Origin of the sequence: Marinobacter sp. C7, from assembly GCF_022343555.1 — a bacterium.
Taxonomy (GTDB): domain Bacteria; phylum Pseudomonadota; class Gammaproteobacteria; order Pseudomonadales; family Oleiphilaceae; genus Marinobacter.
This window is the reverse complement of the sequence record NZ_JAKQZH010000001.1, coordinates 1,470,108-1,527,778: the sequence shown is the minus strand read 5'-3', so window position 1 is coordinate 1,527,778 and position 57,671 is coordinate 1,470,108. Positions and strand designations below refer to the sequence as shown.

Sequence of the window (57,671 nt, the reverse complement as noted above, 5' to 3'; positions counted from 1 at the left end):
TAGACGGTGTTTTTGGTAAAATGTTCTACAATAAATAGGCGATTTCGGTGTCATAAATACGGAAACGGATGATGCCGGAGAAGGACGTTTCAGAGATGGCCCATGGAGTTTGTGGCCAATGATAAGCAGGCCCAAGGAGGGTGAAGCCGTATGCCCGCTTTAGCAGTCGGTGTGAAATCCGCGGCCCATGTTCTGCTGGCTGCGTATGGGTGGGCACACATTCGATATTTGCAGAAACCCACACTGCTGATTCTCACCTATCATCGCGTATTGCCAACAGATCACCCCGAGCGCTCCTCAGAGCAACCAGGGATGGTCCTGAGTCCTGAAATCCTCGATCAGCATATCCTGCTACTTAAGCGGTTACAGGCAACCTTCATCCATCTCGACGACTGGCTGGACTCTCCGGAACTCCGTCCTGAAGGTCTTGCCGTGGCAGTTACGTTTGATGACGGCTGGAAAGACAATTTTGACTATGCTTACCCCGTATTACGTCGACACGAAGTCCCCGCCACAATCTTTCTTGCTACCGCATTTATCGGCACCCGGGACAGGTTTTGGCCCGAACAGATTTTGGAGAGACTAACGTCCGGCACCGTTGGTCAGGACGATCCCTTATCGGACTTGCTCAAACCCTATGTCAAGAATTACCCGATCGCCTCCCGGGCGCTCACGCCACAAGAAGCCGATGAGGTGGTCGAGAAGCTGAAAGCTCTGCCCGACAGCCAGATCTATGCCGCACTGTCTGTACAGAATGGCCGGCAGCAGGAGTCAGGGACAGAAGCTAGAAAACGGAACATTCTGAATGCCGACGAACTCAGGGCCATGGGTGACTCGAACCTCGTGAGATACGGCACGCACACCCGAAACCATTACCGGCTAGATCTTCTGGAAAAAGCCGGACATCCGTTATCTGAGGAAGTAGTCGGATGCATTCAGGACGTACTCAACCTTGGTATTCCTTATTCTCCGATATTCTGTTATCCGAATGGCAGTCAATGTGAAGGTGCAGAGCGCCTTGTCAGGCAACACTATGCCGGGGCATGTACCACCTCCCGCGGGTGGAACCATGCGAGTTCCGACCCATATAGCCTGAAACGAATCAACCTGCATGATGGCAACAGCCATAGCCCTTCGCGTTTCTTCTCCAGTATCGCTCGAGGTCTCCTATGAGAAGCCACGGCGCCCTCGAAACAGCATCCGGACTAGCCGCTCCATTGCGGGTCTTACATGTCGCTTCAGGAGACCTGTGGGCCGGCGCCGAGAACAGCACCTACCATCTTCTCAGAGCGCTTGCGCACAAATGTTCGGTTTATGCAGTACTCCTTAATCATGGAGAACTGGAGAGACAACTGAAGGCCGAATCCATTCCCGTAACCGTTCTCGACGAATACCAGAGAGGGCCATTTCGAATTCTTCGGGATTTACGAAAGATATTGCAGATAATCAGGCCCGATGTAATTCACACTCATCGTCAAAAAGAAAACATCCTTGCCACTATCGCTAACCAGACGACTCTCCACCAACCCTTGATCCGGACCGTGCATGGACTCCCAGAGTCCGGGCGCAATCTCAGAAGTGAGATTATCCGTTACCTTGATCAACTTTTCGGAAAGTACGCCACGAGCGGAATCATTGCTGTATCTGAGGACTTAAAGAATCAACTGGGAACAACTTACCCTCCTCAATCGATCAAACGCATTTATAACGGCGTAGATGCCCAGTTATTGATTGACCGGGTAAAAAAAGCCGACCTCAGGATAGATTTACCCAAGGGTGACCATGTTGGAATCATCGGCAGGTTGGTCCCGGTGAAAAGAATCGACGTGTTTATTGAATTGGCAAGACTAGCAAGCGCGCAAAACACCGATATCCATTTTCATATCATTGGAGACGGACCGGAGAGACGAAGCTTGGAAGCCTTGGCTGGACAAAAACTTATCCAAAACAATCTGACGTTCCATGGCCACCGCGATGATATTCCTTCATGTATTCGAGCCCTCGACGCGATAGTGATGTGCTCGGACCACGAGGGCATGCCGATGGTAGCACTTGAGGCGCTTGCCCTGGGGACACGTTTATTGGTTCATGACGTCGGAGGGCTTCACGAACTGCGTGGCCAACACAATGTATGCCTGATCCCATCCAATCGACCTGAGCTGTATCTAAATGCGTTGTTAGCCAAAGATGATACTGATAAACCCAGGCAGCCAATTCAAGAGGCCCTCACGTCCGAAAGGCAGGCAAGAGAAACTCTGGATTACTATTGGTCGTTCCTCCCAAATATAAGCGATTCAAAAGTCGACGCGACAGACAATTTCAACGATTCCAACTATGGAAGGAAAAGTCAGGAATGAAAGTTCAAGTCATGGCTGACGCCGAACAATGGGAAAGCCTCGTGCCAACTGAGCTTGATCATACGCCATCAATCCTGGTTCTGTTCCACTGTGAATCTAATCCAGGGTTTGCTGCCTCATCACATGAACACACATTTCTGCGGGCAGCGCTCAATCTCGCTGGGAATTACTCCAAAGTTCATTTTGCCTACCGGGATCTCAGTCGCGGCATGACGCCCTCCCTACCCCAAGAATTAGTCAATATCATCCAGATTGATAACAGCTGGAACACCCCCGGCCGACTTTTACCGATTCAGCGTTACATTGAGCAAAACCGGATATCTATCGTTTTCGGCTTTGATCAACCCGTCCGAAGACCTCTCTACCGATACCTGAGAAAAGGCGGTGTAACCACCTTTGTGTCGTATTGGGGAGCCCCGATGAGCTCTTTGAACAAAGGATTCAAGCTCTTACTCAAGCGCGTAGATGCCCGACTCAGTCCTTGGGGGCCAGACCATTACATCTTCCAATCTGAGGGCATGCGCAAAACTGCCGTACACGGTCGTGGCATTCCAATTGCGAAAACCTCGATCGTCAGAACCGGTATCGATACTGACGTTTTCTTTAGAAACCCGAATCAAAGGTTTTACTGCCATGAAAGCTTCAACATACCAAAAGACCGTAAAATTGTTTTCTTCTCAGGGCATATGGAGCCCAGAAAAGGTGTTGGGGTTCTGGTAAGAACGGCGATGCACCTCATTGACCAGGGCTACCAAAAAGCCCACTTTGTCATTCTCGGTAACCGCCATGGACAGGAGCAACCTTATCTCGAATTACTTGGTGAGCACCCTGCACGCAACCATGTCACATTTGGAGGTTATCGGAGTGACATACCAAGCCTGCTGTCCGGATGCAGCCTTGGACTGATCGCTTCCACTGGCTGGGACTCCTTTCCAATGTCATCACTGGAGATGTCTGCAGCTGAATTGCCACTTCTGGTATCTGATCTGCCGGGCCTGAGAGAGACCGTCCATGATGGCGCAGGTGTAACATTCGAACCTGGCAATATTGATGAATGCGCCCGGAAAATACGTCAACTCCTCGATGATCCCGACACTGCCGCTGTCATAGGAAAAAAGGGGCGGGAAAGGGTTTTGAAGGGCTACTCTCGAGTACAGCAAGTTGAGGCTATTGAATCAATAATCCGCACCCACGCCCGACTCAAAAGACCGGAGACCTGATCGGAAACCTCCCATGATCACCCCGTATCTCGACTTCAATCGAACTCTCCTGAGGACAGCATAATGGCTCAGGGGAAACAAATCATCGGACATTCTCTCATTTATGCTCTGGGGAATATCTCACGGCATCTGGTCAGCTTCATTATGCTGCCAGTGTACACGCATTACCTGACGCCAGCAGATTATGGTGTCGTTGGTCTTTTGATATTTTTGGTAAGCCTTATCGAGATAATGTTTGGCGGCCATATGTTCCAAGCAGTTCCGAAATACTATTTTGAGGAAAGGTCAGAAATTCGCCAAAAAAAAGTCGTGTCGACAGCCCTTATTGCCACTTTTCTATTCAGCGGCCTGTCTGCTTTGGCCTTGACAGTATTCCGCGATGGAGCCTCCTTTATTCTATTTGGAAGCGCTGAATACTCACTCTATGTCGCTATGTTCTCAGTGCTTATTCTTACTCATGCATTAGAGAATTATGCATTTACCTATATAAGGATTTTGAAGAAACCCTGGACCTTTATATCTTTAAACCTCATAAAGTTGGGAGTCCAACTCAGTCTCAACATCATCACCGTCGTCATATTGGAACTCGGGCTATTGGGGATCGCAATCAGCGCGATGGCATCATCAATCCTTATTGCTTCCTTCCTGACATATTATACATTATCAAAAACCGGGCTTTCCTTTAACTCCGCCATATTTAGAAAGCTATTCCGATTCTCGTGGCCATTATGGGTATCTGGCATTGCAGGTCTATATATAGGATCTTCCAATAGATTTTTTATCCAATTATTTTCAGATCTGGATGCGGTCGGTCTTTTTGAGCTCGCAGCAAAATTCGGAGCAGTCATTTCCATGCTCATCTGGTTTCCCTTCTCTCAATATTGGCAAACAGAGAGATTCAAAATCGCACAGCAACCTGACTGTATGCCCACTTTCCGAAATGTTTTTCTTTTTGTATCGACGATCCTTGTGTGCTCCGCCATGGGTTTGAGCATCTTATCTAAGCCCGTGCTCGAGTTCATGTCCGACGATTCGTTCCATTCCGCCGTTAAAGCCATTCCCTATCTAGCATTTGCCGCGGTTTTCCAAAGCCTGACTTACTACAATAATTTTAGCTTCCTACTCACGGAAAACACAGGATGGGTAACAAGAAATACCTTCCTGACTGCTACGGTTATAACTCTGCTTTACATAGTCCTTATTCCGAGTTTCAGTTATGTTGGAGCTGCCCAGGCATTCATGCTTGGAACTATTTTTGAATTTTCTATCACGTTCCATTTTGCAAAACGATTTTTTGATATGCACCTACCAATATTTGCCTTTATAATTCAGCTTTTTATTTCGTTCTACTTCATATATCTAGTAAGCTCCGACAGTAATATCCTTCCGCTGGATGCACTTTTCTATTCAATTATCGGATCTTCTCTAAACATATTTACAATATTTATTTACTCAACACCAAGATCGATAGTCATTAATATTTTTTTCAAGGGAAGAGGAAAACTGAACAGTCTACTTAAAAGCTGGCATTAGTGATGCTACTGAGATTGAGGCTCGAAAAATGAAAATCATTAACTTTTCTTATTACTTTTTTCGCTTATGAAATAGTTAGTTATAAACACATCAGCTAGTTACAACCTTACAATTTGAAAACAAATGCTGAAATTGCTTGCGCCCCAATAAGTACCATCGACTATAATCAAAGAACCGCTGGTGAGTGCCAATGCGAAACTTATCAATTTAATCTCCTTTAACATATTCCTTGGAGATCAACGTTATGAAACCATCCAAAATAATCCTAGGAGCATTAGGCCTGTCGTTTCTGGCATCGATATCGACTCCGTCTTTTGCCTGGACCAGAAATCTAACCTTCGAAGATGGGCGAGTGGGCTCCCAGGCACAGGGAACAGCCTCCGACTTTGATGGTGCCTCAGGCGGCTCCTACATCACAGATGAAAGGGTGCTAAGAGGGAGCAAGGCTGCCAAACTGACAGTCACGGGAGGCTCCACCGCGTACGGTGAGTGGGGAGGCGTAATCGATTTTCCGCGGAAGCTGGGAAAAGGAGATGAGATCTGGTTCAGTGTGAACACGTTTTTTCCCGACGGTTTTAATTACGACTCTTCCGGCGAGGGTAGCCACCTGAAGTTCCTCAGGGTCCACGTTAACAACAGTGGTGGCTCGAACGTAGGTTATAACGACTGGTACATCAATCCCGAAGCCTCCTCAATTCCTCACAAATTCATTTTTGAAGGCCAACAGCAGTGGTTCACCTACGGAGCCCCCTCGGATGAACCCCAGCGAGGAACATGGGAGAGTTACGAAATGTATATCAAATTCGATGATGTGCCGGTCGATAGTGGCGGAAATGCCATCGTAAGAGTATGGAAAAATGGCCAGCTACTTCGTGAGATTACCGGAGCGAAAACCCTTCGGAATGCCTCAGATCTCTCGGACCGGGCCCACCTGTTCACCTATTGGAATGGTGGCGCTCCGAAGACCCAGCATATGTACGTCGATGACATTGTTCTCACTTCGGACACGCCTCCTTATCGCGACGCCCAAGGCAACCCTATGGCTACCCAAGTTGGAGACGTGAGTGCTCCTGCGGCACCAGACCTCTCGATCGAATAGTTTTCTGAACACGGATGTCCGGAATGCAAAAGGAATTAAGGACCGATGCCCTATGGATTACGTGGGAGCGGCAGACCCGAAACAGGTCTGCCAGCACCTATGTTGGCGCCCCCCTGCTTGAAATTATTGAACAAAACTCACCGCGACTTGTTCGTTATTTTAAGAGTACCTGGAGGACGCTAGGAGCTGTCAGAGGCTATCGACCCAACTATCTGATCGCACAAAATCCTTCGGTTGTATTGTCGTTACTTGTTTTGGTAATCAAACGTTTCAGAAAATGCAAAGTCATTATCGACGCCCACAACTCTGGAGTATATGGGACGGGAGTCGAAGGAAACCTGCTGCAAAGAGTAAACAATTACATAATTCGAAAGGCGGACGCCGTGATAGTAACGAACTCTGATCTGGCACGCCATGTTAAGGCCCTGGGTGGAAACCCAATAGTTTTGCCTGATCCACTGCCAACACTTAAGAACACCTCCCAAGAACCATTTCACCCGAATAATCGTCTCAAGGCTCTGTGTATCACCTCCTGGAGTGACGATGAGCCTTTTTCGGAAATACTGAATGCTTCATCTCGTTTTACGGGTGAAATCGATTTTTTCTTTACCGGGAATTACCGGAAAGTACAGACGCTCCTTCCTCAGGTCATTCCGGAAAATGTAACTCTGCTTGGATTCGTGGACGAGGATTCCTTTCAACATCACCTTTTTTCATCAGACTTTTGCATAGATTTGACCAAGCGTAACGACTGCATGGTGTGCGGCGCTTACGAAAGCATTGCGGCCGAAAAACCGATTATTCTGACAGATACGCCAGCACAAAGGGAGTATTTTACGAAAGGTGCGCTTTTCTGTGACCCGACAACGGAGTCTATCGCTCAGGAAATCGAAAACATGCAACAGAACATAAGTCGTCTAAAGTGCGAAGCGTCTGAACTGAAAAGTGATATCCTGGAAAAAGAACAAGCTCAGAGGCAACCGGTTATTGAGCAATTCTACAGCTAAGCTAAACACCAATTTTCCTGCCTCAAGGCTCAGGCCTCTGAAGCCTGTCGCAGGCCTCTACTCCGTGAGCACCCGCAAACCGGACAGCTTTTCGGGCTCTTTCTTCACCAGCAACCATCTCTTTTATAATTATATTTTCGCAGGAAACAAAGATCGCAAAATGAATCCACAAAAACGGGTAGTAGACTACGGACACAAACTGCCCAGCGACAACGAAACCAACCAAAGAGATGTTAAGCCCATCTAAAATGTTCACGAAGAGCGGATCCTTGCCCTGAGACCTCAAACTTTTTTTGAGAGCTTTCGTTTTCAGGTATACATAAATAATCATCGACAAGTAAAGTACGAGAGCAGGATAACCAAGGTCGGCTCCAACCTGAATAAAAATATTATGAGGAAGCTCTGCTCTTGAATAAAGCATATCCTCCGGATAATATTTTTCATAATAGGGAATGTAATTATAATAACCGACGCCCAACCACGGGTGGGATTGCATCATTTTAAAGCCATTTTCCCAGTATAATATCCTCTGTTTGGAAGATACATCCTGACCAATGTTCTCAAATCTCATTTTTTGTTCTGGCGGAAGAAGATACCAGATAGAAGCGCCTACCAATAGCACTGAAGCAATAACCTTTAATCTAAGGACGAACTTGAGGTTTTTGAAAAGGATTTGGAAAATCAACGCCAACTGTCCACCGCGAGAGCTGGAACCGAGAACAACCATCATTGCGGTAACAGGCATTGCTGTCAGGATATAATACTTCCATTTTGGCAGGTGATTTCTGAAAGACTTGGCAATCGCCCAAGCAATTGGCCAGAAAACAATCATTTGTATCGCCAATTCACCTGAATTCTGAAAAAATCCTGGAGGCCCCATCAACCCCCAAGTGGTAAAGCTAAATCCTCTTCCCGCCCATGTTAGGGCAAGTGAAAACGACAGCTTGAAACTGGTTAACAAAAATATAAAAATAAATATCAAAAATCTTCTTCGGGTATTAACAATATTTACGATTATGAAATATATTATTATCCAAGAGTATGAATTCTTAAGTACTGAAAATGAAACGTCGGGTTCAATTGCATGCCAACTTGAAAGCAAAATAAAAATGAACCATAAAATTAACCCCTTATTTATTGGCGAACTCACCCACTTTCTTTCATTACCAAAAACAAACCCCAAAATAGCACCAACTACAGCCAACTGCGTCCAAGGTATAAAATCCAGCCAACTATATATGGACTGAGGCCGATAATACTCAAAAAACAGGTACGCACAAACCATCTTGAAAGCAAAGCTTTCACTTAAAAAATGGCGAAATATCGGCTTAACCTTCAGTCCATAAAATGATTCTATTGGGACTTCTTTTTCAACTTTCACAAATCATTCCCTTGACAGAGTCGATAATAATTGACTCACATCTATTAAAGTACTGTATAGAACAATTAAAAGGGTCATGAATATATGCGATACTCTGCGGATGCCAACAACCTATCAATCCAAGTCTTGATACATTTATATTCAATTCTTTTATTAATCTTAGGTGTCTCGGCTCCATGCCAATAATTATGTCATTTTCAGCGAACTCAAAGTCTCGCACATTCTTGGTCCGATGGTTTTCCAGATTGAGCTCAAGTCTTCTGGCAAACTTGATCGCCCTGTCATCTGCCGGATACCCGCTTTCGCATTCTATACCGCATGACGCAGCCACCCTCCCTAATTTTCTTGCGTAAACCTCCGCAAGAGGGCTTCGACATATATTACCCATGCAAACAAATACCAGTCTTTGGTCTTGATCGAGATTTCCAACCCGGAACTGACGATAGAGACCCAGATTCATCACAGCCTGATAAGTCAAAAATCGAAGCATCCCCTTTTTAGATCCGTATTTATGTTCGAGATGTTTCGTCATTGAAGAATCCGCAAGAGCTTCCATCTCAGTTTCCTTGATACTGTTATTTTCTATTTGAATTAGCCTTTTCCGTTTGATTGCCTAGAATCAATACTGTGATTTGAGATATAGACGGAGTTCGCCAATGGCTTATAAGCCTTTGTCCACCCGCTCGGACACAGCAAAGGAGTGCAATCGAGCATGACCCCACACATTCTGATACTTGATGGTAATCAGCGAGCCTCACTCGCGGCTACCCGGTCACTCGGAAAGCGGGGATTGATGGTAAGCGTAGGCGAAGCTACCAGTCAGTCTCTCGCGGGAAGTTCCGGCGCTTGCGCTCGACGAATGCAATACCGTGACCCATTTGAGACCCCCGATCATTTCATGGAGGATATTCAAAATTACGTTAGTACGCATTCGGTCACGTTTTTACTGCCAATATCCGAGGCGACTACCTATATCATTCTGGCGCATCGACACCTTCTACCGAATCACTGCATCCTACCGTTTCCGGATTCCAGTGATTTTGAGATCTTGGCAGACAAGAACCAGCTTTTTCATCTGGCACAAGATCTCAACCTCCCGTTCCCCGAATCCGTCTGGTGCAAGGATCGGGAGGACGGGCGGTTGGCAGTTGATTCAATTCGTAGCTTTCCTGCGGTTCTGAAACCTTCTAGATCCAGGATCGTTTTGCCTGACCGGATCATAACCACCCATGTGGTTATTGCCCATACACGAGAAGCCGTGGAAGCAGCCCTCAGTAGGCACGACTTTTTTTCATACCCGTTTACTATCCAGTCGTTTGTCAAAGGGGAAGGTCAGGGAATCTTTGCCCTTTACCGGGAGGGAAAGGCCATCTGTTTCTTTGCCCATCGGCGTTTGCGTGAAAAGCCCCCAGAAGGAGGAGTGAGCGTGCTTAGCGAATCAACTCGGGTTTCCCCCCGTATGCAAAGCATTGCTAAATCTATCCTGGACCACGCCCATTGGAATGGTGTCGCCATGGTTGAGTTTCGGGTAGCGAAAGATGGGACTCCCTACTTGATGGAAGTGAATCCTCGTTTTTGGGGCTCATTACAACTCGCGATTGATTCGGGAACCGACTTTCCCTACCTGCTTTACCAGTCTCACTGCATGGAAGATCAGTTAATCCCGCCTACTTATCACAAACAGCGCTTACGCTGGCTTCTAGGTGACATAGATCGACTTTACCTGGTCATGAAAGCCCCGTTAAGCAAATATTCGTTGTCCTCAAAATTCATGAACCTGGTAGCCTTCTTCATTCCCCATGCGGGCACCCGCCATGAAGTGAACAGATTTGGGGATATGGCACCGTTCTGGTTTGAGCTAAAAAGGTATTTTAAAACGCTTTTAAAGCGCTGAGGTATCCCGTGAAGCACTATCCGAAAACTCTGGATTTCATGTACTCCACCCAGGTGCAGCATTGCAACAAATCGGCCATATTACTCGGAAAGCCGAAGCGTGGAAGCGAAAACAGATCCTGAGCCGTTTTTCCCTTGACGAAATAGCCAGGCTCGGCACTGACAGCCCCCACGAAGCCATGTTTTCGGGCTAGCGCCTTTTCCCTTTCTGTAAAATCAACAAAGCGCCCCACCGGATAACAGAATACGTTGCTTGGATTGAGAACCTCCTCCAAGAGACGACGCCTGGAGCCAGCAATCTCCTCTTCGGACTCTTCGTCATTAAGACTCGACAATAACTGATGTGTCCGGCTATGTGCGCCATATTGAATAAGAGGACTTTCCAATTCCCGGGCCCTTTTCCATTCAATTGCTTCGTACCCGCTTGGCGCTGAACGTGGGACTTCCACACCCGCTTGAGCGATCACGCTTTCTACTAATGTTTCGGCCTGCATGGGAAGCGAAGCCTTGATGATTGTGCGCAAAACTCGCGACGAAGTTCGACAGTCCTCATCCGTCTGGAAAGTCAATTCAAGTTTATGTTTTCCGAGCGTTATATTCATACATGGCATTTGGACGTTATTGCATATCCAGGATATCTTGGCGTCCCAGGGCCAACTCAAACCATCAAGAAAGTCCGTGATGACAAAACACGTCAAAGGGCACGAATGTGCGGAAAATATCTGAGCAGCGATCTCGATCTGGTCAGCGAATCCATCGTCTATCGTAAACGCGACAAGTTTCCGGAACCGTTCCAGCTCTACAACCTTCAACTGAACGGCCTCATCAAGTGAGATAAACGTAAAGCCCTTCTTCTTTAACCGGGTCAAGGCCTCGTCAACGAAATTCGGATCATGTCCGCTAACATTCACGCCTGGTTTCTCAAAGCGGTGCAGCAGGAAAACCGGAATAATCGGCGGGAAGAACATACGGGCGACCCGGTCCAGCCCGGAGTGGGTCAGCAGATTGATAAAAATTTGTTTGGAGGAGGCCCTTTTGGGTCCTGTAAGCGATGCCGCCATTTATTCACTCCAGAATAATCAGGGCGTTTGAACCTCGTCAGAATGCATCCAGGGTCGGAGCATCTCCTGGTAGAGGGTCTGGTAGGCCTCAAGCATGGCCTGCCGGGAGAAATTTGCTACGGCGTGGCGCTTAGCTGACTGAACCAGCCGTTGGGTGAATTGTTGCGACTCCAGTCGCTCTATCCCGTCAACAATCCCCTGAGAAGAGTCCGCTTGGACCAGGATTCCGGTCTCGTTATCTTTAACAATCTCTTCAGGCCCTCCGCTTCGCGTCGCGATCACGGGAACGCCCGACATCATGGCTTCCACGGTTGAAATGGAGAACCCTTCTGAAATCGAAGGCAGCAGGAAGAAATCCGCCTGGCCCAACAAGGACTCCACATCCTCGCGAAAGCCCAGGAAATGGATATTGCCGGCAAGTCCCGCTGCATTAATCTGGCTCACCAGCTGACCGTAAAGCTCAGCACGCTGATGCCCCACTATCACGAAATGGTGATCTCTGCGTTGAGGTACCAGTTTTGCCGCTGCCTCAACCAACCTGTGATACCCCTTTGCCGGGCGAATATTGCCAATAGAAAGTATGATTTTCGCCGCAGGGGGCAAGCCAAGCTCCTCCCTCAGAGAGCTTGCCCGAGAAATTCCAAACCGGCATGGATCGACCCCATTGTAGATCAACCGCAACTTATGCTTCGGCAAGGCACTGCGGGCATTCAGACTGTCCTGAAGTTGCCCTGAAACACAGACAATCGCACTGGCGCCGGCACCGACAATTTTGAATTTGGTTTTCAGGAAGCGTTCTGCAGCGGCCACGTCGACATTGCCATGAAAAGTCGCAATCATCGGTTTCTGCGTAATCAGGGCCGCTGCAGCACCGTAAACATTCGAGCCAAGTAGATGCGCATGAATCAGGGAAATATCGCGTTGGCGGATCAGTTTAACCAGCTCCAGCAGATACCGGATATTAAAGCTGCCCTTTGAATCGATGATGACGGGCTCAAAACCCAGAGACCGGATCCTTTCACTTACCCACCCTTCACCACGAAGCACGATCGTAGGCTGGTATCCAGCTGAATGAAGCCCGGAGATCAACTCAACAAATACCGTTTCAGCACCTCCCGGGCCTGTCGTATCAATCAGGTGTAACACATTCATACTCGGCGGTTCCTCCGCTCGCTGAACCTCGCTGGACTTCTCCATTACACCGGCACTGTGTCTACCCTTTTACACGGTAAAGAAGTTTGAATGGCAGGCTACGCACTAACATGACCGACTCAACCTGTTCGTGCTGGTTCGCAATGCGTGACTTATAGTTTTCGTTCTTGCCAGTGCCCGCCAGCATGTCAAAGCACTGCACCTGTTCATCAGTGAAAGCCTGTTCAATACAGTAACCAAGATGAAGTGTGCCCAACGCCAGCTTCTTGTGGAAATCAGGCTTGAATCCACCCTGTATGTTGTAGATCCGCCCATTGTGCAAAACGTTGTAAAGAACCGATATCGGCTCACCCTCCCAGGACATGACGGATAACATCGGCTTTCCCCTCTCATCCGGAAGGCGTTCCAGAAATGCCTTCTGAAACTTCATGCCTTTTTCTCCACCAAAACAGGGTCTTCCCCAGCGGGCGCGATGGAATTCGTCCAATTTTTCCAAGAAACGGTCTCTCTCAGCCGATTCTGCATCGACTACAGTAATCCGACCCAAGGATTCCAGAATCTTTCGACGGTTGAATAATTTCAGTCGGGAATTTGATCCTAGTGAGGCCAGGTAGTGGCTGAACTCACCCCTGGTATCAACAGAGTATGAGCAATCGGAGCTCAGAGAGCGCCAGACCCACCCCTCTTGGGCAGCCAGTTTTTGCAGGGCTCTGTAATCCGGTGACTCAACCTTCACATCGCATAATGCGGCCTCGGTCCAACTCTTCGATTTGAGTGCATTGCTTACCGCTCTAAAAACCGATTCCGGAGATTCCTCCGGGCCAGTAAAGCAGTTGTATTCAGTTCTGGGAGTGGAAATGGTGCGATGAGCGGTGCCAACAAACTGAATCGACCGCACCGGGAGGCCTTTGAGAGTGTAGCGAGCTTCATAAAGCCCGGAGGTTTTGCCGTCCCACTCCTGGGTAAGTGTGAAACCTTCGGTATCGCCGTAGGTTTCCCACCAACTTCCCTGCCATGCATGAGTCTGAAAAACACTACTCAAGGCAAACTCCTGACAATGCCTGGTCCGATCATTCGGGTGGTCCAGACTGGCAAATGCTTCCATATCGCTATCAACAAACGATACCTGGGATTGTCCGGGTTCAATTGCGGCAATGACCCACCGTTCGAAAGAAGGTAGTCCCACGCAAGGGGAACGGGCGTTCCCCCCCACTGCTGTTTGAACCGCCAGGTGCCGCCCCCCTTTGAACAGCGACCAAAATCGAAAATGGAATAGTTCCGCTGGATCGCAAACTCCAGAACCTTCCAGTACATCACCATGTTCGCTCCCGACGCATTATGGTTGCGCAGGGTTGACGCCCAGGGAATTTCCATCGTATTGCGGAAACCCGTCAAAAAAGCACCGCCAACCGCTCGCCCGTCCAACCTGACCAGCACAAGCCATGCCCTGCCACTGAGCGTTTCGAACAGGTTCCGGAAGAAATTCTTGCTACAGACCGGCGTCCCAAGGTCCCGCATGTTGTGTGCAAAGACCCTGTAGAAGTCATCCAGCAATTCGACACCACCGATCACCACCTCATCAATTGCCCTCTCGCCACGCCGCGCCTGGGACCGCACTTTCGCAGCCAGGCTTTTCCAGAGGATCGAAGGCTCTGAGGGTAATGGCAACCAGAACGTGTACTTGTCCCTGCGCTGGGGCAAACCGATACCGACATCCTGAATGTGACGAAGCTCCAGGTGTCGTGCTCCCAGGCTCATTCGCCAGGCGTTGGCCTCTTCAACCAACTCTCTGGCAACCGTCGTGGAGTCCGCCAACACGCCTCCATAATTGAAGTAAGGGACCGAACTCACAAAATTACCGAACAGACGACTTTTTAGCTGCACCAGGGGCAACACACCCACCACCCGCGAATCATTATCCAGAGCACACAGGTAACGGGTCTGATGCCCGTAAATATCAGCAATAAACGAATTCACTGCGGTCGTGTGCCAGACTGTACCGGCGGGGTGGGCTTCAACGTAGGCATCCACTGACTCCTTCAACAGATCCGAATCGAAGCATTCACGGATGAAAACCGGACCAGACGCGACCCTGTCGAGAACCGGAGATGGAATTTCGGGAACTCCGCCAGGTGAAATATCTTCAACAGGGGCGCTTACGGCAGTCAGTCGTTTCTTGATGCCTTTCTGCATCTGTTTGATCTGATCTGAGAGATTCCTGATTTCTTCGGTAAGGCGAGCAACATCCTGGCCGGCTTTTCTGAGCTCAGCAATTTCACGACCGAGCTTTCCCTTCGCGGCCCTGAGTTCCTCCAGCCTGTGCTTGTCTGCCTGGATCCGTGATTCCTGGCCAGACAGCTCGTTCACCAGCAAACTCATCACTAACTCACACTATCACTGGATCTGCGGAAAACCGGACATCCGAAAGAACATCCGTCACCGTGCCGAAACGAAAATCGGCCAATAACGACACCAGTCGGTCATAACATTTGTCCAGATTGTTGTAGTGGCGAAAGCGGGACAAGAATCCGACCTTCAGGCGTGGCTGACCGGGATCGACCTCCCAAGGGTGCAAATAGAATATGAACGGCTGCCCACCGGCGTTTATGCGCCCCAAGCCCCATTTGGTCAGCGAATAGGGAAACAACCGGAAATAACCTCCTCCGGCTACCGGGAGGCGATAGCGTCCGAGGGGGCATGTCGAAAGGGGAAATTCAATCAGGCTGGAGCCGTTGGGCGTTTGCAGCCGGTACGGCTGGTGGGGTGTGCCAGGCATTCCATATCTGTCGTGACGAATCGGAAAAATCGAGGAATCCCACTCGAACCCCTCCTCGCAGAGGATGTCCAGCGCCCAGCGGGAGCGCGTCGTTATGGAGTAACTCGCTGCACGGTAGCCTTTTATGGGCTCACCCAGGATATCCTCAAGAATCCTTTTTGACTTCCGGGTTTCTTCCCGGAACACCGCAGGCGACTGGCTGTAAATTAACTGGTGACTGTACCCATGGCTTGCGACCTCATGTCCGGCTGCACGAATTGTGCGAATCAGGCCCGGTGACCGCTCTGCGATCCAACCCAGGGTAAAGAACGTCGCTTTGGTATCAACGTGATCGAGTAAGGTGAGGAGACGGTTGGTATTGGCCTCCACCCGATATTCCATCGAATCCCAATCCTCGGGCCTTACTGCCTCTGCGAGCGCGGCGACCTGGAAATAGTCTTCCACGTCTATTGTCAGAGCATTCCGTATGCTGTCCATGATGCCTTTCCCTGGCCTTGTCATTCAGTAGCCAATCAACGGAACTGATAACTCAGGCCGAGCAAAATCCAGTTTTCATTGTATTCGCGGGAAGCCACTTCACTCTCCCGACGCTCATGACCAACTCTCCCGTTTACGACGAGTTTTCGGCTCATTTGATAATCCAGCCCGACTGCCACGTCGATGACATGATCATTGGAGTCGATTTCGCCACCATAATCGTAGAAATCGTATCCGATGTCCGAGGTGAAATTGACTACCTGGGAAACGGGCCGCCGGTAATTCACCCCCAAGCCGGCCCTGTAATCTGTCAGATCCGTCAGGAGATAGTCTGTTGCGGCGCCGTACGCGGTGAACAGCAACCGACTCCCGTTACTAAACCGTTTATCCAGGGAGCCGCGGATCGCAGTTACTTCCACAGGTGCCGTTTGCTCCAGATTGAAAACAAAGGAACCGATTTGGATGTCGAGGTTCGAGGTCTGGTCTGTTAATTCCCGGGTCGCCTGGACGGAGAGCAGTGTCGAAGGATTAATCTCACGTTCAAGGAGGAGATCTCCGACAATGGCTTCCGCCTCAGTGCCGGAACCGTTCAACCGGCTCTCCAACTGACTGGCACCAATCGATCCGCTCAATCGCGTCACCACCCACTGCTTGGTAAATGTCACCGCCAGGGTGTCAGTGTCGATCTCCTGCCCGGTGTCCAGCTCCGCACGGTCCATCTCGGCAAACAGCCCCGCCGTTGTACCTGAGCTGAACATGTGATTCCAGGCTGCGGACCCGAGATAACGCTCACTGTCAGGCTCCTCCGGCTCGCTGTAATCTGTTTGTTGGTAGGCAACGCGAAACTCCGTTTCATCGACTTGGCTCAGGCGAACATTAAGCACCGGCCCGGTTCGAAAGACGTTTTTGCGGGTGGTGTTATTGGGGGTGTCGGCTTCCCGAGAGTTCTGGTCAACATCCCTTAGCTGGTCGGTCAGTTCCCATGAGACGTTATCGGTCATCTGGCAGTCACCGAAGAAATCCAGATTGCTGTAGATTTCCGGATCATAGGTATCATCGAGCCAATATCCGTAGCCGAATCGCGAGCTCAAATCGGCATTACACCTTCCAGGATCGCTACGATAAGAGACTCCAAGGCTGGTGATAGTTTCGATATCACTGGTCTCGTCTGTTGGAGTGCGCTCCATATTATCGCTGTAACGCCCCTCCACCGAGCCGTCTATCCTGACGGGTTCCGCCAGAACGGATGCACCGGCCAGGGCTAACGCCACCCCTGCAACGGACAGTTTTCGACAGCCGATTATTCTTGCTCTAGCCATTGATCACTGCTCCTACGAACTTCTCCGGAAGGAAAGCCAACGCGGCCTGCTCTACAGCTGTGGGGCTGACACGGCCATGGGGGACAACCAGCATGGCGTAGTCACAGATTTCTCCCAGGATTCGTGCGTCCGGAGAATCGCTGATCGGAGCAGTATCGAACACAATGAATCGGTCCGGGTACCGGCGACGCACAGCCTGGACAAACTGCTTCATCCGGAAAGACGTAAAGAACTCCACCGGACTCTCCCGACGGCTCCCCGCGGGTATCAACCTGAGTCGGGGTATGCCCGTGGGATAGAGTATCTGGGCGATATCGAAATCCGGGTCCTCGAGGAAATCGGTCAACCCATATTCGGGCACCACATCCACCAGGGAGTGGAGTGTCGGTTCCCGCAGGTTGCAGTCGATGACAACGGCGGTCTTGGCCTGGTCAAAAGCGAAAGCGGCGGCCAGATTGAAGGCGACAAACGAACTCCCTGCCCCACTGCTCGCACCACTCACTACCAGCGTGAAATTGTTTCCGCCGGATTTCTCTACGAGTTTCGTTCTCAGATCCCGGAATCGGTTAACCAGAGCCCGGTCCGGAGAGTCGGGATAAATGATCCGCCGCTCTTCGAGGTCTTCGCGGCTTAAACGCCGCGGCTCCTGCATCCGGGCAATCTGTTTGCTGATGACGTAGCGGTCCACGGCACCCGGGCCCAACTCCAGCGAACTGGGGACCAGCATCCGGGAATCATCCCATTCAGAATAGGGAACGCCGTTTCCACTCAACTCACCCTTGGGCTCAGGACCTTGATCAATCTCCCGATTCAGCCAGTACTTGCCCGGATTTTGCTTGCTGTCTTCGTTTTCAAGCCCGCTATTCCCATCCTGGATATCGGGGTTATCGTACGGTCTTTCGCGGCCACTCATGCGATCACCCCCATCATGGTCCCGACAGCTATCGAAACATAGACCAAAGCCACTGCAATCCCGCAGAGAATCACCAGCCTCAGCACACGCCGCTCCCGGCGTTTCTCGTAGGGGGTTTTCATTTCGGGCAATTCAGCAAGCACCGGAAAACCGAGGCTCTCTTCCAGTTGCTGGCGTGCGCGTATTCTCGGATCGATCTGTAGCAGCCCCGCAACCAACCCGAAGGGTGCGAGCAGACCAAGAAACAGACCGGCTACCGCAAAGGTGGAAAATCTCGGACCACTGGTACCCCTCGGAAATTGGGCCGCCTCATTGATACGGTAGTTAAGGCCCTGACCCTCGACATCCAGGTGCATCGATACCCTGGCCTTTTCCCGACGCTTGAGCAGGTCATCGTAAATCTCTTTATTGACCTCCATATCGCGCGTTAGCTCGGCGTATTCCGCTTTGTTGTCCTGAATCCTCTCCATCCGTCGGGCTTGCTCGGCCAGGAGCAATTTCAATGCGCGAATGCGGGTCTCGGTGGTCTGGATACTTGCCCGGGTCTCCGCCAGCGATGACCTGACCTCCTGATAAACGGGGTTGGAGATCGATTCGCCATCCCTTACTACCCTCTCCGGATTTTCCGAGGCGAGGGCCTGTTGGCGCTGCTTCCGCAACTCATCAATCTGCTCGCGAAGAATAACAATGTCGGGATAGGTGTCATGGTACTTGAGGCGCAGGTTATCCAACTGCTCCTGCAATGACTGGATCCGGGTCTGGTAAATGTCCTCCGAGCGTCCCTGCAACAGCATGGGATTGATTCGCGCCAGCTCACCTTCCAGCGACCGGGCCCTGGTCATGAGTTCCTGTCGCTCCATTTCCGCAACTTCGATCTGACCTCGAAGGCTGGCTATCCGCTGATTTGCCTCCGATTCGGTACCATCCACATTTACTGACAGGAAGTTTTTTAGCCGTTCCTCGACACTTGCAAGCTGCTGTTCATAACTCTTGACCTGCTTGTCAATGAACTCGTAAGCGTTGCGGCTTTCGGCCCGTTTTCTCTCGCTGGTCTCCTCTATGAAGAGCTGCCCGAGCTTCTGGGCGACCTGAAACGCCTGATTCGGCGATGCTGCGGCGAAGCCGATGCTGAAATAACTGTCACCTCGGGGTTCGACGCTCACGTTTCTTCGGAGCGTCGCAATTCTATCCTCCAATTCTTCCGGTTCCAGAGTGGCAGCATCAGGCCCGAAAAGAGCGGTGTCTTTAGCAATGGTTTCCATGATACTTCTGCTCCACAGCAACTCCTGAGCCGCAGACGCCCGGTCATTGATCTGGGTAGTGACGGCACTGCCCTCCATCAGTGGTCGAATTATGTTTCTGTCATCGACAAAAATGACCACCTGGGATTCATACTTGTAGGGCCAGAGAAATCCGGCAAGCAGCACACCGAAACTCACGACGGTGAATAACACCAGAGCAAGCCACTTGCGTGACCTCACTTCCCTGAGGATTTCATTTGGTAGTTGGGAAAGGGGCATATCCATAGCTAGTTACCTTTCACGCGACCGCAGCCCTCATGTGAGCCGCTGCGCTGGTCAGAACGCCCGCTCTGGCACACTGAGGATATCTCCGGGGCGCAAACCATAATTGGTTGAGATATCTCCACGGTTGACGATGTCCCCGAGCCGGACCGGGATCACCACCACCTTCCCTCCGCTCTTCCGGTAGAGCTTGGAGTTATTGAGCGAAGCGAACTCGTTTTCACCACCCGCCTCCAGGAACACATCAATTACGGTCATGCCCGCCCGATGGGGCATGGACATCGGTTGCTCCACGGCGCCTGTGACCCGGACACGGTCACTGAACTCGTGGCTTCCCATGCTGGTGACAACAATACTGACCTGTGGCTGACGGATATATGATGCCAGCCGCTCCTCAATGTCATTCGCGAGGGTCTCGGGGGTCTTGCCGCTCGCCTGAATATCACCAACAAGGGGGACCGATATCTTTCCGTCAGGCCGAATTGGCACGGACGTGCTCAGGTCCTCGTTCCGCCAGACTGACACCTGTACAACATCAGTCGGGCCCAGAATGTATTCTTCGACACTCGAGGAGTTATCGACATTCAGAGCACGCTGAATTTCGGCAGAGGAAGAAGCGGTCGGGCCGGCACAACCGGTAGACAACGCTACCGCCCCAAGGGTCGCAATTACGCCCAAGAATCTAAGCATCCGTGACATTTTCAAATCCCCGCTGAGTTCCGTGTTTACATTCCGTGTTCCGGGCGCAATCTTTTCCGGAACTACCTTGATCCCTTCCTGAACAGCACCACTTCGACCGTCTGGATGATAATCAACAAGTCCAGAAGAAGACTCTGGTTCTTGATGTAGTAAAGGTCATATCGCAACTTCTCGCGACTGTCCTCTTCGTTATCGGCGTAGGCGAAGCACAGCTGTGCCCAGCCGGTAATTCCTGGTTTGACCCGGTGCCGTTCGTTATAAAAAGGAATCTTTTCCGCCAATTTCTGAACGAACATCGGGCGTTCCGGCCGTGGGCCAACAAAAGCCATGGTTCCATTCATGACATTGAAAACCTGTGGGATCTCGTCAATCCGGACCTTCCTGATAAAATCCCCGACACGGGTGACCCGGTTGTCGTTCTTGCTGGCCCAAACCGCACCATGTTTTTCGGCATCAGTGACCATGGAACGGAACTTATGCACCCGGAAAACCTCGCCGTTAAGACCGACTCTCTCCTGGCTGTATAGAACCGGCGCAGTAAGGCCATCCTCGATTTTGATCGCAATCACAGTCAGAAGCATAAGAGGAAGACTAAGCAGAATCAGAACACCAGAAGTCGTAAGATCAAGGCTGCGTTTCCAGAATCCTGAGAACCCGGAGACGCTGAAGCCGTCTGAAAAAACGAGCCAGCCAGGCGTTATCATTTCCAGGGCGACCTTGCGGGATTCCCGCTCATAGAAACTGGCCCCGTCAACGATGCGGATCCCCGCCATTTTGCATTCGAGCAGATCGTCCATTGGCAGACCTTTGCGCCGGTCGTCCACGGCAACGACGATCTCACTGATACGATTGGAGAGGACGTACTGATACAACGTAAAGGGGAGTTGAAGCACGTACTTTTCATCCACTTCAACGGGTTCCCCGGGGATGGGAACAAAACCCTTGAGGATAAATCCCTTTCGGTTGAAGGGGGTATGGAGATCGGACAGGAGCTGGCGCGCCCGCCGTCCCGCTCCCAGCACAAGAACTTTGCGTTTGAAGCTGTCCTTGCCCACCAGTCCGAAAAAAACGGTTCTGCCAATCCCGAGCAAAAAGAGTCCAAATACCGAGGCAGTGGTCAGCACCCCACTTCCTCCGAGGTACCATAACCAGTCGGTAAATATTCCGTACGCAAGCCAGGAAACCGGAAGGCTGACGATGAGCGCCAGCAAAGTGCGCAGCATCATCCCGGACATCCCCTCTTCAAGCCGGGACTGGTGCACCCCCAATGCCACCATCACCAGCAGATTGGCCAGAGCGAACACGATACCTGAGGGCAGCACGAATTCGATGCTGTCGAAAAAGAAATCAACATCACCGAAAAAACGAAGAAAAATCGACAGTAAGACCGCAAGTACCAGGATCAGAAAATCAATCAGACCCAGGATTACGAATGGGACGTGGATGTAATGCCGAAACAATCTGACGTGCGCCACGCCAACTCCTTGTGCTTTTCACACCAAGCTACTTAAAAAAACAAGCAACTCTTCCCTGCTTCCCGTGCAGTAAGCTTCTATTTATTTACAAAGTGTAACCCAACATTACAAATGTTCAATCATTAAGTTGTCCAAAATTTACACACTGGGTGTAAAGATTTCTGACACATCAACAGACGTCAAATGACCAATAACTCCATGAAATCACTGACAACTGTTGCTTCCAGCCTGTACTGATCCTCAACCAGTCTGAAGATCCTCTCACACCGCTGCCCCGGAAACCGCGTCGCCAGATTCGCCTTGAACTTTTCTTCCAGCAGAGGAATCCCCTCCTCACGCCGCCGCCGGTGACCGATGGGGTATTCCACCGCCACCTGGTTGGTGCTGGAACCATCCTTGAAGAACACCTGCACGGCATTCGCGATGGAACGCTTCTCGGGTTCCAGGTATTCCCGCGTGTAGCGGGGCTCTTCCACGACTTCCATCTTGTCCCTGAGTTCGTCGATGATCGGATGGGCATCATGGAAGCTGTCTTCGTAGTGCTCTGCGGTAAGGGCTCCGAAAATAAGCGGTACTGCTGTCATGTACTGCAGACAGTGATCCCGGTCCGCCGGGTTTGCCAGCTTGCCCACCTTGGAGATGATGCGGATCGCGGACTCATGGGTGGTGATGACGATCCTGTCGATCTCATCGAGACGATCCTTTACTTCCGGGTGCAGGGTGACCGCGGCCTCGGCGGCAGTCTGCGCATGGAATTCCGCCGGGAAGGAAATCTTGAACAGAATGTTCTCCATCACATAGGAGCCAAACCCCTGAGACAAAGAGAACTGTCGCTCTTGCTCGGGCTTGAGTTTCTGGTCCTTGTTGGTCTTGCTGAACAGGACGTCATAGAACCCCCACTGGGGCGCCGTCAGAACCCCGGGAATGCCCATTTCGCCTCGCATGGCGATATCGGCAAGGCGGACCGCGCGGGAGGTGGCATCGCCCGCCGCCCAGGATTTCCGGGAGCCGGCGTTAGGTGCGTGCCGATAGGTCCTGAGTGCCTGGCCGTCAACCCAGGCATGAGACAGCGCCGACAGTAATTGTTCGCGGTTTGCTCCCATCAACTTCGCGGCGACGGCAGTTGAGGCGACTTTCACCAGGACGACATGGTCCAACCCCACCCGATTGAACGAGTTCTCCAGCGCCAGCACACCCTGGATTTCGTGTGCCATGATCATGGCTTCGAGCACGTCCTTCATCACGAACGGTGGCTTGCCCTCCGCCGTCCGCTTCTGGGACAGGTAATCTGCCACCGCCAGGATGGCGCCAAGGTTGTCGGAAGGATGACCCCATTCAGCGGCGAGCCAGGTGTCGTTGTAATCCAGCCAGCGAACAATGCAGCCGATGTCCCAGGCTGCTTTTACCGGATCCAGCCGGAACTGGGTACCAGGCACCCGGGCACCGTGGGGCACAACCGTACCCTCTGCCAGGGGACCAAGATGTTTGGTGCATTCAGGGAAGCGCAGGGCCAGTAATCCGCAACCCAGGGTATCGATCAGGCAATTACGTGCGGTATCCCAGGCCTCCTCGCTGTCGACCTGGTAGGTCAGGACGTAATCCGCAATTTTCTGGAGTACTTCGTCGTAATCCGGGCGGACGTTGACATCGAATGTGCCAGACATGCTGTTGCCTCCTTTCCTGGTTGTATTTCCCCGGCCAAACAAAAATGCCCCCGGCCGATGACCACCTACCTGAAAGATAGACGGTATACGGCCCGGGGGCATTCTTCATTCAGGCGGTTCAGCCCGGGAATGAATCTCCCGGTACCCTCACCGAACCTTCCATGAGTATCCGCGCACTGCGGCTCATGATGGCCTTGGTGGCGGTCCACTGCCCATTCACTTCCTTCGCCTCCGCGCCAACGCGCAGGGTTCCGGAGGGATGGCCAAAGGTGACATGGTTACGATCGCCGCCACCGGCCGCGAGATTGACCAGGGTACCTGGAACCGCAGATGCCGTGGCAATCGCCACCGCGGCTGTACCCATCATGGCATGATGAAGCTTGCCCATGGACAGGGCCCGAACCAGCACGTCGATGTCACTGGCGGTAATCTGCTTGCCACTGGAAGCCACATAGTCTACCGGTTTCGCGACAAAGGCGACCTTGGGCGTGTGTTGGCGGTTGGCGGCCTCGCTCACGTCCTGGATCAGGCCCATTTTCACGGCGCCGTAGGCACGGATGGTTTCGAACATCTCCAGCGCCTTCGGATCACTGTTGATGTCATCCTGTAATTCGGTGCCCCTGTAATCAATGTCTTCGGCATTGATGAAGATGGTCGGGATGCCGGCATTGATCATGGTGGCCTTCAGGGTGCCCACACCGGGCACTTCCAGGTCATCGACCACATTGCCGGTCGGGAACATGGCGCCCTCGCCATCGGCCGGATCCATGAACTCGATCTGGACTTCCGCTGCCGGGAAGGTCACTCCGTCCAGCTCGAAATCGCCGGTTTCCTGCACTTCGCCGTTGGTGATAGGCACATGCGCAACAATGGTTTTCTTGATGTTCGCCTGCCAGATGCGGACGGTGCAGATGCCGTTTTCGGGAATCCGCTCCCTGGCCACAAAACCGCCGTTAATGGCGAACACGCCCACGGCCGCGGTCAGGTTGCCACAGTTGCCGCTCCAGTCCACGAACGGCTTGTCGATGGAGACCTGACCGAACAGGTAATCGACGTCATGATCCGGCTGTGTGGGGGCAGCCAGGATGACCGTCTTGCTGGTGCTGGAAGTGGCACCGCCCATACCGTCGGTCTGTTTCTGGTAGGGATCGGGGCTGCCGATTACCCGAAGCAGCAGCTTGTCCCGCGCTTCACCGGGAACCTGCGCGGCTTCTGGCAGGTCCTGCAGGCGGAAGAAGACGCCCTTGCTGGTGCCGCCACGCATGTAGGTGGCAGGGACTTTGATTTGGGGAGCATGGGTCATGGTTTTGCTCTCTGTATCTGTGAAGACGGGCTCAGATGAACGCCTTCATCTGAGCCCATTCTTTGGCCGCTGAACCCGGGGTCAGAAGAACGCTTTCTTCTGACCCCTGCTTTGGCGCTCAAGCCGCCCCTTCGGACTCCAGGAAGTCCTGAGCAAAGCGCTGCAGCACACCGCCGGCCTTGTAGATGGACACCTCTTCCGCGGTATCCAGTCGGCAAATCACGGGCACGTGCTCGGTGCTGCCGTTCTTCCGGTGGATGACCAGGGTCAGCTCGGCGCGTGGCGCCGGGGTGCCTTCCACGTCGTAGGTCTCGGTGCCGTCGAGGGCCAGGGTCTTGCGGGTGGTGCCTTCCTCGAACTGCAGGGGCATCACGCCCATGCCGACCAGGTTGGTCCGGTGAATCCGCTCGAAGCCCTCGGCCACGATGGCCTCGACACCTGCCAGGGCAACGCCCTTGGCGGCCCAGTCACGGGAGGAACCCTGCCCGTAGTCGGCGCCAGCGACGATGATTAGCGGCTGCTTGCGCTCCATATAGGTCTCGATGGCTTCCCACATGCGGGTGACCTTTCCTTCCGGCTCGATGCGGGCCAGGGAGCCCTGCTTCACGTTGCCGTTCTCGTCCGTCACCATCTCGTTGAACAGCTTCGGGTTCGCGAAGGTGGCGCGCTGGGCGGTCAGGTGATCACCCCGGTGGGTTGCGTAGGAGTTGAAGTCCTCCTCCGGCAGGCCCATCTTCGCCAGGTATTCACCGGCGGCACTGCTGGCCAGGATCGCGTTGGACGGAGACAGGTGGTCGGTGGTGATGTTATCCGGCAGGATCGCCAGCGGACGCATGCCCTTGAGGGACTTCTCACCGGCCAGGGCACCTTCCCAGTATGGCGGGCGACGGATGTAGGTGCTCTGCGGGCGCCACTGGTACAGCGGGTCACTGGCTGCCTGAGCCTCTTTGGTCACGTCAAACATCGGAATGTAGGTCTGACGGAACTGCTCCGGTTTGACCGACTGCTTTACGATGGCGTCGATTTCCTCATCGCTCGGCCAGATATCCTTCAGGGTGATGGGGTTGCCATCCTTGTCGTAACCCAGGGCATCCTTCTCGATATCAAAACGGATAGTACCGGCAATGGCGTAAGCCACGACCAGAGGCGGAGACGCCAGGAACGCCTGCTTGGCATACGGGTGAATCCGGCCGTCAAAGTTACGGTTACCGGAGAGCACGGCGGTCGAGTACAGGTCCCGATCGATGATCTCCTGCTGGATCTTCGGATCCAGGGCGCCACTCATGCCGTTGCAGGTGGTGCAGGCAAAGGCCACCACGCCGAAACCGAGGTCTTCCAGCTCGGGCAGCAGGTTGGCGTCTTCCAGGTACATCTTGACGGTCTTGGAACCCGGCGCCAGCGAGCTCTTCACCCACGGTTTGCGGGTCAGGCCCAGCTTGTTGGCGTTACGGGCAATGAGGCCGGCCGCCACCATGTTGCGCGGGTTGGACGTATTGGTACAGCTGGTGATGGCGGCGATGATCACCGCGCCATCCGGCATCTTGCCCTCTTCCAGTTCCCAGTCGCCGGCGATGCCGCGCTTGGCCAGCTCGGACGTCGGCAGGTGCGCGTGCGGGTTGGACGGGCCGGCCAGGGTGCGGGTGACCTTGGACAGGTCGAATTTCAGCACCCGCTCATATTCTGCGTTCTTCAGGCTGTCGGCCCACAGACCGGTCTCTTTGGCGTATTTCTCTACCAGGGCGATCTGGTCGTCTTCGCGGCCGGTCAACTTCAGGTAGTCGATGGTCTGACCGTCAACGTAGAACATCGCGGCGGTGGCGCCGTATTCCGGGGTCATGTTGGAGATGGTGGCACGGTCGCCCACGGTCAGGCTGTCGGCGCCCTCGCCGTAGAACTCCAGGTAGGCACCGACCACCCGCTCCTTACGCAGGAATTCGGTCAGGGCCAGCACCATGTCGGTACTGGTTATACCCGGCTGAAGCATGCCGGTGAGCTCGACACCCACGATGTCCGGCAGGCGCATCATGGAAGCGCGGCCAAGCATCACGCTCTCGGCTTCCAGGCCGCCCACGCCAACGGATATTACGCCCAGGGCGTCCACCATGGGGGTGTGGCTGTCGGTACCGACACAGGTATCCGGGAAGGCTACACCATCACGGGCCTGCACCACCGGAGACATTTTCTCCAGGTTGATCTGGTGCATGATGCCGTTGCCTGGCGGGATTACGTCGACGTTCTTGAACGCGGTCTTGGTCCAGTTGATGAAGTGGAAGCGATCATCGTTGCGGCGGTCTTCGATCTGACGGTTCTTCTCGAAGGCGTCCTTCTCGAAACCGGCGTGCTCAACGGCCAGGGAGTGATCCACGATCAGCTGCGTGGGCACCACCGGGTTGACCTTGGCAGGATCGCCACCCTTCTCGGCGATGGCATCGCGCAGGCCGGCCAGGTCCACCAGCGCAGTCTGGCCCAGGATGTCGTGACACACCACGCGGGCGGGATACCACGGGAAGTCCAGATCGCGCCTACGCTCGATCAGCTGCTTCAGGGAGTCCGTCAGCATTGCCGGATCACAACGGCGAACCAGCTGCTCGGCCAGGATCCGGGAGGTATAAGGAAGCTTGTCATAGGCACCGGGCTGGATGTCTTCGACCGCCTGTCGGGTGTCGAAGTAGTCCAGGTCGGAGCCGGGGAGTTGTTTGCGGTATTCAGTGTTCATGGTCGGCGGCTCAAATTTGTGAAGGTGGGGTCTGACCCCCCTCGGGGTCAGACCCCTTTTTAAAGTCTGAACTTGGGGTCTGACCCCGCATGGGGTCAGTCCCCATTTTCACGTCTTATCAGTCGCGCTGATCAATCGGCAGCCACTCGGCATGCTCCGGACCGGTATAGTCCGCGCTCGGGCGGATGATCCGGTTGTTGGCACGCTGCTCTTTCACGTGGGCGGTCCAGCCGGAAACCCGGGACATCACGAAGATCGGGGTAAACAGCTCGGTTGGAATGCCCATGAAGTGATAGGCCGAGGCGTGGAAAAAGTCGGCGTTACAGAACAGCTTCTTCTCGCGCCACATGACTTCCTCGCAGCGCACGGACACAGGGTACAGGACGGTGTCCCCTACTTCTTCGGCCAGCTTCTCGGACCACTTCTTGATGATGGCGTTGCGCGGATCGGACTCGCTGTAGACCGCATGACCGAAGCCCATGATTTTTTCCTTGCGCTCCAGCATGCCCATCAGGCCGGCTTCCGCCTCGTCAGGAGTCTGGAACTTCTGGATCAGTTCCATGGCTGCCTCGTTCGCACCGCCGTGCAGCGGACCACGCAGGGAACCGATGGCTCCGGTAACGCAGCTGTGGATGTCAGACAGCGTGGAGGCACACACGCGAGCGGTGAAGGTGGAGGCATTGAACTCGTGCTCCGCATACAGGATCAGGGAGACGTTCATCACGCGCTCGTGCAGCTCACTCGGCTTCTTGCCATGCAACAGCTCCAGGAAGACACCACCGATGGAGTCGCTTTCGGTGTTGGCGGTCTCGATCCGGACGCCTTCGTGAGCGAAGCGGTACCAGTAGGTAATGATGGCCGGGAATACCGCCAGCATGCGGTCGATCTTGTCATCCTGCTGGCTGAAGTCCTGCTCGGTCTCCAGGTTACCCAGCATGGAGCAGCCGGTACGCATCACGTCCATCGGGTGCGCGTCCTTGGGGATCTGCTCGAGCACGGTTTTCAGGGCCTCGGGCAGGCCGCGGAGGCTCACAAGCTTTTTCTTGTAGGCATCCAGTTCCTGCTGGTTCGGCAGCTTGCCGCGCAGCAGCAGGTAGGCCACTTCCTCGAACTGGGCGTTGTTAGCCAGATCGGTGATGTCGTAGCCACGGTAGGTCAGACCGGTACCGGTCTTGCCTACGGTACACAGGGCAGTTTCACCGGCAACCTGGCCACGCAGGCCGGCGCCACCGAGTTTCTTTGCTTCAGCCATTGTTGTTCTCCCTCGCTCTCATCTTGAACTTGAACATGAGGCTGGACCCAGGGGGTCTGAAGAACGCTTTCTTCTGACCCCGTTTTCAACCCAACCCCATTGTTAGTCGGTAAACCCCGGGGTCAGAAGAAAGTATTCTTCAGACCCCTCACTTCGATCTCAAAAATGGGGTCAGATGAAAGCATTCATCTGACCCCTACTTCATCTTCAGCCCTTGGTCTGCGCAAACAGCTGGTCCAGCTTCTGCTCGAAATCGTGGTAGTTCAGGAAATCATACAGTTCCATTCGGGTCTGCATCAGGTCAACCACGTCTTTCTGGTCACCCTTCTCCAGGATGTTCTGGTAAACAGTCAGGGCAGCCTTGTTCATGGCGCGGAATGCACTCAGGGGATACAGGACCATGCCGGCACCGGCTTCAGCCAGCTCTTTCTTGTTGTAGAGCGGAGTTGCGCCGAATTCGGTGATGTTGGCCAGGATGGGCACATCCAGGGCCTCGGCGAAGGCCTTGTAATCGTCCAGTTCGTGTACCGCTTCAGCGAAGATACCGTCGGCGCCGGCTTCAATGCACGCCTTGGCACGATCGATGGCTGCCTCGAGGCCTTCTTTCTGGAAAGCATCGGTACGGGCCATGATGAAGAAATCGTCGTCCTGGCGAGCGTCAACGGCGGCCTTGATGCGGTCGACCATTTCCTCTTTGGTGACGATTTCCTTGTTCGGGCGGTGGCCACAGCGCTTCTGCGCGACCTGATCCTCAATGTGAACCGCCGCTGCGCCTGCACGTTCCATCTCACGGATGGTACGGGCGATGTTGAACGCGCCGCCCCAACCGGTGTCAATGTCCACCAGCAACGGCAGCTCGGACGCTGCGGTAATCCGGCGCACATCCTCGACAACGTCATTCATCGTAGTCATACCGAGATCCGGCAGGCCGTACGAAGCGTTTGCAACACCGCCACCGGAGAGGTAGATGGCCTGGTGGCCCACTTTCTCGGCCATCATCGCGGCATAGGCATTGATGGTACCCACAATCTGCAGGGGCTGGTTGTCTTTCAGGGCCTTGCGGAAGCGGGCTCCCGGGGAGAGTTTGTTGGACATGGTGTTGGCCTCGTGTTGTTCGGAATTTTGATCTTGGGTTCGTGAAGATGAGGTTTGACCCCGTTTGGGGTCAGACCCCTGTTTCAAATTGTCAGGACGCCTTCCTCGATCTTCTTCTCTATATTGATGCGCGCGGCATTAATGTGTCGCTTCATCAGGAATTCGGCGAGTTCACCGTCCCTTTGGGCGATGGCCTCAACGATACGACGATGTTCCCGAAGCGCCAGGTGCGGGCGCCCCGCGGAGGTGCTTAATCGGTACCGGTACATCCGGACCATGTAGTAGAGGTCACCCAGCAGCATCTGGGCCAGCTTTGCGTTTCGGCTGCCGGTGGCAATACGGTGATGAAAATCGTAATCGCCCTCTGCCTGGTAATAAGCCTGGCCCTGGGCTTGCTCGATCATTCTCTCGTGGCTGTCCAGGGTCGCCTGGAGTTCGGCGATTTCTTCATCGGTCATCCGCTCTGCCGCCTGACGGGCCGCCAGCCCCTCCATCACCTCGCGAATCCGGTACAACTCCAGCAACTCGGCAGCACTGACAGAGACTACTTTCACGCCTGCGTGGGGCCGACGCACCAGCAGACCGCGGGATTCCAGTCGGCCAAGCGCCTCACGCAGCGGGCCGCGAGTCAGATTGAAACGGGAACAGAGCTCAACCTCCCCGATTTTCTCGCCGGGGGCAAGCTCTCCCGTGACGATGGCCGTTTGTAAACAATCAAACGCTTCATCGGCTCGGGTCTGGGATTGGAGAGTAGCTTCAGCCATGCCTTGTCAACAATAGTTACTGGATTAGGCATAAATCTACGCCTGGACCCTATTATTGTCAACAAAAAACCCTGACCCACGGCTGGATTGTCAACATATATCTGAAGCCTAATAAAGCTTCCGATCCTCAGGACGTGGCGGAAAATACTGGTACAGCCAGGTTTCGGTGATAGGTTCGCCGTCCAGGCTGAGATAGAGCCGTAGCTCAATCGGTTCCTCGGATTCGTCCGGAACCACGTCAAACATGGCCCGGTAACCGTCAATTGCCGACAAGGGTCTCGCCGAAGTGATTTCAACCCTGCCCCGACTAACCGAGATTTCCGGGATTACGCTGGATTCCTCCGCCAGCATTGGCAAAAGGCCACCGGCAAAATCAACCACGAATCGCCAGGAGAAGTACTTACGCTCCTGCCCAACCACACCGCCGAGCCCGGTGCGGGTTGCCGCTACCGAAGCCAGCTCGTAGGGTCGGGACGGTGCGCGCTCACCCCAGTGCAGCCGGTAGGAAAAGAGATACTCACGGCCAACCTCCAGAGGCTGGTCCGGGTGCCAGAACGCCACGATGTTGTCGAAGGTTTCATCAACCGTTGGAATCTCAACCAGATCGATACTGCCCTTACCCCAGTTCTCGCGGGGTTCAACCCAGACACTGGGCCTGCGGTCGTAAAACACTCCATCGTCCTGGTAATGATCGAAATTCCGGTCCCGCTGAAGCAGACCGAACCCGCGAGGGCCCTGATCCGCAAAGCTGCTGAACCCCAGCCGGCGAGGATTCCTCAATGGGCGCCACAACCAGTCGCCCGACCCGGTCAGTATGGCCAGACCGTCAGAATCGTGAATCTCAGGGCGCCAGTCGTAGTCCATCCGCCGACTGTTTTCCCCGACCTGATACATGCTGGTCAGTGGCGCAACCCCCACGCGGCTCATCTGCTTGCGGGGGTACAACGCCACATCCACGTCCATGACCAGGTTGCGCCCCGGGTCAATCACGAACGCATAGGCGCCGGTCGTGCTTGGTGAATCAAGTAGCGCCCAGACCTTCAGTGCCTCCTGATCTTTCCCCGGCCGCTCCAGCCAGAAGGCGGTAAACCTGGGGAATTCCTCTTCCTCGCCTGTTCCCGTGTTGATGGCCAGGCCCCGGGCCGAGATACCGTATTGCATCTCCGCGCCGACCGCCCGGAAATAACTGGCGCCGAGGAACGAGGCAACATCGAGTTCGAAGTTCGTGTGGTAATGGACACGGAAGCCCGCAAATCCCAGATCTTCGGGAAGATCACCCAGAGGTTGCTCGCCGTTGTAAGAGAAATAGTCGGGACTGTAGGCCAGCTCGGTAGCCTTGCCATCCCGTACTTCATGGATTCTGACGGGGGCAAGAAAGAACAGCCCCAGGTGGAACAACTGGACCTGGAACGCTGAAGCGGTCTCTTTCCACAACGCGTGGTCCTCCCGGAACCGGATTGCCTGATAGTCGTCCCATGAGAGGTTTTTCAGGGCATCGGGAATTTCTCCCTCGTGACTCTCGTAGGCACGGGTTGCCAGGTTTCTTGCATGCCCCTTTAGCCAGGCATAACTGAATGGCTCTCCCTCGTTCTTCCCACCCATGCCCCAACTCTCCGGCGCCGCATGTACCAAATGCGGCAGCCCGTAGCTTCCCATCGCTGCCAGCAATGCCTTGAGCAAGGTTCTCCTGTCCACAGTGCTCTCCTCCCGCATAGATCAAGGGTTCTTTTCCCGTAATTCAGGACCCGCTTTCCTGGGCCAGGCGTTGAATGCACCGCCCCCAATAACCGGAGGGCGGGGCTATCCACGCCTTGCGATGCAGTTCTCTCAGGGAACGTCTGTCCTGCAGGACCTGGGTGAGTTCAGCCGCAGAGAGTGCCTCAGGTCCGCTCTGAATACATCGCGTAACGGCCATTCTGAGGTTGTCGTCACGTACAGCGGCTCGATGATCCCGGGCGAGGGACCAGTGAAGATGATTCAGATCCGGGCTCAGAACGGCCCGCTGTAATGGGCTGAGTCCGGTCTCTGACGGAGACCCGGCCCGAGCCTTGCGTGCGTCCTCCAGGATCTTCAGTGGCACTTCCTCCTCGGGAATGGTGAGCAGGCGCCGGACCTTCAGTCTCTGGCCGATGGCTATCCGACTGAGGAGAACGGATGTTGGCACCGCCATCACCAGTGGCAGGGCAACAGGAAGAGACCACAGGAAGAACAGACGATCCAGCGACCAGGCAAAAGCGGACCACCCTACCCCGATGACCATCCCGGGCAGATGATGCCGGAACGCTTCGGACCAGGACGTCTCTTCGGTACGGTTTTGCCCGGCCCATTTCAGGGACACATTCAGAAGTGCCGCCACCACAAACCGGCTGTGTGCGAGCATCCGCAATGGGGCGAGCAGGACAGACACCGCGATTTCGATCAGGACACTCGCTGTCAGACGGCCTGGCCCACCAAAGCCGCCGGCGAGGCGATGACAAAACGCATCCGCCAGGGCAAACACTTTCGGCAGGAACAGCAGCAGCGCGGTACTCAGAGCCAGTGCCAGTGCCCACTCGGGCCGCCACTCGGGCCAAAGGGGAAACAGCCCCTGATGGCCCTCGGGGAAGTAGTCAATGGGGGCAAGGGTCATCCGTGCCGCTTCCGCGGTTGTACAGATCAGGAACAGGAGCCACAGGGGTGACGCGACATACGCCATGATACCGTTCAGGAATGCCAGCCGGTGCGCAAACCTCAGGCCCGGCGCTGTCAGCATGATCCACAGGTGTTGCAGATTGCCCTTGGCCCACCGGTTGTCCCTGACCAGTTCATCGGACAGCGTCGGCGGTGATTCCTCGAAACTCTCACCCAACCCGGGTTCCAGCCATACTTCATACCCTGCCCGGCCCATGTAAGCAGCTTCGACAAAGTCATGACTCATAATCGGCCCTCCGAAGATTCCGGGACCCCGGAGCTTTCTCAGGCCGCAAAAGCGCATGAAAGGCCGCACCCTGAGAATGGCGTTGTGCCCCCAGAATGCGGCATCCCCCATCTGGACAGCCGCCAGCCCCGTTGCAAACAGCGGCGAGTAGAAACGATTGGCAAACTGCTGGATCCGGGCGAACAGGGACTGGCCGTTTATCACGTTCGGGTTGGTCTGCAGGATGCCGACCCGCGGTTCGAGCTCCATGAGGCGGACCATCCGGACAAGCGTATCGGCACTGACGAGGCTATCCGCATCAAGCACGACCATGTACTCGTAATGCCGCCCCCAGCGACGCAGGAAATCGGCAACATTCCCGCTCTTGTAGTTCAGGTTGACCGGCCGCCGGCGATAGAACAACCGACCCTCGGCGCCCAGTTCTCTGACCAGCCGATTCCACGCTGCCTGCTCTTCAAGCCAGGTGTCCGGGTCACGGCTGTCCGACAGAATGAAGAACTCGAAATGGTCGAGCTGACCTTTCCGTTGAAGGTCCCGGTAAACCGCCTTCAGGCCGCTGAACGTCCAGTGAACCGGCTCATGGTAGACCGGCATCACAATAGCGGTCCGGGCCACTGGCACCGACTCGATGTCACGATTACGGTGGCGCCGAAGCAATGAGTACCGGTCACCACCCCTCAGCCTCAAGACGAAGCCAAAAGCCGCGACCCAGAAGCCGACTGCGATCCAGGCATAGAGAACGGCAAACAGGCCGAGAATAGCGAGTTCGAGCCAGGTTCCCCCATGATAGGGAAGCACCCACAACAGGTAATAGCAGGCTACCAGAGTCTGGCCAAAAACCAGGCCAATCAGAAGTGCCCGCCGCAGGAACGCAACCCTCCGCCAATTCGTGGAGCTTTCGCGGGAAGGTGCCTGACAGACATCAGTCATCACGGCCATATCCGATACTGCCCCGGAATAGCGGAGGAGTTGCTTTTGGTGCCCTGTTTTCAGGCAGCTCAAAATACCGGGGAATCCTTTCCATGGCCGACTCGAGAAGTGCGTCCTCTTGCTCCTCCTCATCCGCCGAGGCGACGGAATCTTCAATGAGATGAAGGAGCGTGCGGTAACGGTCCACTGTCATGTCGATTCCGGATGCCCTGAGATAGGTGTAGGCCCGGTTAAAGACGTCCTGCAAGGAAATCTCTGCCATGGCATGGTTCCTCCTTGAGAATGACTATTGCACCTGCTTTCTCAGCCCGGTCGCCGGTCCCAGCTGATAAGTCCAGGTTTCACTGACAGGCTTTCCGTCGGCGGACAGTACACCCCGTAGCGCCAGATCCTTTCCTTCCTCCGGCCTGGCCAATATTGACAGTCGCCAGCCATGACGGGCTTCGATGTACTCGGCAAAATGCTCGACAATTTTGCCGCCTCGGGCACTCACTTCACTCACGACCGCGGCATTACGATCCAGCTGATCCATTGCTCCGCCCTGGAAATCGACAATGAAGCGATAGGCCCCTTCGGCTTCGCCGCCTCCAGGCTGCGCGCCGTCGCCGACGAACGTCCTGACCGCCCGGCCCAGAGGATGCCCGCTGATGGATGGTGCCCCGAAAGTGAGTGTGTAAGTCAGATAGCGGCTGTCTCCTGCCGCGACTTGCTGGCGGGGTTTCCAGAACGCGACGATGTTGTCGTTGGCTTCAGAGTCGGTCGGAATTTCCACGAGGACGACCTCGCCATTACCCCAGTCCTCCCCGGGCTCAACCCAGGCACTGGGCCGGAGGTCATATCTTGCCTCGCTGTCCTCAAATCGGGAGAACTCCCGGTCGCGCTGGATCAGACCGAAGCCACCGAGGTTCCCGACCTGATGAAACCCCAGTTGAAGCTCTGCCGGATTCAGCAGGGGACGCCAAAGCCATTCGCCGGATTGCTCATCGTGAATCAGCAGCCCGTCGGAGTCATGCACCTGGGGGCGCCATTGGCCGCGAGGACGCAGGGTGTTTTCACCGTAGAAGAACATTGAGGTTAGTGGGGCCAGTCCGAGCTGGTCCACCTCGCTCCTGAAGAAGAGCCGGGCACCGACCTCCAGTCTCAGTTTCTTGCCCGGATGAACCTCGAAGCGGTAAGCCCCGGTCAGACTGGGACCGTCCAGCAGTCCATAGACCACCACGACATCGCTGCCGCCCTTCGGCCGCTCCAGCCAGAACTCCCGGAACCCGGGGAACTCTTCACCGGATGCCAGGCCGGTGTCCACCGCTATACCTCGGGCCGACAATCCAAAACGCTGGCCAGCCGCCACCCCCCGAAAATAACTGGCGCCGCCGAACACGAGAAACTGGTTCTGCACTCCGGGTTTGCGCAACGGGTAGGTCAACTTGAAGCCGGCATAGCCAAGATCCGCCGGCACGCGCTTTGCGAGTTCCGTTGAAGGATAATCGAACAGGGTTTTATCAAAACCGAGTGGGTGTACCCCCTCACGGTCAATGACGTTCAAAGCCACCGGATGCCGGTAAAAACCGCCGGTCGGCATCATCATCACCTGGAACCGGGAATTGCCGCCGCGCCAGAGGCTGGCCTCGGGGCGAAACCGGATAGACTGATATTGCTCATAACCAAGGTTCTGTAGAAATTCCGGCACCGGCTCAGGTGCCCGGAACTCTTCAGCCGCCAGCGCCTCCGCCCTGGCGGCCACCTCATCAAACCCGAATGCGCCCGCCTGCCCGGAAAGGAGAAGCATCGCAGAGGTGATGAAAAAAATTCTGAGGTATCCGATGCGGACCATTCTGAAAACTCCCTGTTTTCCGTCCTTTGAATGTAACACCCGTGGCGGAGTAGGCCACAAGTGACATCTTCGTAACGGCTAATTAAGGACTTTCAGATGCCCATGTGCAGGGACAGCGCCACATCGGGGACTGAGGGAACGAATACATCCAGGCGATCGGAATCGATCAGACTGCCAACCGTCATATCTGCCCGAAACCTGTCCGAACTGACGTTGAGGGAAATCTCTCCGGCGCTGACAGAGGCAAACCTTTGCCGATCACCTTTCTCAAGAGGCGCCCAGCCACGCATCAGGGAAAAGGATACGGAAGACCGAAAACGGGAAGCAAACGGCATGTGGTATGAGGGGCTGGCTGCGTCAAGACGAAGCCAGCCGCCTTCGGCACTGGAAACGGATTGACCGTTAAAACCGGAAATGAGCGCCGACCCGCCAACGGTAATCCGCTCGGAGCCGGGTAAATCTTCAGGAGCAAACTGGTATCGGCCGCCCAGATCCAGATTCCAGTCCAACACCTGCCGCTGCAGCAACGCCTCCAACTCGAGCCGATGAAACTGTGTACGCTTCTGCATTTCAGTTTCAGCGTATTCGGTGCTCCGGTATTCCATCCCGCCCACAGCGGTCAACTGTGTGGAGGCCCGAAAGCCGTCCCCCAACTCCTCAGCCCCGGAACATTTCAGACCAATGCTCGACAACTGGTGCGCAGAATCGCGGACCCACTCCGCTTCCTCATAAACACTCCTGTCACTGCCGGAATGCCGGATAACCTGATGCACATCCCACCCCAGAACCGAGCCCAGCGAACGGGTTGCAGTGAAGCGGAAAAAACTCTGGTTACCACTGACATCCAGTTGTTGACCCGGCTCCGTCAAAACACCGCGATACTGACTCTCCTCGACTTCCAGCTCGAGGCGGTTACCAATCAAAGGCATGGCATAGCGAAGCGCGAGGGACTTCTGGCCGTCGTCTTCCTTGCGGGAGGCAGAATCACTGAATTGGAGGCCCAGCTCATGCCGGGACCATATCACCCCGTTTGCCGCAAGCGTCAGGTGGCCAGCTGATCGGTCATTGCTGTGACTGGAACTGCCGGATACTTCGATGCGGTTGGAAAGGTAATCCGTCACCGAGTCGAGCACACTGGTGGCCTCGTATACCCACGCTCCTGCCACGCCCCGATCCTGTGCTCCCTCGGTAACAGCGGGCACGGACACGCACAAAATCAGTGCAGTAATGTTCAGTGCGCGCAAATCCCGCTCCTCTTCGGTCACGTCAAAATTACAGATCCGTTATATAAGAGGCGCGAAAATTCTCCTAGAGGATGTTGCCAATCTTTACAATTTTAATCCTGCAATCAGTGCTATATAAACAAAACCTCACAGAGTGACTTAACACTCCGCATGCTTACCATCCGGTAATGCTCGGTTTTTCATAGCAAATGCCCCATCCCTGCAATTTGCCCCCTGAATTGGGTTAAACTCGGCACAGTTTGTGTTTGTACTGGATTACCCCAACCCTTAAGGACAACTGGAATGATCAAGAAATGCCTGTTCCCCGTTGCCGGCTACGGTACCCGCTTCCTGCCGGCCACCAAGGCCATGCCCAAGGAGATTCTGCCGGTGGTGAACAAACCACTGGTGCAATATGGCGTTGAGGAGGCGGCTGCTGCCGGTATCCATGAATTCGGGTTCGTCACCGGCCGGGGCAAACGCGCTATCGAAGACCATTTCGACATCAGCTACGAGTTGGAGCACCAGATTGCAGGCTCCGGCAAAGAGGATCTGCTTACCTCGATACGGGACCTCATCAACCACAACAGCTTTGCCTTTACCCGCCAGAATGAAATGAAGGGCCTCGGCCACGCCATCCTGACGGGCCGGAACCTGGTGGGCGATAATCCCTTTGCTGTGGTCCTGGCGGATGATTTCTGCCTGGGTCCCCAGGATGGTGAAGGCGTGCTTGAGCAGATGGTGAAATTGTATAACCAGTTCCGCTGCTCCATCGTCGCGATCGAGGAAGTCCCTGCCGACGAAACTCACAAGTACGGGGTGATCGCAGGGGAATCCATGAAAGACGGCCTGTTCCGCATCACCGACATGGTGGAGAAGCCTGCCCCCGAGGATGCCCCGAGCAACCTTGCGATTATCGGTCGCTACATCCTGACACCGGATATCTTCGACATCCTCGAACGCACACCCGCAGGTAAGAATGGTGAGGTTCAGATCACCGACGCTCTCATGGAGCAGGCAAAGAATGGCTGCGTCCTTGCCTATCAATTCAAGGGCCGACGCTTTGACTGTGGCAGCATCGACGGCTTTGTCGAGGCCACCAACTACGTCTACGAGAACATCTACAAGAAGAAAAAATAGGGAGGTTGCTGGCTCTCAGCGGCCCAGCAACTGGAAAACCATGCGCCGGTTCTCCGTAGACGTTCTGCGGAACCGGCGCAGAAGTTCACTCTCCTCGTCAGTCAGCTGGATACGCTCGATTTCCTCCTCCAGCTCCTTCAACGCCACCGACAGATCGTCGCTGTTACTAAAGGCCAGGCCCGGCAGTTCCAGCTGGCCACCCTCGCCCTGAGCTTCCAGATCCAGGAGGTGTTCCAGTGGTGTTTCGGTCTTCAGGCAAAGATCCAGCAGCTCTACAACGCCCGGGTAACTGCGCTGACGGGCATCAGTGGCCTCCCAGCTGAGTACCCTCGCTTCATCAACACCGCACATTTCGGCGACATCCCAGGAGGACAGCCGCCCCTGCTCCCGGAGCTGTCGTAGGCGACGGTTGAACGATTGAAGATACCGCACGTGATCTCCCTCATTGCCAGCATATACCGTTAATTTTTGTACACTATCAACTACTTTTATTCTAAACCACAAAAATCTGCCAGCACGGTATCTTTCGCCCGTCGTCTCGGGGACGAGCCCCCTTTCCCCTAGACTAATCGCCACTTCCTTTTTTAGTTTGCAAACTATACATTGGGGTGTTTTATTCCCTTCTCGATACCGGACACCCAATGACCGACGCCCATAAATCAGACCTGTTACTGGTGGTTGTCACCCTGCTTGCCGCTGTCAGCTGGATCTTCTCGAAAGAAGCCATCCTGCTGATGCCGCCGCTGATGTTCATGGCAGCCCGGTTCCTGATTGCCGGTATTTTTCTTGCCGTTTTCGCCCGAAAAGCCATTCTCGCCCTGAGCGCCGATCAGATTCGCCGGGCACTGGGCGTAGGCCTGGTGTTCGGGATCGCCATGAGCTTCTGGATCATGGGGCTGGTCAATATCGAGAGCATGGGAGAAGGCGCCTTTCTGACCAGCCTCGGGGTAGTCATCGTGCCCATCATTGCCAGGCTCGTCTTCCGTGAGTCACAGCCCGCGAGCACCTGGCTGGCGATTCCGATTGCCATTGCCGGTCTGGCCCTGCTCTCCCTGAAAAACGGCTTTCGCCCCGAGGCCGGGCAGCTGTATTTCGTTGTCGCAGCGACCATCTTCGCCCTGTACTTCACGCTTAACACTCGGGCTGCGAACCAGAGAACTATTGTTAACCGGCGGGGAGAGACGGTAGAGAAGCAACGGGTTCCCGCCCTGCCCCTGACCGCCCTGGCATTGACCACGGTAGGCATCGTTACCCTGATCGAGTCGGCGATAGTCGAGCCCTGGAGCCCGACGCTGACTGATCCTGCGCCCCTGCTGATCTGGTGGGTGCTGGCCAGTGCCATCATCGGCACTGCCGGCCGCTTCCTGGTGCAAACATTTGCCCAGAGTCTGTCTGCCCACAGTCACGGCGTTGTGATATTGGTACTGGAGCCGGTGTGGGTTGCCCTGTTCGCCGCCGGATGGTTTGGCGAGACCATGGAACCGCTGCAACTGGCCGGTTGCGGGCTGATCTTTGCTGCGCTCATTGTTAACCGCTGGAGCGCCCTGAGCCGGGCACTGAAGGACTGGATGCGGCAGCGCCGTTCCGGAGAAAAATCCGCATAAAAGTGGTTGACCACCACCGTCAAAATCCGTATCTTACGTCCCCGTTGCAGGACACAGGACCATAGCTCAGTTGGTTAGAGCGCTACCTTGACATGGTAGAGGTCCCCAGTTCGAATCTGGGTGGTCCTACCAATCCTGCCAGAGATTCTGAAAGCCGCCCCGGGAAACCAGGGCGGCTTTTTTGATGTCTATTCTGCCTTGTTCCGATCCTGCTCGACCAGGATCAACTCCCCAAGATCAAACCCTTCGGCCTTCGCACGGTCCTTGAATGACGCAAGCGCCTCTTCGCTTACCTCCGGCGTGCGTGAAAGGAACCAGAGATAATCACGGTCATACCCGGTGACATAGGCGTAGGAATAACCCGCCTCATCCAGCTCGAACACCACGTAGGAATCGTAGAAGGGACCGAAGAAAGAAACCTTGAGATGACCGGTACTCTCCCCCTCTACAAACACTGCACGACCGACGGCTTCCTTCCATTTGCCGACCTTGTCATCATACCCCCGGTTAACAACCTCGATGCTGCCATCCTCGTTGAGGCTGTAGCGCGCACTGACGTTGCTCAGCCCCTCCTCAAAGGAATGATCCAGCCGGGCGATCTCGTACCATGTGCCGAGATAACGCTGGGTGTCGAACCCGGTAACCGGCTCCATGCCGTCAGGGACGCCGGTGCAGCCGGCCAGTGCCAAAGCCGTGATTCCCGCCAGAAGAGATCTCATGATTCGCAGCCTGCTCGGTGAATTCCCAGGAACCTACGCACCAGTTCTCGGGGAGTTTTCTCGGGGTAGTAGGCAATTTCCAGTATAATCTTCCTGGTTATCCGCCTTTCAGAGCCCTAGCGTACATCATGCGAACCACCCTCGACCTTACTGTTTCTCAGGACCAGAACGCCGTGGACGCCCTTGCAGGGGCCTCCGACTTGCCCAAACAGCGCATCAAGGATGCCATGACAAAAGGAGCCTGCTGGTGGACGGTCAAGGGCAAGCAGGTGCGCCTGCGCAAGGCCAAGCGGGAGGTGAAGGCTGGCACACGGTTGCAACTGTTCTACGACGACGCCGTGCTGGCCAGGAAGCCGGAACCGGCGGAACTGCTGGAAGACCTGGGCCGTTACTCGGTGTGGTTCAAGCCCCACGGAATGCTGGCCCAGGGATCCCGGTGGGGAGACCATTGCAGCCTGCTGCGATGGGCAGAAACTTCGCTGAAAAGGCCCTGTTTCCTGATTCACCGCCTCGATGCCGACGCTGCGGGGTTGATGCTGATTGCCCATGACACCAGGGCCGCCGGCGCTTTGTCGCAGTTATTCTCTGGAAGGTCGGTTACCAAGGTATATCAGGCAAGGGTAACGGGACTGCTGGAAGCAAAAGACCAAATCGTTGACGCACCTGTGGACGGAAAAGCAGCCGTCAGCCATATCACCACGCTGGCGCCGGATGAAGACCAGCAAACCACACTGGTCGAGATCCGGATCGAAACAGGCCGCAAGCACCAGATCCGACGCCACCTCTCAGGGATCGGCCATCCGATCGTGGGTGATCGGCTCTATGGCAAGGCGGCGCCTGGCCCGCTACAGCTGCTTGCAAGGCTTCTGGAATTCGAGTGCCCGATCTTCCGCCGCCGGGTTCTGTTGCAGGTCCCCGAGGCACGCCTTCTAGAGTGATGCGGCGGAACGGGCCGCCTGGTCGTACAGCCCCGAGATACCCCTCAGGAAACTGGCAATGGAGCCCAGGTCAGTATTGGAGAATCCGAGTGTCCTCAATGAGTCCACCAGGCAGTTTTCCCGGATCTCGGCGTAAGTCTGACAGACTGCCTCACCCTTTTCGGTGATGGAATAGAAGGTTTCCTTGCCACGGCGCTCCGATACCACTACCTCGTGCTTCAGGAGCTTCTTCAGCGCGTAGGTGACCGTGTGGGTATCCTCCACGTTCAGAACCAGGCAGATATCCGCGGATTTCTTGGAACGCCCCCGGTGGTTCACGCTGTGCAGGACAAGGATGTCCAATGGGCTCAAATCCGGGAGACCCGCCGCATTCATGCAACGAACCATCCAACGGTTGAAGGCATTTCCGGCGACAATCAGCCCGAACTCCAGCTCCGAAAGTTCCGCAGCGCGGCCGGACAGATGTGACGAGGACACGATTGGGCCGACCGTTTTACCGACCGACGACTCCTCGTTACCCCGCTCGACCGCTTCCTTGTTTGCGCTCTTTTTCATAGGCCCACCACGACGATCCTGTTCGATACCAATACTGGCCTGCCCGGTCCTCCCGGACAGGCCGCGAGTCTATCAATTCCCCATCTGATTGGGTAGGTAGGTAACAATCTCCGGGAAAACGGTGATCAGAAGCACCCCGGCCAACAGCAACAGGAAGTAAGGCAGTGCAGCCATCGCCACCCGTATGATGTTTTCGCCCGTCAGCCCCTGAATCACAAACAGGTTGAAACCGACCGGCGGCGTTATCTGACTCATCTCCACCACGATAACCAGGTAAATCCCGAACCACATAGGGTCAATGCCCGCAGCCTGTACCATCGGCAAAATCACGGAAGTGGTCAGCACCACAACCGAGATACCATCCAGGAAGCACCCGAGCAGAATAAAAAACACCGTCAGGGCCAGGAGCAGCATGTAGGGGGACAGTTCCAGGGTATTGATCCAGGACGCCAGGTCCCTGGGAATACCGGTGAACCCCATGGATACCGTCAGAAAATGGGCGCCGACCAGGATGAAGGCGATCATGGTAGACGTTTTCACCGTTCCCATCAGAGCCTGACCGAAGGTTTCACGGCTAAGCGACCCCCCACGCCAGGACAGCAGGTGTGCAAGCGCCACACCCACCGCGGCCGACTCCGTCGGTGATGCCAGGCCGGCATAGATCGAGCCGATAACGCCAACAATCAGCAGGACGACCGGAATCAGAGGCTTGCTGCGCCGGATCTTTTCCGCCAGCGGTAAAGCCTCCTCCTCTTCAGCAGGAACACCTGAGGGGTTCAGCCTGGACCAGATACCCACGTAGCCGGCGAACAACACCATCAGCAAAAGACCGGGAAGGATGCCCGCCACGAACAACCGGGCAATGGACTGCTCGGTGGCCACGCCATAAACGATCAGAATGATCGAGGGGGGAATCAGCAGCCCCAGGGTCGCGGACCCGGCGAGGGTACCCAGGATCTGCTTGCGATCGTAACCTCGCTGGGTGAGCTCGGGAACGGACATCTTCCCGATTGTCGCCGCGGTTGCTGCCGAGGACCCGGAAATCGCTGCGAAAATACCGCAGCCGATGATATTAGTGTGCAGCAACCGCCCGGGGATTCGACCCACCCACGGTGCGATGCCGGTAAACATTTCTTCAGACAGGCGGGACCGGAACAGTACCTCGCCCATCCAGATGAACATCGGCAAGGCGGCCAGTTCCCACGAGGCACTGGCACCGTAGAACGAGGTCGCCAGGCTGTCGCCCACCGGAATATTACTGAAAAAATGCAATGCTGCCAGGCCGGTAGCAGTCAGGGCAAAGGCCACCCACAACCCGGCTCCAAGCAGAATCAGGAGCCCTGCCAGAAGTACCAGGCTCATCCAGATCATGTCCATGGTATTACTCCTGCGGGGCTTCGTCTTTGAGGTGGGTGATGCGGCCGGTAATAAGCCCGATCAACGCATCCAGCAAGGCGACTACAAGCCAGACCAGCCCGATAACCATGACCGCCTGGGGGATCCAGAGTGGCACTGGCACCATGCCGATGGACACATCACCAAAATCGTAGCTGTCGTAGGCCAGCGATACGCTGAACCAGGTGCCATAGGCGGTGATCGCCAGGGCAACCACCGTCACCAGAATGTCCAGGGCTCGCTGGACACTCTCCGGCAGAGTTCTGTGCAAGAGATCGACCCGGATGTGCCCACCCACCGTCAGGGTGTAAGCCAGTCCGGTGAACGTCGCCCCGAGCAACAGAAACCCTGCCAGTTCCGCCAATCCGGGAACCTGCAGGCCCAGGGCATTCATGCCCAGGGTCAGCAGGGCCTTGTCGAGAATTCGCCCCGACACCTGCAGCACCACCATGACCATGATGGCGATCAGCTGCAGTGCCGAGATGTATCCGCCAAGGCGGTACAGAGAGTCCAGAAACCTGCGCATGTAGATGCTCCCGGATTGTTCTTTTCAGGGGTATCAGGAATTAACGGGCTCGATAGGCTTCGATGAGGGCTTTGCCATCTTCGCCGGCACGCTCCAGCCACTCCTGCTCCATCGTTGCGCCAACTTCCTGCAGCCGCTCGACCAGTGCCTCACTGGGCTCGCTGACGACAATTCCGTTGTTTTCCATGATCTCGATCTTGGCGTCGGTTTCGGCCTTGCTGGCCTCCCAGCCCCGCTTCTCAGCTTCAGCTGCCGCGGTCTCGATCGCACTTTGCACGGACTCCGGAAGTCCCTCGAAGGTCCGGGTGTTGACGATCACCATGTTCTTTGGCAACCAGAGCTGCGCATGGTTGAAATGGCTCAGGTAATCCCAGGCTCGGGTATTGGCTCCGGTTGACGGGGATGTGATCATCGCGTCCACACGACCGGTTCCGAAAGCGGTCGGGATATCCGGAACCTCAACCTGGGTCGGGACCGCACCGAACAGTTCGGCAAGACGTTCACTCGACTTGTTGTAGGCGCGCATCTTCACACCCTGGAGCTCTTCCCCGGTCTCCACCGGAAACTTGGTATAGATACCCTGTGGCGGCCAGGGCACCGCGAACAGCAATTTCAGTCGCTGGCGTTCAAGACGCTCGGCCAACACCTCACGGGATGCCTGCCAAAGCTCCCATGCCTCGTCGTAGTTGCTGGCCAGGTAGGGAACCGAGTCCACCTCGAACAGAGGATCCTCATTCGCCAGTCGGGACATGATCAGTTCACCAATGGGAACGAGGCCACGGCGAACGGAGTTCTTGATTTCGGGGTGCTTTATCAGCGAGCCGCCGCTGTGGACTGTGATGTTCAGCTCACCGTCAGTGGCTTCACGCACATCCTCTGCAAACTCGCGAATATTGACCGTATGGAAATTGGAATCACCATAAGGTGTTGGCATATCCCAGTTGGTCTCGGCCTGCGCGTGCCCGATAACCACAGACAGCGTCAACGCAGCCAGGTGCTTGGCGTTAATTTTCATCTTCTCCTCCTTTGCCCCGGAAATTGACACCCGGGCAGCTCATTCATGGTTGTTGTTGTCGGCGTCTTGATGGACACCAGGCGCACATTGGCACATCCAAGCTGTGCTTTATTTAATCAAGTTAGCGACGATAGCCCTCCCTGTCAAACGTTTTGTCAGAAAACAATACGTATTTAAACCTTGTTTTACGCATAATTTATCGATAAATTGATTTCGTAGATCATTTTTCAGGCAGCGGACACTGCCTGACAGGAATCAATCCGGAGGCGGTAATGTTTTTGAACTGCGACATCGGCGAGAGCTTCGGCGCCTGGACCATGGGCATGGACGAACACGTCATGCCCTTCATCGACCAGGCCAACATTGCCTGCGGATTTCACGCCGGTGATCCTGTCACCATGCGCAAGACCGTTCGCCTTGCAATGGAACACGGCGTATCTTTGGGTGCCCATCCCGCCTACCCCGACCTTCAGGGATTCGGCCGCCGTTCCATGGCCCTCCACCCGGAAGAGATCACCGCCCTGGTGAGTTATCAGGTGGGAGCACTGAGCCACATTGCCGGTTCCGAGGGCGGCATTCTCAGCTATGTGAAACCCCACGGGGCGCTGTACAACGACATGATGAGGAATGAAGAGATACTCGAAGGTGTTCTCAGGGCCCTCAGTAGCTCTCCGCATCCCCTCTCCCTTATGGCCATGACGACCGCTGATAACCGCAAACTCAGGGCCGCCTGCGCGCGACATGACATTCCATTGATTCTGGAGGCTTTCGCCGATCGCGCCTACGACGAACAGGGGTTCATTGTTTCCCGAAGTCGGCCCGGTGCGGTCCACAGGAGCCCGGATACCATAGTTCGGCAAGCCTGCAACCTGGCGGAGGGCCTCCCCATAGAGACCATAGAGGGAACGTCTCTGAACCTTGAGGCAGATACCCTCTGCGTCCACGGCGACAATGCAGACTCAATCGCAGCGGTACGGGCGATCCGCGAAGCCCTGGGAGAACGGGTGTAATGTTCTGGCGATATGAAGTGACCGGCGTAGACACCATCACCCTTCATTTCGGTGACGCAATTGATATCGCTCTGGTTGACCGGATCCAGCGGGCAGCAAGAACACTGGCGGATAAACTGGAGGGGCGACTGATAGATATTGTCCCATCCTATACAACTCTGCTATTGCGTTACGACCTGCTATCAGACGATCTTGCCTCCCTCGTAGCGGGAGTAAGCGACGCCCTTTCGGCCCTGCCGGAGACCGGAGCAGAAAAGGGCTCGCGCCAGGTCATCGAGATACCTGTCTATTACGCACCGAGTGTCGGCCCTGACCTGGAATCCATTGCCACCCACTCCGGCCTCACCCCGGAGCAGGTAATCCAGAGGCACTGTTCCGGGGTGTACAACGTATTCGCTATTGGCTTCGCCCCCGGTTTTGCCTACCTGGGTGAAGTGCCCCCGGAGTTGGCCACGCCCAGGTTAGCGACGCCGCGCCCGAAAGTACCTGCCGGAACCCTGGGCATCGCCGATACCCAGACCGCCCTTTACCCCCTGGAATCACCCGGTGGATGGAACCTGATCGGCCGCACCCCCCTGAGTCTTTTTGACCCTGGTCGTGAACGCCCGGCTCTGCTTGAAGCCGGACAACAGGTGCGCTTCCGGGCCATCAGCCGGGACGAATACCTTGAACTCGGGGGCAGGCTGGACGACTTGCCCTGGGCGTCAGAACTCCCGGACGAGCCAGATACAGGGGATCAAAAATGACCAATCAGCCCGGCTTCACTTTTACCAAACCGGGGTTCCTGACCCTGCTGCAGGATGGCGGCCGCCGCGGAGCCATGCACATGGGACTGGCCACCGGTGGCGCGATGGACCGGCACGCCTGGGCCTGGGCCAACCGGTTGCTGGGCAACCCATATGGGACACCCGCGCTGGAAATCACCTTCGGAGGAGTTGAATTCAGATCTCACCTGGATACCCAGATCGCAGTTACCGGCGCAGAGGTGCAATGTGCCGTTAACCGCGAACCCCGTGCACTGTGGAGCACCATCAACCTCAAGGCCGGAGATACCGTCTCCCTCAGTGCACCCAAGAGGGGTGTAAGGACCTATCTGGCGGTGCTCGGAGGGTTTCAGGTCAAGCCGGGGCTGGGCGGCAGTTGCGCCACCTTCACGCGCGAGGGCACCGGTGGTCTGCAACAGGACGGCCGCCCACTGAACGCCGGCGACCACCTGCCCTGCTCCGAAAATCAGGCCACTGTTCCTAACAGAAAAGTCTCTGATCACTGGCGGCCGGATTACAGAGAGGAACTGGAACTCTCGGTTATTCCCGGCGCACAGATCGATCGTTTTCCCGCACGGGTCCTTGAGACGTTTTTCAGTGAGCCGTATACCCTGACCCCACAAACAGACCGTATGGGCGCCCGCCTGAAGGGGCCTGCATTGGAAACAACGGGGCAGACCCTGATTTCCGAGGGCACCAGCCTTGGTGCCATCCAGGTGCCATCGGACGGGCAACCGATTCTGCTGCTCAACGACCGACAGACGATCGGGGGCTATCCCAAGCTGGGAGCGGTTACACCCCGCAGTCTCGACGCCCTTGCCCAGAGAGCTCCGGGAACGAGACTCCGGTTCCGGCCCATCACACTGCACGAGGCCCAGCTTGAGGAGCGAGAGTTTCTGGAATTCTTTTCCAGAAACCTCTGACGCCTCCCAAACTTCACGGTCCGGGATCAGACCTTGTAGAAATCCCGGTACCAGTCCACGAAGTTGGCGATTCCCTCTTCCACGGTAGTCGATGGCTTGTAGCCCACATCTTTGATCAGGTCATCGACATTGGCATAGGTGGCCGGCACGTCTCCCGGCTGCATGGGCAGCAGGTTTTTCTCTGCCTTCCTGCCGATACGCTCCTCGATGATCTCGATGAAACGGGACAACTCCACCGGATTGTTGCTGCCAATATTGTAGAGCCGGTACGGCGCCTTACTGGTCCCCGGATCGGGGCGCTCGCCGCTCCACTCATTGTTGGGTTCAGCGACGTGGTCGAGGGTGCGGATCACGCCCTCGACGATGTCATCGATGTAGGTAAAGTCACGACGGTGGTGGCCATGATTGAACACGTCGATCGGCTCACCGGCGAGGATTTTTTTGGTGAAGATGAACAGTGCCATATCCGGCCGTCCCCAGGGACCATAGACCGTGAAGAAGCGCAGGCCGGTGGTTGGCAGGTTATACAGATGGCTGTACGTATGAGCCATCAGTTCGTTGGCCTTCTTGGAGGCGGCATACAGGCTCAGGGGGTGGTCGACGTTATCGTGCACCGAGAATGGCATGGTCTCGTTGGCCCCGTAGACCGAACTGCTGGAGGCGTAGACCAGGTGTTTTACATCGTTATGGCGGCAACCCTCGAGGATGTTCATGAAGCCAACCAGATTCGCATCCACGTAAGCGTGGGGATTCTCCAGGGAATAGCGCACTCCGGCCTGCGCGGCCAGGTGCACCACTCGTTCAGGCTTATGCTCGCTGAACAAGGCTTCCATGGCAGCGCGATCGGCAACATCCTGGCGGATCTCGGTAAAGCCGGGTTTACAGGTCAGCCGCTCAAGGCGAGCTTCCTTCAGGCTTACATCGTAGTAGTCATTGACGTTGTCAACGCCGATCACCTCATCACCGCGATCCAGCAGGCGGTGCGCCAGGTGTGAGCCAATGAATCCAGCGGTTCCCGTAACGAGAATTTTCAAGGTCCAGTCTCCATAAAACGTTCGTTTCCTGAGATCCCAAGTTTACCGAATCGGCCGTTCCGGCAACACCACAGACCAGGTCAGACACAAAAAAAGAGCGCCGCAGCGCTCTTTTTCAGCTATTCGACCAATAATCGATCAGAACGTCAGACCGACACTGGCAAAAGGACCGGACAGCTCGACATCCATCTTGTCATCGTCATCTTCGTAGTCGATGGACATCTGACGGTAGCCGGCACGCAACTGCAGCAGCGACAGTTCGTACTGGCCGTAGACATTGAAGTCATGCAGGGAGTCGCCATCGAAGCTGATCAGGTTACCCTCACCACCCACGGAGACACCGGTAAGCGGCAGATCGAAACGGGCAGCGGCATAGCCCATCGGGATCACACCTTCCACCGTGGTTTTACTGACAGGGAAAAGGCCTGCCCGGTCGCGAACCACGAGCTCACCGTCCAGCCTGCGCGCGGTAAGGCCCAGATCGAGGTTGACCCAGTTGTCCAGGACCTCGTAGTAGAAGGTTGCATCCAACTGGTCCAGGTCAAGCCTGGAATCGACTTCGGTGCCTGCCGAAATCTGGTCAAAATCCTCCAGCCCGAGCCGGCCACTGCCGTTCTGGGAAATGGAAGTGTAGTTCACCCGCACGTTCGGCAGCACCGGCACCGGATGCTCAAGATAGGCGGTGAAATTGGCATTGCTGTCGCTATCGAGGTTCAGATCGTTCTCGATATCAACCGCAGAGCCCTGGTTGACCACCTTACCGGAAAGGTCGGAATCCCAGTAGCTGACGCTGGCACCAACGCCGACAACATCTGCACTGGCCAGAGGCGCGGCCAGCGCCACGGTGCCACCTACTGCAAGGATCAGTTTACGCATAAGATACCCTTCTGATGGTTTTTGTATTGATTGCGATTCAGTCGAACTCTATGCCGAGACGGCGACCGACCTCCTCGTAGGTCTCGATCACATCTCCGAGTCCCTGGCGGAAACGATCCTTGTCCATCTTCTTGCGGGTCTCCTTGTCCCAGATGCGACAGCCATCGGGGCTGAATTCGTCACCAAGGACGATATCACCGGCGCTGCGGCCGAATTCCAGCTTGTAATCCACCAACAGCATGCCGGCATCATCGAACAACTTCTTGAGCACGTCATTGACCTTGTAGGTCAGCTCTTTCATGCGTGCGAGCTCGTCTCCGGTCGCCCAGCCGAAGCTCTCGGCAAGGGATTCGTTGACCATGGGATCGTGCAGCTCATCATTCTTCAGGAACAGCTCGAAGGTGGGCGGGTTCAGTTCCTGGCCCTCTTCCACACCCAGTCTGCGGCACAGGCTACCCGCAGAGATATTGCGAACCACGCACTCCACCGGAATCATGTCCAGCTTCTTCACCAGGGATTCGGTGTCGGACAGCAGTCCCTCGAAATGGGTGGGGATACCCGCGGCTTCCAGCTTTTCCATGATGAAGGCATTGAACTTGTTGTTCACCATGCCCTTGCGATTAAGCTGCTCTTTCTTCTGGCCGTCAAATGCCGAGGTGTCATCCCGGAAAACCATCACAAACCGTTCCGGATCGTCGGTACGATATACGGACTTGGCCTTGCCTGCGTAGAGTTCTTCGCGCTTTTCCATTGAAATCTCCGGAGGGGGCACGCGTCTGCGCCCCCATTCAATCAGTAAAGGTATTCAAAGAGTTGGTTGAGCAAATCGGATGTCGTGTGCTCGCCGTCGTAGCTCTCTAGCCGGGTGGCCTCAATAAACACCGCGCCCTCGCGTTCTTTCACGGCCACGGTATGGGTGTGCCTTGGCTTTTCCTTGTCGCTGAACCAGTCGAACCAGCCGGATTCCTTCTCTTCCTCTGTGCGGAAATCGACGTAGAGCCAACCCTTGCTGCGATTCAGGTCCACAACCGGGATCCCGGCTTCCTCAAGAGCGCGATTGGCCTCGGCCCAGGACCGGCCGTAGTCGAGATCCATGCGGATGGCGACGGCCTGTTCGTTCTCCGTCTCCAGGTTCACGAGCGGCTCACTGGTCATACCCGAGGCCGCCCTGGAGAAGGATTTGCTCTCCTCCCGGGATTTCAGGAACTCACCAAGGTCCGCGAGCAGCTTCTTCTGCAGGGCCATGGCTTCGGCCGAGGGGTTTGCGATGTCCTGCCAGGGCAAAAGTTCGCCGGGCCGCTCAGACATTTCCACCCGGCGAACCTGGATCTCGGTGGTCTTGCGCCGGATACCGGGGGACATCCGCAACTGGACAACCGTCATCGGCTCGGACGCCGACGCCTCGTTGGCCAGCCCCACCAACTCCCTGGCCTGCCTGCTGAAGTTGGCCAGCTCACTCTGGAGCAAGCCCAACTGCGGACTATCATAAGCCACGCCAAGCCCGCGCTCATTCATGTAAGCGGTGGTCTGGGGCCAGAGCCGACCAGGGACGTCATTTACCAGAAGCCAGGCACGGCCGTCGAGCTCCTCGATGACATAGTTCTCATCCAGAATCTCCGAGGTCATGTCCGGCGGCCGGGGAATATCGGACGGATACATCTTCCCGGTCTCGGCGGCGTTGATCTCACGGATCGGCATGACCTGGCTGAAGCGGGATTCATCCGCGCTCGCCGGCAACTCCAACGGCGTGCCTTCTTTGGCACTGACGTACCGTTCAGAACGGTCTTCAAGCAGGCTGCAGCCGGAGGCCGTTGCCAGCAGCAACAACCCCGAGACGGCAAACATTGATCTGTACATACGGGGGAAACGGGTTCCTGAAAGAACCTGCATCGGGTTACTCCGGTTCAGGGACGATTTCAGCAAGTTCAGAGTACGCCTGAGGCTTTCAGGGCTTCTTCAACTTCCGCGTGGAACTTCTCGCTCAGCGGCGTCAGCGGCAAGCGAATACCCTCGCTGATCATCCCCATGCGGTGCAATGCCCATTTCACCGGAATCGGGTTGGCCTCCAGGAACAGCTTGCGGTTCAGCGGCATCAGCAGTTCGTTCAACCGCTCGGTTTCTTCCCGGTTACCGGAGATAGCCGCTTCGCACAGCTGCGCCATGGATTTCGGCGCCACGTTGGCCGTCACCGAGACATTGCCCTTGCCGCCTGCCAGCATCAGCTCAGCGGCGGTGGCATCGTCACCCGAGTAGACCGCGAGGCGACCGTCCAGGGCCTTGATCAGTTCGGCGCCACGGGGAATATTCCCGGTGGCATCCTTGATGGCGACGATGTTCGGAATATCCGCCAGGCGCAGGACCGTCTCGTTCAGCATGTCGCAGGCCGTGCGACCGGGAACGTTGTACAGCATCTGGTTCATACCGGGGACCGCCTCGGCAATCGCCTTGAAATGCTGATACAGGCCTTCCTGGGTCGGCTTGTTGTAGTATGGAACCACCAGCAGGCAGGCGTCGGCACCGAGCTTGTGGGCTTCGGTGGTCAGCTCGATCGCCTCACGGGTGCTGTTGCCGCCGGTACCCGCAATGACAGGAATTCGTCCGTTGACACGTTTTATGATCCGGCCGATGGTCTGGCAATGCTCTTCCGGGTCCAGGGTTGCGGATTCACCGGTGGTGCCCACAGCCACGATACCGTGCGTGCCGTTTTCAATGTGAAAGTCCACCAGTTTGTCCAGCTCCTCCCAGTGAATATCACCGTTTGGATGCATGGGCGTGACCAGTGCGACAAGGCTACCCGTAATCATAAAAGCTCCGTCCGAATAAAACCGATATGGTAATGTTGGGCTCGAACTGACACAAGGGAATTAAAGGAGAAGTCATGTCATCCGTCGAATTGAACAAGCCCGTCCCCGATTTTGAAGCGCCGGCGACCGGTGATCAAACGGTCCGCCTGGCTGATCTTCGCGGCCAGAATGTCGTGATTTATTTTTACCCCAAGGACAACACACCCGGCTGCACCACCGAAGGTCAGGACTTCCGCGACCGGATGAAAGCGTTTGTGGAACTCGATACCGAGATCTTCGGCGTGTCCCGGGACGGCCTCAAGGCTCATGAGAATTTCCGTGCCAAGCACGAGTTTCCGTTTCACCTGATTTCAGACAAGGACGAAAGCCTCTGCAAGCTGTTTGACGTCATCAAACTGAAGAAGCTGTATGGCAAGGAGCATCTGGGGATCGAGCGCAGCACCTTCCTGATCGACAAGGAAGGCGTGCTCCGAAAAGAATGGCGGGGCGTCAAGGTCAAGGGCCATGCCGAGGAGGTGCTGGAAGCGGTCAAAGCCCTTTAAGCAAAGCCTCAGGCCAGCTCATCGGTCGGTGAAGAGGTCATGTCCTTCACCGGCCAGGCGGCAAACACTGCCTTGAGCAGGGTCGCCAGCGGAATGGCGAAGAAAACCCCCCACAAGCCCCAGATGCCACCGAAAAACAGCACCGCAACAATGATGGCCACCGGGTGCAGGTTGTTGACCTCCGAAAACAGAATAGGCACCAGAACGTTGCCATCAAGCGCCTGAATAACCCCGTACACCACCATCACCCAGATAAAATGGGTGCCCCAGCCGAAGGCGAAAAGCCCGATCATGGCAACCGGAATGGTCACCACCGCCGCACCGATGTAAGGGATCACCACGCTCAGACCCACCAGTAATGACAGCAGCGCAGCGTAGGGCATGCCCAGCAGCTTGAAGGCAATGTACGTCGCCCCACCCACGATCAGAATCTCCACCGCCTTGCCACGGACGTAGTTGGCACACTGCAGATTGACCTCATGCCAGATCTTGAGCATGAGCGGGCGCTGCGGAGGAAGCAGGCGGGCGATGGCCCCCAGCAGCACTTCTTTGTCCTTCAGGAAAAAGAACACAAGAATAGGGACCAATACCATGTAGATCAGCAGAGCTACCAGATCCGGGATACTGGAAAGGGAGAAGGAAACCAGCCACTGGGTCATCTGCCCTACCTCCGTGGAAACCTGCTGGTATACGGTATTCACGGCGTCCGCGGAAATCAGCTGTGGGTACTGATCGGGAAGCAGCTCGAGGTAGGACTGCATCTCCCGGATGATGCGAGGGGCCTCCCCGGCCAGATTGGTCACCTGGGTCCATACCAGTGGCAAGAGGCCGAAGAGAAAGCCCACCAGCACGCCCAGAAACACCACGAACACCCCGATGATCGCGACGATCTCGGGTATCCCCAGCTTGTTGAGCTTGGTCACCAGCCCCTGGAGGATAAACGCCACGATCAGCGAGGCAATGGCCGGCGCCAGCATGGCACCGAACCAGATGATAAATGCCGTCCCCGCCACCAGAATCAGCGCAAGGATGACAGCTTCTTCATCTGAAAAGTATTTGTGCGCGAGACCGCGTAAAATCCTGACCATCAACGTCTCCGAAAGGTTAACCGCCGCACTTTATCACAAACCTGTATTCGCCATTGGCTTCAGTGGAACTTACCAGGGTGTGGCTCGACAACGAGAGGAAAGCCGGAATATCCCGGGCCGAACCGGAATCGGTAGCAATAACCTCGAGTTCCTCTCCGGGGGACATTCCATTGAGCTCGAGCTTGGTTTTCAGCAGAGGCATCGGACAGCGCAGCCCGGTAGCATCCAGTGTACGGTCAACCATAATGAAGACGCACCATCACAACTAGTGGAATTGACAACGCGGCATTATGCCGCGAGATGCCGGGTATTGCATCTCAATAGCTGCTAATCTCATGCTCAGAACTTTTAGCGGTAAGACACTGTCCAAGCGGCAGTCCGGACCAGAGGCAACTTGCAGTACATGAAACTTGATCATGGCCGAAAACCCTCCAGCCGAGGGATCCTGAAAGCAGCAGTCTTCACCCTGTCGGCTTTGCTGGCAACGTCCCCTGCCCCCGCCCAGGAGACCTCCCTGCCGAGCATCGGCGGCTCTGGCGGCGGGCTGATTTCGGGCCAGCAGGAATCCGAGATTGGCCGGCAGGTCATGGTCTCCATCCGGCGATCTGCGCCACGTATCACCGACCCTCTGGTGTATGATTATCTGAGCGCGATTATCTATCGACTGGTACCCTCTGCCCCGCTGCAGAACCGCGAGCTTACCCTGGCGCTGATCGACAGCCCCCAACTCAATGCGTTTGCCGTTCCGGGAGGCATCGTAGGCGTCAATGGCGGCCTGTTTCTGGACGCAAAGACGGAACAGCAATTTGCCTCGGTACTCGCCCACGAGCTCGCGCACCTCAGTCAACGCCATTTTGCCCGGCGCCTGGAACAGCAGGAAACCAGTGCACCACTGACACTCGCGGGCATGATTGCCGGGATTGTCTTGTCGGCGGTCACCCAGTCAGACATCGGGCTGGCCGCCATCGCCGGCACCCAGGCGCTGTCCGTTCAGAACATGCTGGCCTATAGCAGATCCCATGAACAGGAAGCCGACCGTGTCGGCATGGACATTCTCGCCAGTGCCGGCATGGATCCCCGGGGCATGCCGGAGATGTTCGAGATCATGATGCGGAATAACCGGTTGCAGGGGAACCAGGTCCCGGAATATCTGTCCACCCACCCACTGACACAGAGCCGGGTTGCCGACACCCGCAACCGGGCGGAGCAGTACCCTCACCTTGAAATACGAGACGGGCAGGAATATCACCTGATGCGCAGTCGCCTACAGGTGCACTACGCCCAGTCTCCGGATGTGGCGGTGGACACGTTCAAGTCCTATCTCGACCGCCCGGATGCCCGAAAAAACCATGCGATCCGCTACGGACTTGCCGTCGCCTACCAGGCCAACAACCAGCTGGCCGAAGCCGAGCAGGAGTTACGGGAGCTGCTGGAACAGAATCCTGGAAGGATCACGCTCCAGGTAACCCTGGCCGAAGTCCTCAATGACCGGAACAAGAGCGAAGAAGCCCGGACCCTGCTCAAGGAAGCACTGACCCGAAACCCCGGTAATTATCCGATCACCTACACCCTTGCCCAGACCGAAATCACCTCCGGAAACGGGGCCGCAGCGGCCGAGTTATTGAGAGAGCTGACCCGGAAGATGCCAGAACAGGAGCAGCTTTGGTCACGCCTCGCCGAAGCGGAGGGCATGGCACGCAATATCGTCGGAGTACACCGTGCCAGGGCCGAGTACGATGCCCTGATGGGAGATCTGGAATCGGCCCAGCGCCAGCTGCGCCAGGCCCAGGAAAAGCTGCCGGCCGGATCGCCCCAGCGCCAGGCCGTCACGGAAAGACTGGCTGAGATCACCCGGCGGCTTCAGATACAGCGTAACAGCTGACCGGACCGGGGGATCCAGGACTGGTCAGGCGTTGCCAGCAGCCTTGAGGTTCATGTTGGCGGTGAAATCGAGCATCCGCTCCAGCGGCTTGAGCGCCCTCTCCCGCAATGCCGGATCCACGAATACCTCCTGGCTGCCGGTCTGCAGCACATGCAGCAGGTTCTCAAGGCCGTTCATCGCCATCCACGGGCAGTGTGCACAGCTTCGGCAGGTAGCACCGTTGCCAGCCGTAGGCGCCTCAATAAGAGTCTTGTTGGGGGCCAACTGCTGCATCTTGTAAAAGATGCCGTTGTCCGTGGCGACAATAAACTCCGGGTTGGACATTGTCTGCACTGCGTGAATCAACTGGGAGGTGGAACCAACGACATCGGCCATCTCCACCACGGCATCCGGCGACTCCGGGTGGACAAGGACTGCCGCATCCGGATACAACGCCTTCAGGTCCTCAAGGCCGCGGAATTTAAACTCCTCGTGAACAATGCACGAACCGTCCCACAGCAGCATATCAGCGCCGGTAGTCTTCTGGACGTAATGACCCAGATGCTTGTCCGGAGCCCACAGGATCTTTTCGCCCCGCGCGTCCAGATCTTCCACGATGGCCTGGGCACAGCTTGAGGTCACAACCCAATCCGCCCGCGCCTTTACGGCGGCCGATGTGTTGGCATACACCACTACGGTACGGTCAGGATGCTCATCACAGAACTCGGCGAACTCGTCGGCAGGGCAACCAACATCGAGCGAGCAGGTCGCTTCCAGAGTCGGCATCAGGACCCTCTTCTCAGGATTGAGGATCTTGGCTGTCTCACCCATGAAGCGGACGCCGGCCACAACCACTGTGGACGCCGGATGCTGATTCCCGAAACGTGCCATTTCCAGGGAGTCCGCCACACAGCCCCCGGTTTCCTCTGCCAGCCGCTGGATATCCGGATCCGTGTAGTAATGAGCAACGAGCACGGCATCCCTGGCCTTGAGCTCCTCCTTGATTCGGGCCTCGAGTTCCGCTTTCTCACTGTCACTCAAAGGCTTGGGCTCCGCTTCGTGTGCCAGGTGCTCCTGAACAAGGATACGGTCTTCTGCTCGTGTCATTCCTGCATCTCTGTGTTGCGTTAACCACCGAAGTATATCACCTCGGTCCTTGTTTTCATGGGCCTGCAACGCCTGTGTCACATACCCGAAAACAGACTTTATCCATTACGGGACTATTAATGGGATCTTACAGGCAAAAAAAAAGAGCCCGAAGGCTCTTTTTCCACAGGATCCCGGGAGATCCCGTTAT

Annotated in this window: 52 protein-coding genes and 1 tRNA gene; 16 read left to right on the top strand and 37 right to left on the bottom strand. The window is 55.5% G+C overall.

The window, feature by feature from the left end:
• Window positions 1–150: 150 nt before the first annotated feature.
• The 6 genes from MD273_RS07030 (at window position 151) to MD273_RS07005 (ending at window position 7,216) form a co-directional block, all read left to right on the top strand.
• Window positions 151–1,173, top strand: coding sequence for a polysaccharide deacetylase family protein (locus MD273_RS07030; RefSeq protein ID WP_239037031.1), 1,023 nt, complete (start codon window positions 151–153; stop codon window positions 1,171–1,173).
• Window positions 1,170–2,357: a glycosyltransferase gene (locus MD273_RS07025; protein WP_239037030.1), complete on the top strand. Its 1,188-nt coding sequence runs from the start codon at window positions 1,170–1,172 to the stop codon at window positions 2,355–2,357. The genes MD273_RS07030 and MD273_RS07025 overlap by 4 nt, the downstream gene beginning before the upstream one ends.
• Entirely contained in the window at window positions 2,354–3,577 is a 1,224-nt protein-coding gene (locus MD273_RS07020) for a glycosyltransferase family 4 protein (protein ID WP_239037029.1), read from the top strand. Before MD273_RS07025 ends, MD273_RS07020 begins: the two co-directional genes overlap by 4 nt.
• 63 nt (window positions 3,578–3,640) lie before the next feature.
• The gene (locus tag MD273_RS07015) at window positions 3,641–5,110 is read left to right on the top strand and encodes a lipopolysaccharide biosynthesis protein (protein WP_239037028.1); all 1,470 of its coding nucleotides are present in this window, start codon (window positions 3,641–3,643) and stop codon (window positions 5,108–5,110) included.
• Window positions 5,111–5,354: 244 nt separating this feature from the next.
• Window positions 5,355–6,209, top strand: a complete 855-nt coding sequence (locus tag MD273_RS07010) for a polysaccharide lyase (RefSeq protein WP_239037027.1) — start codon at window positions 5,355–5,357, stop codon at window positions 6,207–6,209.
• 23 nt (window positions 6,210–6,232) lie between these two features.
• On the top strand, window positions 6,233–7,216 hold the full coding sequence (locus tag MD273_RS07005; RefSeq protein WP_239037026.1) for a glycosyltransferase: 984 nt from the start codon (window positions 6,233–6,235) through the stop codon (window positions 7,214–7,216).
• 22 nt (window positions 7,217–7,238) lie between these two features.
• Here MD273_RS07005 and MD273_RS19140 read toward each other — a convergent pair whose 3' ends face one another.
• Together MD273_RS19140 and MD273_RS06995 are read right to left on the bottom strand one after the other, a co-directional pair.
• The gene (locus MD273_RS19140) at window positions 7,239–8,597 is read right to left on the bottom strand and encodes an O-antigen ligase family protein (RefSeq protein ID WP_239037025.1); all 1,359 of its coding nucleotides are present in this window, start codon (window positions 8,595–8,597) and stop codon (window positions 7,239–7,241) included.
• Entirely contained in the window at window positions 8,587–9,153 is a 567-nt protein-coding gene (locus MD273_RS06995; protein WP_239037024.1) for an arsenate-mycothiol transferase ArsC, read from the bottom strand. Before MD273_RS06995 ends, MD273_RS19140 begins: the two co-directional genes overlap by 11 nt.
• Window positions 9,154–9,495: 342 nt before the next feature.
• On the opposite strand from MD273_RS06995, the gene MD273_RS06990 reads away from it, so the two are divergent.
• Entirely contained in the window at window positions 9,496–10,491 is a 996-nt protein-coding gene (locus MD273_RS06990; protein WP_239037023.1) for a carboxylate--amine ligase, read from the top strand.
• Window positions 10,492–10,507: 16 nt separating this feature from the next.
• Here the strand turns inward: MD273_RS06990 and MD273_RS06985 are convergent, their stop codons facing one another.
• The 21 genes from MD273_RS06985 to MD273_RS06885 form a co-directional block, all read right to left on the bottom strand.
• Window positions 10,508–11,551, bottom strand: a complete 1,044-nt coding sequence (locus tag MD273_RS06985) for a polysaccharide deacetylase family protein (RefSeq protein WP_239037022.1) — start codon at window positions 11,549–11,551, stop codon at window positions 10,508–10,510.
• Between the two features lie 18 nt (window positions 11,552–11,569).
• The gene (locus MD273_RS06980; RefSeq protein WP_239037021.1) at window positions 11,570–12,703 is read right to left on the bottom strand and encodes a glycosyltransferase family 4 protein; all 1,134 of its coding nucleotides are present in this window, start codon (window positions 12,701–12,703) and stop codon (window positions 11,570–11,572) included.
• 61 nt (window positions 12,704–12,764) lie between these two features.
• Window positions 12,765–13,745 (bottom strand): GNAT family N-acetyltransferase, encoded by a 981-nt coding sequence (locus MD273_RS06975; RefSeq protein WP_239037020.1) that lies wholly within the window; start codon window positions 13,743–13,745, stop codon window positions 12,765–12,767.
• Window positions 13,742–15,070, bottom strand: coding sequence for a FemAB family XrtA/PEP-CTERM system-associated protein (locus MD273_RS06970; RefSeq protein WP_239037019.1), 1,329 nt, complete (start codon window positions 15,068–15,070; stop codon window positions 13,742–13,744). The genes MD273_RS06975 and MD273_RS06970 overlap by 4 nt, the downstream gene beginning before the upstream one ends.
• 19 nt (window positions 15,071–15,089) lie before the next feature.
• Window positions 15,090–15,956 carry an XrtA system polysaccharide deacetylase gene (locus tag MD273_RS06965; RefSeq protein ID WP_239037018.1) on the bottom strand — a complete coding sequence of 289 codons (867 nt, stop codon included), beginning with the start codon at window positions 15,954–15,956 and terminating at the stop codon, window positions 15,090–15,092.
• 35 nt (window positions 15,957–15,991) lie between these two features.
• Window positions 15,992–17,275, bottom strand: a complete 1,284-nt coding sequence (locus MD273_RS06960; protein ID WP_239037017.1) for an outer membrane beta-barrel protein — start codon at window positions 17,273–17,275, stop codon at window positions 15,992–15,994.
• Entirely contained in the window at window positions 17,268–18,188 is a 921-nt protein-coding gene (locus MD273_RS06955) for a P-loop NTPase family protein (protein WP_239037016.1), read from the bottom strand. Before MD273_RS06955 ends, MD273_RS06960 begins: the two co-directional genes overlap by 8 nt.
• Complete coding sequence (locus MD273_RS06950) at window positions 18,185–19,714, bottom strand: XrtA system polysaccharide chain length determinant (protein WP_239037015.1); 1,530 nt, start codon at window positions 19,712–19,714, stop codon at window positions 18,185–18,187. Before MD273_RS06950 ends, MD273_RS06955 begins: the two co-directional genes overlap by 4 nt.
• A 51-nt stretch (window positions 19,715–19,765) precedes the next feature.
• Window positions 19,766–20,401: an XrtA/PEP-CTERM system exopolysaccharide export protein gene (locus tag MD273_RS06945; RefSeq protein ID WP_239037014.1), complete on the bottom strand. Its 636-nt coding sequence runs from the start codon at window positions 20,399–20,401 to the stop codon at window positions 19,766–19,768.
• Between the two features lie 71 nt (window positions 20,402–20,472).
• Window positions 20,473–21,885, bottom strand: a complete 1,413-nt coding sequence (locus MD273_RS06940) for a TIGR03013 family XrtA/PEP-CTERM system glycosyltransferase (RefSeq protein WP_239037013.1) — start codon at window positions 21,883–21,885, stop codon at window positions 20,473–20,475.
• A 179-nt stretch (window positions 21,886–22,064) separates the two neighbouring features.
• The gene (prpD, locus tag MD273_RS06935; RefSeq protein WP_239037012.1) at window positions 22,065–23,549 is read right to left on the bottom strand and encodes a 2-methylcitrate dehydratase; all 1,485 of its coding nucleotides are present in this window, start codon (window positions 23,547–23,549) and stop codon (window positions 22,065–22,067) included.
• 118 nt (window positions 23,550–23,667) lie between these two features.
• Window positions 23,668–24,852, bottom strand: coding sequence for a 2-methylaconitate cis-trans isomerase PrpF (gene prpF, locus MD273_RS06930; protein WP_239037011.1), 1,185 nt, complete (start codon window positions 24,850–24,852; stop codon window positions 23,668–23,670).
• A 118-nt stretch (window positions 24,853–24,970) separates the two neighbouring features.
• Window positions 24,971–27,568, bottom strand: a complete 2,598-nt coding sequence (acnD, locus tag MD273_RS06925) for a Fe/S-dependent 2-methylisocitrate dehydratase AcnD (protein WP_239037010.1) — start codon at window positions 27,566–27,568, stop codon at window positions 24,971–24,973.
• 118 nt (window positions 27,569–27,686) lie between these two features.
• Window positions 27,687–28,820, bottom strand: a complete 1,134-nt coding sequence (gene prpC / locus MD273_RS06920; RefSeq protein WP_239037009.1) for a bifunctional 2-methylcitrate synthase/citrate synthase — start codon at window positions 28,818–28,820, stop codon at window positions 27,687–27,689.
• 207 nt (window positions 28,821–29,027) lie between these two features.
• A complete protein-coding gene (prpB, locus tag MD273_RS06915; protein ID WP_239037008.1) occupies window positions 29,028–29,915 on the bottom strand; it encodes a methylisocitrate lyase in 888 nt (295 codons plus the stop codon).
• 83 nt (window positions 29,916–29,998) lie between these two features.
• Window positions 29,999–30,679 carry a GntR family transcriptional regulator gene (locus MD273_RS06910; protein ID WP_239037007.1) on the bottom strand — a complete coding sequence of 227 codons (681 nt, stop codon included), beginning with the start codon at window positions 30,677–30,679 and terminating at the stop codon, window positions 29,999–30,001.
• 108 nt (window positions 30,680–30,787) lie between these two features.
• The gene (locus tag MD273_RS06905; RefSeq protein ID WP_239037006.1) at window positions 30,788–32,374 is read right to left on the bottom strand and encodes an OpgD/OpgG family glucan biosynthesis protein; all 1,587 of its coding nucleotides are present in this window, start codon (window positions 32,372–32,374) and stop codon (window positions 30,788–30,790) included.
• A 43-nt stretch (window positions 32,375–32,417) separates the two neighbouring features.
• Window positions 32,418–34,526: a glucans biosynthesis glucosyltransferase MdoH gene (mdoH, locus tag MD273_RS06900; RefSeq protein WP_239037005.1), complete on the bottom strand. Its 2,109-nt coding sequence runs from the start codon at window positions 34,524–34,526 to the stop codon at window positions 32,418–32,420.
• A complete protein-coding gene (locus MD273_RS06895; protein WP_239037004.1) occupies window positions 34,519–34,788 on the bottom strand; it encodes a hypothetical protein in 270 nt (89 codons plus the stop codon). Before MD273_RS06895 ends, mdoH begins: the two co-directional genes overlap by 8 nt.
• A gap of 24 nt (window positions 34,789–34,812) precedes the next feature.
• Entirely contained in the window at window positions 34,813–36,357 is a 1,545-nt protein-coding gene (locus tag MD273_RS06890) for an OpgD/OpgG family glucan biosynthesis protein (protein ID WP_239037003.1), read from the bottom strand.
• A gap of 92 nt (window positions 36,358–36,449) precedes the next feature.
• Complete coding sequence (locus tag MD273_RS06885) at window positions 36,450–37,601, bottom strand: ShlB/FhaC/HecB family hemolysin secretion/activation protein (protein WP_239037002.1); 1,152 nt, start codon at window positions 37,599–37,601, stop codon at window positions 36,450–36,452.
• Between the two features lie 282 nt (window positions 37,602–37,883).
• On the opposite strand from MD273_RS06885, the gene galU reads away from it, so the two are divergent.
• On the top strand, window positions 37,884–38,720 hold the full coding sequence (galU, locus tag MD273_RS06880; protein WP_239037001.1) for a UTP--glucose-1-phosphate uridylyltransferase GalU: 837 nt from the start codon (window positions 37,884–37,886) through the stop codon (window positions 38,718–38,720).
• A 15-nt stretch (window positions 38,721–38,735) separates the two neighbouring features.
• On the opposite strand, the gene MD273_RS06875 is transcribed toward galU, so the two are convergent.
• The gene (locus MD273_RS06875) at window positions 38,736–39,152 is read right to left on the bottom strand and encodes an XRE family transcriptional regulator (RefSeq protein ID WP_239037000.1); all 417 of its coding nucleotides are present in this window, start codon (window positions 39,150–39,152) and stop codon (window positions 38,736–38,738) included.
• A 209-nt stretch (window positions 39,153–39,361) separates the two neighbouring features.
• Between MD273_RS06875 and MD273_RS06870 the strand changes: the two genes are divergently transcribed.
• Together MD273_RS06870 and MD273_RS06865 are read left to right on the top strand one after the other, a co-directional pair.
• A complete protein-coding gene (locus MD273_RS06870; RefSeq protein WP_239036999.1) occupies window positions 39,362–40,324 on the top strand; it encodes a DMT family transporter in 963 nt (320 codons plus the stop codon).
• 55 nt (window positions 40,325–40,379) lie between these two features.
• A tRNA-Val gene (locus MD273_RS06865) sits at window positions 40,380–40,456 on the top strand.
• A gap of 56 nt (window positions 40,457–40,512) precedes the next feature.
• On the opposite strand, the gene MD273_RS06860 is transcribed toward MD273_RS06865, so the two are convergent.
• Window positions 40,513–41,043 (bottom strand): lipocalin family protein, encoded by a 531-nt coding sequence (locus MD273_RS06860; RefSeq protein WP_239036998.1) that lies wholly within the window; start codon window positions 41,041–41,043, stop codon window positions 40,513–40,515.
• 128 nt (window positions 41,044–41,171) lie between these two features.
• On the opposite strand from MD273_RS06860, the gene MD273_RS06855 reads away from it, so the two are divergent.
• Window positions 41,172–41,981 carry an RluA family pseudouridine synthase gene (locus MD273_RS06855; RefSeq protein ID WP_239036997.1) on the top strand — a complete coding sequence of 270 codons (810 nt, stop codon included), beginning with the start codon at window positions 41,172–41,174 and terminating at the stop codon, window positions 41,979–41,981.
• Here MD273_RS06855 and MD273_RS06850 read toward each other — a convergent pair.
• From MD273_RS06850 to MD273_RS06835, 4 genes are all read right to left on the bottom strand, one after another.
• Entirely contained in the window at window positions 41,973–42,536 is a 564-nt protein-coding gene (locus MD273_RS06850; RefSeq protein ID WP_239036996.1) for a winged helix DNA-binding protein, read from the bottom strand. The genes MD273_RS06855 and MD273_RS06850 overlap by 9 nt on opposite strands.
• A 72-nt stretch (window positions 42,537–42,608) precedes the next feature.
• Window positions 42,609–43,913: a TRAP transporter large permease gene (locus MD273_RS06845; protein ID WP_239036995.1), complete on the bottom strand. Its 1,305-nt coding sequence runs from the start codon at window positions 43,911–43,913 to the stop codon at window positions 42,609–42,611.
• A 4-nt stretch (window positions 43,914–43,917) separates the two neighbouring features.
• The gene (locus tag MD273_RS06840; RefSeq protein WP_239036994.1) at window positions 43,918–44,457 is read right to left on the bottom strand and encodes a TRAP transporter small permease; all 540 of its coding nucleotides are present in this window, start codon (window positions 44,455–44,457) and stop codon (window positions 43,918–43,920) included.
• 40 nt (window positions 44,458–44,497) lie between these two features.
• The gene (locus MD273_RS06835; RefSeq protein WP_239036993.1) at window positions 44,498–45,472 is read right to left on the bottom strand and encodes a TRAP transporter substrate-binding protein; all 975 of its coding nucleotides are present in this window, start codon (window positions 45,470–45,472) and stop codon (window positions 44,498–44,500) included.
• Between the two features lie 272 nt (window positions 45,473–45,744).
• On the opposite strand from MD273_RS06835, the gene MD273_RS06830 reads away from it, so the two are divergent.
• Genes MD273_RS06830 through MD273_RS06820 form a run of 3 tightly spaced genes read left to right on the top strand, consistent with a single transcriptional unit; the run spans window position 45,745 to window position 48,169 of the window.
• A complete protein-coding gene (locus tag MD273_RS06830; protein ID WP_239036992.1) occupies window positions 45,745–46,482 on the top strand; it encodes a 5-oxoprolinase subunit PxpA in 738 nt (245 codons plus the stop codon).
• A complete protein-coding gene (gene pxpB, locus MD273_RS06825) occupies window positions 46,482–47,228 on the top strand; it encodes a 5-oxoprolinase subunit PxpB (protein WP_239036991.1) in 747 nt (248 codons plus the stop codon). Before MD273_RS06830 ends, pxpB begins: the two co-directional genes overlap by 1 nt.
• The gene (locus MD273_RS06820) at window positions 47,225–48,169 is read left to right on the top strand and encodes a 5-oxoprolinase subunit C family protein (RefSeq protein ID WP_239036990.1); all 945 of its coding nucleotides are present in this window, start codon (window positions 47,225–47,227) and stop codon (window positions 48,167–48,169) included. The genes pxpB and MD273_RS06820 overlap by 4 nt, the downstream gene beginning before the upstream one ends.
• A 26-nt stretch (window positions 48,170–48,195) precedes the next feature.
• Here the strand turns inward: MD273_RS06820 and MD273_RS06815 are convergent, their stop codons facing one another.
• The 5 genes from MD273_RS06815 to dapA form a co-directional block, all read right to left on the bottom strand.
• Window positions 48,196–49,203, bottom strand: coding sequence for an NAD-dependent epimerase (locus MD273_RS06815; protein WP_239036989.1), 1,008 nt, complete (start codon window positions 49,201–49,203; stop codon window positions 48,196–48,198).
• Between the two features lie 138 nt (window positions 49,204–49,341).
• Entirely contained in the window at window positions 49,342–50,079 is a 738-nt protein-coding gene (locus MD273_RS06810) for a TIGR04219 family outer membrane beta-barrel protein (protein WP_239036988.1), read from the bottom strand.
• A 37-nt stretch (window positions 50,080–50,116) separates the two neighbouring features.
• A complete protein-coding gene (gene purC, locus MD273_RS06805; RefSeq protein ID WP_239036987.1) occupies window positions 50,117–50,830 on the bottom strand; it encodes a phosphoribosylaminoimidazolesuccinocarboxamide synthase in 714 nt (237 codons plus the stop codon).
• Between the two features lie 41 nt (window positions 50,831–50,871).
• Window positions 50,872–51,936, bottom strand: coding sequence for an NlpB/DapX family lipoprotein (gene bamC, locus MD273_RS06800; RefSeq protein ID WP_239036986.1), 1,065 nt, complete (start codon window positions 51,934–51,936; stop codon window positions 50,872–50,874).
• Window positions 51,937–52,004: 68 nt separating this feature from the next.
• Window positions 52,005–52,883, bottom strand: coding sequence for a 4-hydroxy-tetrahydrodipicolinate synthase (gene dapA, locus MD273_RS06795; protein WP_239036985.1), 879 nt, complete (start codon window positions 52,881–52,883; stop codon window positions 52,005–52,007).
• Between the two features lie 74 nt (window positions 52,884–52,957).
• Here dapA and MD273_RS06790 point away from each other — a divergent pair, with 74 nt between their 5' ends.
• The gene (locus MD273_RS06790) at window positions 52,958–53,425 is read left to right on the top strand and encodes a peroxiredoxin (protein ID WP_239036984.1); all 468 of its coding nucleotides are present in this window, start codon (window positions 52,958–52,960) and stop codon (window positions 53,423–53,425) included.
• 8 nt (window positions 53,426–53,433) lie between these two features.
• On the opposite strand, the gene MD273_RS06785 is transcribed toward MD273_RS06790, so the two are convergent.
• Window positions 53,434–54,513 (bottom strand): AI-2E family transporter, encoded by a 1,080-nt coding sequence (locus MD273_RS06785; RefSeq protein ID WP_239036983.1) that lies wholly within the window; start codon window positions 54,511–54,513, stop codon window positions 53,434–53,436.
• Between the two features lie 16 nt (window positions 54,514–54,529).
• Window positions 54,530–54,757 (bottom strand): sulfurtransferase TusA family protein, encoded by a 228-nt coding sequence (locus MD273_RS06780; RefSeq protein WP_239036982.1) that lies wholly within the window; start codon window positions 54,755–54,757, stop codon window positions 54,530–54,532.
• Window positions 54,758–54,916: 159 nt separating this feature from the next.
• Between MD273_RS06780 and MD273_RS06775 the strand changes: the two genes are divergently transcribed.
• A complete protein-coding gene (locus tag MD273_RS06775; protein ID WP_239036981.1) occupies window positions 54,917–56,395 on the top strand; it encodes a M48 family metalloprotease in 1,479 nt (492 codons plus the stop codon).
• Between the two features lie 24 nt (window positions 56,396–56,419).
• On the opposite strand, the gene nadA is transcribed toward MD273_RS06775, so the two are convergent.
• On the bottom strand, window positions 56,420–57,481 hold the full coding sequence (nadA, locus tag MD273_RS06770) for a quinolinate synthase NadA (protein WP_239036980.1): 1,062 nt from the start codon (window positions 57,479–57,481) through the stop codon (window positions 56,420–56,422).
• Window positions 57,482–57,671 lie beyond the last annotated feature (190 nt).

Excerpts from the sequence above, each read along its gene's own strand:
- MD273_RS07030 (WP_239037031.1), top strand. The coding sequence starts at position 151 with ATGCCCGCTTTAGCAGTCGGTGTGAAATCCGCGGCCCATGTTCTGCTG.
- MD273_RS07025 (WP_239037030.1), top strand. The coding sequence starts at position 1,170 with ATGAGAAGCCACGGCGCCCTCGAAACAGCATCCGGACTAGCCGCTCCA.
- MD273_RS07020 (WP_239037029.1), top strand. The coding sequence starts at position 2,354 with ATGAAAGTTCAAGTCATGGCTGACGCCGAACAATGGGAAAGCCTCGTG.
- MD273_RS07015 (WP_239037028.1), top strand. The coding sequence starts at position 3,641 with ATGGCTCAGGGGAAACAAATCATCGGACATTCTCTCATTTATGCTCTG.
- MD273_RS07010 (WP_239037027.1), top strand. The coding sequence starts at position 5,355 with ATGAAACCATCCAAAATAATCCTAGGAGCATTAGGCCTGTCGTTTCTG.
- MD273_RS07005 (WP_239037026.1), top strand. The coding sequence starts at position 6,233 with ATGCAAAAGGAATTAAGGACCGATGCCCTATGGATTACGTGGGAGCGG.
- MD273_RS06995 (WP_239037024.1), bottom strand. The coding sequence starts at position 9,153 with ATGGAAGCTCTTGCGGATTCTTCAATGACGAAACATCTCGAACATAAA.
- MD273_RS06990 (WP_239037023.1), top strand. The coding sequence starts at position 9,496 with ATGGAGGATATTCAAAATTACGTTAGTACGCATTCGGTCACGTTTTTA.
- MD273_RS06985 (WP_239037022.1), bottom strand. The coding sequence starts at position 11,551 with ATGGCGGCATCGCTTACAGGACCCAAAAGGGCCTCCTCCAAACAAATT.
- MD273_RS06980 (WP_239037021.1), bottom strand. The coding sequence starts at position 12,703 with ATGAATGTGTTACACCTGATTGATACGACAGGCCCGGGAGGTGCTGAA.
- MD273_RS06965 (WP_239037018.1), bottom strand. The coding sequence starts at position 15,956 with ATGGACAGCATACGGAATGCTCTGACAATAGACGTGGAAGACTATTTC.
- MD273_RS06960 (WP_239037017.1), bottom strand. The coding sequence starts at position 17,275 with ATGGCTAGAGCAAGAATAATCGGCTGTCGAAAACTGTCCGTTGCAGGG.
- MD273_RS06955 (WP_239037016.1), bottom strand. The coding sequence starts at position 18,188 with ATGAGTGGCCGCGAAAGACCGTACGATAACCCCGATATCCAGGATGGG.
- MD273_RS06950 (WP_239037015.1), bottom strand. The coding sequence starts at position 19,714 with ATGGATATGCCCCTTTCCCAACTACCAAATGAAATCCTCAGGGAAGTG.
- MD273_RS06945 (WP_239037014.1), bottom strand. The coding sequence starts at position 20,401 with ATGCTTAGATTCTTGGGCGTAATTGCGACCCTTGGGGCGGTAGCGTTG.
- prpD (WP_239037012.1), bottom strand. The coding sequence starts at position 23,549 with ATGTCTGGCACATTCGATGTCAACGTCCGCCCGGATTACGACGAAGTA.
- prpF (WP_239037011.1), bottom strand. The coding sequence starts at position 24,852 with ATGACCCATGCTCCCCAAATCAAAGTCCCTGCCACCTACATGCGTGGC.
- acnD (WP_239037010.1), bottom strand. The coding sequence starts at position 27,568 with ATGAACACTGAATACCGCAAACAACTCCCCGGCTCCGACCTGGACTAC.
- prpC (WP_239037009.1), bottom strand. The coding sequence starts at position 28,820 with ATGGCTGAAGCAAAGAAACTCGGTGGCGCCGGCCTGCGTGGCCAGGTT.
- prpB (WP_239037008.1), bottom strand. The coding sequence starts at position 29,915 with ATGTCCAACAAACTCTCCCCGGGAGCCCGCTTCCGCAAGGCCCTGAAA.
- MD273_RS06910 (WP_239037007.1), bottom strand. The coding sequence starts at position 30,679 with ATGGCTGAAGCTACTCTCCAATCCCAGACCCGAGCCGATGAAGCGTTT.
- mdoH (WP_239037005.1), bottom strand. The coding sequence starts at position 34,526 with ATGACTGATGTCTGTCAGGCACCTTCCCGCGAAAGCTCCACGAATTGG.
- MD273_RS06895 (WP_239037004.1), bottom strand. The coding sequence starts at position 34,788 with ATGGCAGAGATTTCCTTGCAGGACGTCTTTAACCGGGCCTACACCTAT.
- MD273_RS06890 (WP_239037003.1), bottom strand. The coding sequence starts at position 36,357 with ATGGTCCGCATCGGATACCTCAGAATTTTTTTCATCACCTCTGCGATG.
- galU (WP_239037001.1), top strand. The coding sequence starts at position 37,884 with ATGATCAAGAAATGCCTGTTCCCCGTTGCCGGCTACGGTACCCGCTTC.
- MD273_RS06870 (WP_239036999.1), top strand. The coding sequence starts at position 39,362 with ATGACCGACGCCCATAAATCAGACCTGTTACTGGTGGTTGTCACCCTG.
- MD273_RS06860 (WP_239036998.1), bottom strand. The coding sequence starts at position 41,043 with ATGAGATCTCTTCTGGCGGGAATCACGGCTTTGGCACTGGCCGGCTGC.
- MD273_RS06855 (WP_239036997.1), top strand. The coding sequence starts at position 41,172 with ATGCGAACCACCCTCGACCTTACTGTTTCTCAGGACCAGAACGCCGTG.
- MD273_RS06850 (WP_239036996.1), bottom strand. The coding sequence starts at position 42,536 with ATGAAAAAGAGCGCAAACAAGGAAGCGGTCGAGCGGGGTAACGAGGAG.
- MD273_RS06845 (WP_239036995.1), bottom strand. The coding sequence starts at position 43,913 with ATGGACATGATCTGGATGAGCCTGGTACTTCTGGCAGGGCTCCTGATT.
- MD273_RS06840 (WP_239036994.1), bottom strand. The coding sequence starts at position 44,457 with ATGCGCAGGTTTCTGGACTCTCTGTACCGCCTTGGCGGATACATCTCG.
- MD273_RS06835 (WP_239036993.1), bottom strand. The coding sequence starts at position 45,472 with ATGAAAATTAACGCCAAGCACCTGGCTGCGTTGACGCTGTCTGTGGTT.
- MD273_RS06830 (WP_239036992.1), top strand. The coding sequence starts at position 45,745 with ATGTTTTTGAACTGCGACATCGGCGAGAGCTTCGGCGCCTGGACCATG.
- pxpB (WP_239036991.1), top strand. The coding sequence starts at position 46,482 with ATGTTCTGGCGATATGAAGTGACCGGCGTAGACACCATCACCCTTCAT.
- MD273_RS06820 (WP_239036990.1), top strand. The coding sequence starts at position 47,225 with ATGACCAATCAGCCCGGCTTCACTTTTACCAAACCGGGGTTCCTGACC.
- MD273_RS06810 (WP_239036988.1), bottom strand. The coding sequence starts at position 50,079 with ATGCGTAAACTGATCCTTGCAGTAGGTGGCACCGTGGCGCTGGCCGCG.
- purC (WP_239036987.1), bottom strand. The coding sequence starts at position 50,830 with ATGGAAAAGCGCGAAGAACTCTACGCAGGCAAGGCCAAGTCCGTATAT.
- bamC (WP_239036986.1), bottom strand. The coding sequence starts at position 51,936 with ATGTACAGATCAATGTTTGCCGTCTCGGGGTTGTTGCTGCTGGCAACG.
- dapA (WP_239036985.1), bottom strand. The coding sequence starts at position 52,883 with ATGATTACGGGTAGCCTTGTCGCACTGGTCACGCCCATGCATCCAAAC.
- MD273_RS06790 (WP_239036984.1), top strand. The coding sequence starts at position 52,958 with ATGTCATCCGTCGAATTGAACAAGCCCGTCCCCGATTTTGAAGCGCCG.
- MD273_RS06785 (WP_239036983.1), bottom strand. The coding sequence starts at position 54,513 with ATGGTCAGGATTTTACGCGGTCTCGCGCACAAATACTTTTCAGATGAA.
- MD273_RS06780 (WP_239036982.1), bottom strand. The coding sequence starts at position 54,757 with ATGGTTGACCGTACACTGGATGCTACCGGGCTGCGCTGTCCGATGCCT.
- MD273_RS06775 (WP_239036981.1), top strand. The coding sequence starts at position 54,917 with ATGAAACTTGATCATGGCCGAAAACCCTCCAGCCGAGGGATCCTGAAA.
- nadA (WP_239036980.1), bottom strand. The coding sequence starts at position 57,481 with ATGACACGAGCAGAAGACCGTATCCTTGTTCAGGAGCACCTGGCACAC.